57 protein-coding genes (1 of these 57 cut by a window edge) are annotated in these 55884 nt (G+C 72.1%); 19 read left to right on the forward strand and 38 right to left on the reverse strand.

Features of this window, described 5'->3' with window-relative positions:
* From MWU75_RS12255 to MWU75_RS12265, 3 genes are all read left to right on the forward strand, one after another.
* Positions 1 to 1841, forward strand: partial view of a cell wall-binding repeat-containing protein gene (locus MWU75_RS12255; protein WP_247091041.1) — the 3' portion only. Its footprint begins 262 nt before the window's first position; the window shows 1841 of its 2103 coding nt (coding positions 263-2103); its start codon lies beyond the left edge, outside the window; its stop codon occupies positions 1839 to 1841.
* Between the two features lie 131 nt (positions 1842 to 1972).
* Entirely contained in the window at positions 1973 to 2770 is a 798-nt protein-coding gene (locus MWU75_RS12260; protein ID WP_247091043.1) for a crotonase/enoyl-CoA hydratase family protein, read from the forward strand.
* A gap of 23 nt (positions 2771 to 2793) precedes the next feature.
* Positions 2794 to 3849 carry an NAD-dependent epimerase/dehydratase family protein gene (locus tag MWU75_RS12265; RefSeq protein WP_247091045.1) on the forward strand — a complete coding sequence of 352 codons (1056 nt, stop codon included), beginning with the start codon at positions 2794 to 2796 and terminating at the stop codon, positions 3847 to 3849.
* 98 nt (positions 3850 to 3947) lie between these two features.
* Here the strand turns inward: MWU75_RS12265 and MWU75_RS12270 are convergent, their stop codons facing one another.
* From MWU75_RS12270 to MWU75_RS12285, 4 genes are all read right to left on the reverse strand, one after another.
* Positions 3948 to 4886 (reverse strand): helix-turn-helix domain-containing protein, encoded by a 939-nt coding sequence (locus MWU75_RS12270; RefSeq protein ID WP_247091046.1) that lies wholly within the window; start codon positions 4884 to 4886, stop codon positions 3948 to 3950.
* Between the two features lie 82 nt (positions 4887 to 4968).
* On the reverse strand, positions 4969 to 8337 hold the full coding sequence (locus tag MWU75_RS12275; RefSeq protein ID WP_247091048.1) for a S8 family serine peptidase: 3369 nt from the start codon (positions 8335 to 8337) through the stop codon (positions 4969 to 4971).
* A 174-nt stretch (positions 8338 to 8511) separates the two neighbouring features.
* Positions 8512 to 9321: an MOSC domain-containing protein gene (locus tag MWU75_RS12280; RefSeq protein WP_247091050.1), complete on the reverse strand. Its 810-nt coding sequence runs from the start codon at positions 9319 to 9321 to the stop codon at positions 8512 to 8514.
* Between the two features lie 40 nt (positions 9322 to 9361).
* Positions 9362 to 9868: a glutathione peroxidase gene (locus tag MWU75_RS12285; RefSeq protein ID WP_247091052.1), complete on the reverse strand. Its 507-nt coding sequence runs from the start codon at positions 9866 to 9868 to the stop codon at positions 9362 to 9364.
* A gap of 103 nt (positions 9869 to 9971) precedes the next feature.
* Between MWU75_RS12285 and MWU75_RS12290 the strand changes: the two genes are divergently transcribed.
* A complete protein-coding gene (locus MWU75_RS12290) occupies positions 9972 to 10991 on the forward strand; it encodes an ATP-dependent 6-phosphofructokinase (RefSeq protein ID WP_247091054.1) in 1020 nt (339 codons plus the stop codon).
* Positions 10988 to 11725: a CPBP family intramembrane glutamic endopeptidase gene (locus MWU75_RS20335; protein WP_247091056.1), complete on the forward strand. Its 738-nt coding sequence runs from the start codon at positions 10988 to 10990 to the stop codon at positions 11723 to 11725. The genes MWU75_RS12290 and MWU75_RS20335 overlap by 4 nt, the downstream gene beginning before the upstream one ends.
* Before the next feature lie 116 nt (positions 11726 to 11841).
* Here the strand turns inward: MWU75_RS20335 and MWU75_RS12300 are convergent, their stop codons facing one another.
* The 3 genes from MWU75_RS12300 to MWU75_RS12310 are packed head-to-tail and all read right to left on the reverse strand — an operon-like array spanning position 11842 to position 14102.
* Positions 11842 to 13116, reverse strand: a complete 1275-nt coding sequence (locus MWU75_RS12300; RefSeq protein ID WP_247091058.1) for an MFS transporter — start codon at positions 13114 to 13116, stop codon at positions 11842 to 11844.
* Complete coding sequence (locus tag MWU75_RS12305; RefSeq protein WP_247091059.1) at positions 13113 to 13697, reverse strand: MarR family transcriptional regulator; 585 nt, start codon at positions 13695 to 13697, stop codon at positions 13113 to 13115. The genes MWU75_RS12300 and MWU75_RS12305 overlap by 4 nt, the downstream gene beginning before the upstream one ends.
* Positions 13698 to 13745: 48 nt before the next feature.
* Entirely contained in the window at positions 13746 to 14102 is a 357-nt protein-coding gene (locus MWU75_RS12310) for a VOC family protein (RefSeq protein WP_247091061.1), read from the reverse strand.
* 157 nt (positions 14103 to 14259) lie between these two features.
* Between MWU75_RS12310 and ilvA the strand changes: the two genes are divergently transcribed.
* Positions 14260 to 15546 carry a threonine ammonia-lyase IlvA gene (gene ilvA, locus MWU75_RS12315; protein WP_247091063.1) on the forward strand — a complete coding sequence of 429 codons (1287 nt, stop codon included), beginning with the start codon at positions 14260 to 14262 and terminating at the stop codon, positions 15544 to 15546.
* A gap of 103 nt (positions 15547 to 15649) precedes the next feature.
* Here ilvA and MWU75_RS12320 read toward each other — a convergent pair whose 3' ends face one another.
* Together MWU75_RS12320 and MWU75_RS12325 are read right to left on the reverse strand one after the other, a co-directional pair.
* On the reverse strand, positions 15650 to 16648 hold the full coding sequence (locus tag MWU75_RS12320; RefSeq protein WP_247091065.1) for a GNAT family N-acetyltransferase: 999 nt from the start codon (positions 16646 to 16648) through the stop codon (positions 15650 to 15652).
* A 203-nt stretch (positions 16649 to 16851) separates the two neighbouring features.
* On the reverse strand, positions 16852 to 17547 hold the full coding sequence (locus MWU75_RS12325; protein ID WP_247091067.1) for a M50 family metallopeptidase: 696 nt from the start codon (positions 17545 to 17547) through the stop codon (positions 16852 to 16854).
* An 84-nt stretch (positions 17548 to 17631) separates the two neighbouring features.
* Here MWU75_RS12325 and MWU75_RS12330 point away from each other — a divergent pair, with 84 nt between their 5' ends.
* A complete protein-coding gene (locus MWU75_RS12330) occupies positions 17632 to 18012 on the forward strand; it encodes a DUF1304 domain-containing protein (protein WP_247091069.1) in 381 nt (126 codons plus the stop codon).
* 371 nt (positions 18013 to 18383) lie between these two features.
* Here MWU75_RS12330 and MWU75_RS12335 read toward each other — a convergent pair whose 3' ends face one another.
* The gene (locus MWU75_RS12335; RefSeq protein WP_247091071.1) at positions 18384 to 18890 is read right to left on the reverse strand and encodes a nucleoside deaminase; all 507 of its coding nucleotides are present in this window, start codon (positions 18888 to 18890) and stop codon (positions 18384 to 18386) included.
* Positions 18891 to 19071: 181 nt separating this feature from the next.
* On the opposite strand from MWU75_RS12335, the gene MWU75_RS12340 reads away from it, so the two are divergent.
* From MWU75_RS12340 to MWU75_RS12350, 3 genes are read left to right on the forward strand one after another with little or no spacing between them, the layout of a single operon-like run.
* Positions 19072 to 19590 (forward strand): universal stress protein, encoded by a 519-nt coding sequence (locus MWU75_RS12340; RefSeq protein WP_247091073.1) that lies wholly within the window; start codon positions 19072 to 19074, stop codon positions 19588 to 19590.
* Positions 19574 to 20038, forward strand: coding sequence for a CrcB family protein (locus tag MWU75_RS12345; protein WP_247091075.1), 465 nt, complete (start codon positions 19574 to 19576; stop codon positions 20036 to 20038). Before MWU75_RS12340 ends, MWU75_RS12345 begins: the two co-directional genes overlap by 17 nt.
* Positions 20035 to 20415, forward strand: a complete 381-nt coding sequence (locus MWU75_RS12350) for a CrcB family protein (protein ID WP_247091077.1) — start codon at positions 20035 to 20037, stop codon at positions 20413 to 20415. The genes MWU75_RS12345 and MWU75_RS12350 overlap by 4 nt, the downstream gene beginning before the upstream one ends.
* Here MWU75_RS12350 and MWU75_RS12355 read toward each other — a convergent pair.
* Positions 20393 to 21361, reverse strand: a complete 969-nt coding sequence (locus tag MWU75_RS12355; RefSeq protein ID WP_247091079.1) for an SDR family NAD(P)-dependent oxidoreductase — start codon at positions 21359 to 21361, stop codon at positions 20393 to 20395. The two genes, MWU75_RS12350 and MWU75_RS12355, sit on opposite strands and share 23 nt — an antisense overlap.
* Positions 21362 to 21425: 64 nt before the next feature.
* Between MWU75_RS12355 and MWU75_RS12360 the strand changes: the two genes are divergently transcribed.
* The 4 genes from MWU75_RS12360 to MWU75_RS12375 all read left to right on the forward strand — a co-directional run bounded on the left by MWU75_RS12360 (position 21426) and on the right by MWU75_RS12375 (position 25581).
* Positions 21426 to 22610: a zinc-dependent alcohol dehydrogenase gene (locus MWU75_RS12360; protein ID WP_247091081.1), complete on the forward strand. Its 1185-nt coding sequence runs from the start codon at positions 21426 to 21428 to the stop codon at positions 22608 to 22610.
* Between the two features lie 119 nt (positions 22611 to 22729).
* Positions 22730 to 23248, forward strand: coding sequence for a MogA/MoaB family molybdenum cofactor biosynthesis protein (locus tag MWU75_RS12365; RefSeq protein ID WP_247091083.1), 519 nt, complete (start codon positions 22730 to 22732; stop codon positions 23246 to 23248).
* A complete protein-coding gene (gene moaA / locus MWU75_RS12370; protein WP_247091085.1) occupies positions 23248 to 24225 on the forward strand; it encodes a GTP 3',8-cyclase MoaA in 978 nt (325 codons plus the stop codon). Before MWU75_RS12365 ends, moaA begins: the two co-directional genes overlap by 1 nt.
* 252 nt (positions 24226 to 24477) lie before the next feature.
* Positions 24478 to 25581, forward strand: coding sequence for a glycosyltransferase (locus MWU75_RS12375; RefSeq protein ID WP_247091087.1), 1104 nt, complete (start codon positions 24478 to 24480; stop codon positions 25579 to 25581).
* Positions 25582 to 25648: 67 nt separating this feature from the next.
* Here MWU75_RS12375 and MWU75_RS12380 read toward each other — a convergent pair whose 3' ends face one another.
* From MWU75_RS12380 to MWU75_RS12390, 3 genes are all read right to left on the reverse strand, one after another.
* Positions 25649 to 26008 (reverse strand): cupin domain-containing protein, encoded by a 360-nt coding sequence (locus MWU75_RS12380; RefSeq protein WP_247091089.1) that lies wholly within the window; start codon positions 26006 to 26008, stop codon positions 25649 to 25651.
* Positions 26005 to 26613, reverse strand: a complete 609-nt coding sequence (locus MWU75_RS12385) for a biotin transporter BioY (RefSeq protein ID WP_247091091.1) — start codon at positions 26611 to 26613, stop codon at positions 26005 to 26007. The genes MWU75_RS12380 and MWU75_RS12385 overlap by 4 nt, the downstream gene beginning before the upstream one ends.
* A gap of 151 nt (positions 26614 to 26764) precedes the next feature.
* On the reverse strand, positions 26765 to 27790 hold the full coding sequence (locus MWU75_RS12390; RefSeq protein WP_247091092.1) for a pyridoxal-phosphate dependent enzyme: 1026 nt from the start codon (positions 27788 to 27790) through the stop codon (positions 26765 to 26767).
* Positions 27791 to 27884: 94 nt separating this feature from the next.
* Between MWU75_RS12390 and thiD the strand changes: the two genes are divergently transcribed.
* Both thiD and MWU75_RS12400 read left to right on the forward strand, forming a co-directional pair.
* Positions 27885 to 28688, forward strand: a complete 804-nt coding sequence (gene thiD / locus MWU75_RS12395; RefSeq protein WP_247091094.1) for a bifunctional hydroxymethylpyrimidine kinase/phosphomethylpyrimidine kinase — start codon at positions 27885 to 27887, stop codon at positions 28686 to 28688.
* Entirely contained in the window at positions 28685 to 29584 is a 900-nt protein-coding gene (locus tag MWU75_RS12400; protein ID WP_247091096.1) for an EamA family transporter, read from the forward strand. The genes thiD and MWU75_RS12400 overlap by 4 nt, the downstream gene beginning before the upstream one ends.
* Positions 29585 to 29656: 72 nt before the next feature.
* Here the strand turns inward: MWU75_RS12400 and MWU75_RS12405 are convergent, their stop codons facing one another.
* Both MWU75_RS12405 and mgrA read right to left on the reverse strand, forming a co-directional pair.
* Complete coding sequence (locus tag MWU75_RS12405; protein ID WP_247091098.1) at positions 29657 to 30811, reverse strand: PASTA domain-containing protein; 1155 nt, start codon at positions 30809 to 30811, stop codon at positions 29657 to 29659.
* A gap of 126 nt (positions 30812 to 30937) precedes the next feature.
* Complete coding sequence (gene mgrA / locus MWU75_RS12410) at positions 30938 to 31966, reverse strand: L-glyceraldehyde 3-phosphate reductase (protein ID WP_247091101.1); 1029 nt, start codon at positions 31964 to 31966, stop codon at positions 30938 to 30940.
* Positions 31967 to 32160: 194 nt separating this feature from the next.
* On the opposite strand from mgrA, the gene MWU75_RS12415 reads away from it, so the two are divergent.
* A complete protein-coding gene (locus tag MWU75_RS12415; RefSeq protein WP_247091102.1) occupies positions 32161 to 33618 on the forward strand; it encodes an amino acid permease in 1458 nt (485 codons plus the stop codon).
* Positions 33615 to 34493: a universal stress protein gene (locus tag MWU75_RS12420; protein WP_247091104.1), complete on the forward strand. Its 879-nt coding sequence runs from the start codon at positions 33615 to 33617 to the stop codon at positions 34491 to 34493. The genes MWU75_RS12415 and MWU75_RS12420 overlap by 4 nt, the downstream gene beginning before the upstream one ends.
* A 22-nt stretch (positions 34494 to 34515) precedes the next feature.
* On the opposite strand, the gene MWU75_RS12425 is transcribed toward MWU75_RS12420, so the two are convergent.
* The 18 genes from MWU75_RS12425 to MWU75_RS12510 all read right to left on the reverse strand — a co-directional run bounded on the left by MWU75_RS12425 (position 34516) and on the right by MWU75_RS12510 (position 50093).
* Complete coding sequence (locus MWU75_RS12425; protein ID WP_247091106.1) at positions 34516 to 35688, reverse strand: hypothetical protein; 1173 nt, start codon at positions 35686 to 35688, stop codon at positions 34516 to 34518.
* Positions 35685 to 36227, reverse strand: coding sequence for a SigE family RNA polymerase sigma factor (locus tag MWU75_RS12430; RefSeq protein ID WP_247091108.1), 543 nt, complete (start codon positions 36225 to 36227; stop codon positions 35685 to 35687). Before MWU75_RS12430 ends, MWU75_RS12425 begins: the two co-directional genes overlap by 4 nt.
* A gap of 90 nt (positions 36228 to 36317) precedes the next feature.
* Positions 36318 to 36935, reverse strand: a complete 618-nt coding sequence (locus tag MWU75_RS12435; protein WP_247091110.1) for a GNAT family N-acetyltransferase — start codon at positions 36933 to 36935, stop codon at positions 36318 to 36320.
* 39 nt (positions 36936 to 36974) lie between these two features.
* Positions 36975 to 37280 (reverse strand): MTH1187 family thiamine-binding protein, encoded by a 306-nt coding sequence (locus MWU75_RS12440; protein WP_247091112.1) that lies wholly within the window; start codon positions 37278 to 37280, stop codon positions 36975 to 36977.
* A complete protein-coding gene (locus tag MWU75_RS12445; protein ID WP_247091114.1) occupies positions 37277 to 38515 on the reverse strand; it encodes an MFS transporter in 1239 nt (412 codons plus the stop codon). Before MWU75_RS12445 ends, MWU75_RS12440 begins: the two co-directional genes overlap by 4 nt.
* A gap of 344 nt (positions 38516 to 38859) precedes the next feature.
* Entirely contained in the window at positions 38860 to 39450 is a 591-nt protein-coding gene (locus tag MWU75_RS12450) for a hypothetical protein (RefSeq protein WP_247091116.1), read from the reverse strand.
* A 170-nt stretch (positions 39451 to 39620) separates the two neighbouring features.
* Complete coding sequence (locus MWU75_RS12455; protein WP_247091118.1) at positions 39621 to 40286, reverse strand: response regulator transcription factor; 666 nt, start codon at positions 40284 to 40286, stop codon at positions 39621 to 39623.
* Positions 40287 to 40296: 10 nt separating this feature from the next.
* The gene (locus MWU75_RS12460) at positions 40297 to 41766 is read right to left on the reverse strand and encodes a HAMP domain-containing sensor histidine kinase (protein WP_247091120.1); all 1470 of its coding nucleotides are present in this window, start codon (positions 41764 to 41766) and stop codon (positions 40297 to 40299) included.
* Between the two features lie 63 nt (positions 41767 to 41829).
* Positions 41830 to 42840: a 1-aminocyclopropane-1-carboxylate deaminase gene (locus MWU75_RS12465; protein WP_247091122.1), complete on the reverse strand. Its 1011-nt coding sequence runs from the start codon at positions 42838 to 42840 to the stop codon at positions 41830 to 41832.
* 55 nt (positions 42841 to 42895) lie between these two features.
* Complete coding sequence (locus tag MWU75_RS12470; protein ID WP_247091124.1) at positions 42896 to 43639, reverse strand: GntR family transcriptional regulator; 744 nt, start codon at positions 43637 to 43639, stop codon at positions 42896 to 42898.
* 484 nt (positions 43640 to 44123) lie between these two features.
* Positions 44124 to 44795, reverse strand: coding sequence for a DsbA family oxidoreductase (locus tag MWU75_RS12475; protein WP_247091125.1), 672 nt, complete (start codon positions 44793 to 44795; stop codon positions 44124 to 44126).
* 103 nt (positions 44796 to 44898) lie between these two features.
* On the reverse strand, positions 44899 to 45738 hold the full coding sequence (locus tag MWU75_RS12480) for a hypothetical protein (protein WP_247091127.1): 840 nt from the start codon (positions 45736 to 45738) through the stop codon (positions 44899 to 44901).
* On the reverse strand, positions 45735 to 46022 hold the full coding sequence (locus MWU75_RS12485; RefSeq protein ID WP_247091129.1) for a WhiB family transcriptional regulator: 288 nt from the start codon (positions 46020 to 46022) through the stop codon (positions 45735 to 45737). The genes MWU75_RS12480 and MWU75_RS12485 overlap by 4 nt, the downstream gene beginning before the upstream one ends.
* 168 nt (positions 46023 to 46190) lie before the next feature.
* A complete protein-coding gene (locus MWU75_RS12490; RefSeq protein ID WP_247091130.1) occupies positions 46191 to 46913 on the reverse strand; it encodes an ANTAR domain-containing protein in 723 nt (240 codons plus the stop codon).
* A gap of 127 nt (positions 46914 to 47040) precedes the next feature.
* Complete coding sequence (locus MWU75_RS12495) at positions 47041 to 48249, reverse strand: amidohydrolase (protein WP_247091132.1); 1209 nt, start codon at positions 48247 to 48249, stop codon at positions 47041 to 47043.
* A 151-nt stretch (positions 48250 to 48400) separates the two neighbouring features.
* The gene (locus tag MWU75_RS12500; protein WP_247091134.1) at positions 48401 to 48805 is read right to left on the reverse strand and encodes a YchJ family metal-binding protein; all 405 of its coding nucleotides are present in this window, start codon (positions 48803 to 48805) and stop codon (positions 48401 to 48403) included.
* Positions 48802 to 49392: a hypothetical protein gene (locus MWU75_RS12505; protein WP_247091136.1), complete on the reverse strand. Its 591-nt coding sequence runs from the start codon at positions 49390 to 49392 to the stop codon at positions 48802 to 48804. The genes MWU75_RS12500 and MWU75_RS12505 overlap by 4 nt, the downstream gene beginning before the upstream one ends.
* 8 nt (positions 49393 to 49400) lie before the next feature.
* Positions 49401 to 50093, reverse strand: coding sequence for a sensor domain-containing protein (locus tag MWU75_RS12510; protein WP_247091138.1), 693 nt, complete (start codon positions 50091 to 50093; stop codon positions 49401 to 49403).
* Between the two features lie 220 nt (positions 50094 to 50313).
* On the opposite strand from MWU75_RS12510, the gene MWU75_RS12515 reads away from it, so the two are divergent.
* Positions 50314 to 51420, forward strand: a complete 1107-nt coding sequence (locus MWU75_RS12515) for a crosslink repair DNA glycosylase YcaQ family protein (RefSeq protein WP_247091140.1) — start codon at positions 50314 to 50316, stop codon at positions 51418 to 51420.
* Between the two features lie 107 nt (positions 51421 to 51527).
* Here the strand turns inward: MWU75_RS12515 and MWU75_RS12520 are convergent, their stop codons facing one another.
* From MWU75_RS12520 to MWU75_RS12535, 4 genes are all read right to left on the reverse strand, one after another.
* Positions 51528 to 52670 carry a sigma-70 family RNA polymerase sigma factor gene (locus MWU75_RS12520; protein WP_247091142.1) on the reverse strand — a complete coding sequence of 381 codons (1143 nt, stop codon included), beginning with the start codon at positions 52668 to 52670 and terminating at the stop codon, positions 51528 to 51530.
* Between the two features lie 4 nt (positions 52671 to 52674).
* Positions 52675 to 53097, reverse strand: a complete 423-nt coding sequence (locus MWU75_RS12525) for a YciI family protein (protein WP_247091144.1) — start codon at positions 53095 to 53097, stop codon at positions 52675 to 52677.
* Between the two features lie 101 nt (positions 53098 to 53198).
* A complete protein-coding gene (locus tag MWU75_RS12530) occupies positions 53199 to 53795 on the reverse strand; it encodes a DUF998 domain-containing protein (protein WP_247091146.1) in 597 nt (198 codons plus the stop codon).
* A 54-nt stretch (positions 53796 to 53849) separates the two neighbouring features.
* Complete coding sequence (locus MWU75_RS12535) at positions 53850 to 55352, reverse strand: amino acid permease (RefSeq protein ID WP_247091148.1); 1503 nt, start codon at positions 55350 to 55352, stop codon at positions 53850 to 53852.
* Positions 55353 to 55884 lie beyond the last annotated feature (532 nt).

Below are 55884 nucleotides of genomic sequence, written 5' to 3' on the forward strand. Positions count from 1 at the left end.
AGTCGGTGCCCAACGACGTGAGCCTCAACGAGGCGGGGGACATCGCCTTCACCTTCGGCGACGGTGCCCTGGACAACGCGCTCTTCCGCTACGACGGGGCGGCCGGCACCGTCAACCAGGTGGGGACCTCCCCGGTCCTGCCCAGCAGCTACAACCACCCGGTCATCGACGAGGAGGGTGACATCACCTTCGGCGGCACGTTCGGGTCGGGCCGGGCCTGGGCCGGTGTCGAGGACGCCATGGGGGTGTACTACGTGCAGGACAGCTCCCTGGACCCCGACAGCCCCTTCGGCTACCTCTACACACCCCGAGGCAACGACGCTGCCCAGATCGCCGGCAAGGTCGGCCTCGAGAGCAACATCAGCACTGACGTGGAGATCCGGGTCTTCGAGGCGGACGGGACCAGCCAGCTGATGGCGGCCTCCACCTCGGTGGACGAGACCTCGGCATACTCCCGGTTCGACAACTCGGTCGGGCTGAGCGATAACGGCCTGGTCGCCGCCATCGCCACCCGGGCCGCCGACGGCACCAAGGTCGTGCTCCGGCTCGACGGCACCACGGCCACCGAGGTCGCCGTCGCCGGTGAGGACGGCATCGAGTCGTTCGACTTCTTCGCGCCGGACATCAACGACGCGGGCCAGGTCGTCTTCCGGGCCGTCGACGCAACGGGCCAGGCCGTCTACGTGGCCGACGGGGAGACCGTGACCCGGGTCGTCGGCAAGGGCGATGAGGTCCAGACGGACAACGGCCTGGCCCAGCTCGGGCAGCACGACGGCAGCCCCGTCTTCGGCGGCGCGCCGCGGATCAACAACCTCGGCGACGTGTCGTTCACCGCCGGTGTGCATCCTGCCGGTGACAACCAGGTCGAGTGGGGCAGCGGGGTCTTCGTGGCGTATGCCGGGGACCAGGTCCCGCCGGAGCCGGAGGGGCCGGAGACGGTCGAGCGGCTGAGTGGGTTCAACCGGTTCGCGACGGCCGCCAACGCCGCCCTCTCCGTCTACCCCGAGGGCGCCGAGGTCGTCTACATCGCGACCGGACGCGCCTTCCCCGACGCCCTGACGGCGACGGCCCCCGCAGGTCACGAGGACGGCCCGGTCCTGCTCACCGAGGCGGACCGCATCCCCCTCGACACGCGGACCGCACTGGAGGCGCTCACCCCCGCCGAGATCATCGTGACCGGCGGCTCGGGCGCGGTGTCCGACGACGTCCTGGCCGCCCTGGAGCAGTTCACCGACGGGCCGGTGACCCGCATCAGCGGCGTCGACCGCTACGGCACGGCCGCAGCGCTCGCGGCCCGCTTCGAGACCCCGGAGACCGTGTTCGTCGCGACCGGCCTGGACTACCCGGACGCGTTGGCCGCCGGTGCGCGGGCCGGTGCCGTCGGAGCACCCGTGCTCCTCGTCCGACAGGACGGGGTCCCGGTGAGCACCCGAGCTGCCCTGGAGTCCCTGACGCCAGGCAACATCGTGGTCGTGGGCGGGGACGGGTCGGTCGCCGACGAGGTCCTGACGGCCCTGGAGGCCTACACCACGGGCGAGGTCACCCGCGTGAGCGGCACCGACCGCTACGCCACGGCGGCCGCCCTGTCCGAGGGGCTGACCACCAGTGAGTTCGGCTTCGTCGCGACCGGTCAGGACTGGCCGGACGCCCTGGGCGCCGCAGCCCTGGCCGGCCACCTGGGCTCACCCGTGCTGCTGGTCAAGGCCGACGAGCTCCCGGCGGCGACCTCGACCGAGCTGGAGCGGCTGGAGCCGCCGCACCTGCGGGTCCTCGGCGGCACGGCCGTGATCCAGGAGTCGGTCAAGGAGGCGCTGGAGGCACTCGACTACACCGACGAGTGAGGTCAGCTCAGCGATGCGCCCGGACAGACCAGGCGGGTCGCCTACGCTGAGCAGGACACCACCGCCCCGGGGGCCGGCCACGACCGGCCGGTCCCCGGGACGGCACCAGCGACCGAGGATCGGCGGAGCCCGTGGGCGAGCACATCACCTGTCACATCGAGGGCCCCCTCGCCCGCGTCAGCCTGAACCGGCCGGACAAGCTCAACGCCCTCACGCTCGACATGCTCGGCGACCTGGCAGACACCGCGCACCGGGTGCGGGCGGACCGGCGGGTGCGCGTCGTCATACTGTCCGGGGTGGGGGAGTCCTTCTGTGCCGGACTGGACTTCGCCTCGACCCTGGCCGACCGCGGCGGGCTGGCCAAGGCCTTCGTGCCCCGCCCGTGGCGCGGCACCAACACGTTCCAGGAGGCCTGCTACGGCTGGCGCCGCATCCCGTTGCCGGTCATCGCGGCGGTTCACGGCAACTGTCTCGGCGGGGGCCTGCAGATCGCGCTCGGGGCCGACTTCCGGTTCACCACCGCGCAGGCCCGCTGGTCGGTCCTGGAGGGCAAGTGGGGGCTGATCCCGGACATGGCCGGCGTCCGCCTGCTCGCCGACCAGATCGGGATGGCCGAGGCCAAACGGCTCACCATGACCGCCGAGATCATCTCCGGGACCGAGGCCGCCCGGCTCGGTCTCGCCACGGAGGCCACCGACCCGCACGCCGCCGCCGAGGAGCTCGCCGCCACCCTCCTCACCCGGTCGCCCGACGCGCTGGCCGCCGCGAAGCGGCTCTTCGAGAGCAGTTGGAACTCCACGGCCCGCGCCACCTTCGGCCGCGAGCGCCGGGAGCAGCTGCGCCTGCTCGCGCTGCCGAACACGGCCCGGGCACGCAGGGCCGCCTTCGGCCGGGAACACGCCGACTTCGCCGACCGGGCGCGCCGCTAGGCCAGGTGGGTCAGGATGGAGTCGTGAAGTTCCTGATCTTCGGCGGCAGCGTCTTCCTGTCCAAGGCGATCGCGAAGGAGGCCCTGGCCCACGGCCACCAGGTCTCCTGTCTCTCCCGCGGCGACAGCGGCCCTTCCCCGCGCGGCACCCACCACATCGTGGCCGACCGCGACGAGGAGACCGACCCGCGGGCCGGGACGTGGACCGGGCTCGCCTCGCACGACTGGGACGCGGTGATCGATGTCGCCCGCACGCCCTCCTGGGTGGACACCGCACTGGCCGCGCTGGCCGACCGGGTGAGGCACTGGACCTTCGTGTCCTCGATCAGCGTCTACGCCGACCTCTCGACGCCCGGCGGCACCCCCGAGGACACCCCCACCCTCGAGCCGGCCGACGGCGACCTCGACGACAGCGCCGACCCCACGTCATACGGTCGCAACAAGGTGGCCTGCGAGCGCGCGGTGCAGCGCGCCATGGACGGCCGCTGCCTCATCGCGCGCCCCGGCCTCATCGCCGGGCCGGGTGACCCGAGCGGTCGCTACACCTACTGGCCCGAGCGGCTCTCCCGGGGCGGAAAGGTGCTTGTGCCGCGACCGCCCGGGGCGCAGACCCAGCTCATCGACGTCCGCGACCTGGCGCAGTGGCTGGTCCGGATGTCGGAGGAGGGCGGCACGGGCGTCTACGACACGGTGGCGCCGGCCACCACCTTCGAGGAGCTCCTCGCGCGCACGGCCGAGGGCGTGCGGCGCGCGACGGTGCCGGGACGCGACCGGCCCCCGCCGACCCGCCTGGTCTGGACCGAGCCGGACGCCCTGCTCCGGGAGGACGTGCGCCCGTGGGCCGGGCCCCGCTCGCTCCCCCTGTGGCTCCCTGACGAGGAGTATGCCGGGATGCGGGACCGCGACGTGACCTCCACCCTGGCCGCGGGGCTGAGTCCGCGACCACTGGCCGACACCGCCCAGGACACCCTGGAGTGGGTCGCCATGGGCCACGGGGCCCGCAAGTCCGGGCTGACCTGGGACGAGGAGCGGGACGTGCTCGCGTCGCTGTCCGAGAGCGACTCCAGCCCCGTCACGTAGTCAGCCTGCGGGACCGAACCCACCACACCCGGCCGGGCCCACATCGACCACTCCGGGTGCCAGAGCGGACCGGAAACCGTCACGGAGGGCTGGCTACGTCACCGGTCGCTGCGCTGTGCCAGCCAGAAGCCCAGCTGGATCCTGCTGGTGGCCGCGGCCCGGTCCATCAGGGCACGCACCCGGCGCTGCACGGTGCGCGGGGAGACGGCGAGCTGGTGGGAGATGGCCTTGTCGCCGTAGCCCTGGAGCAGCAACGAGACGATCTGCTCGTCGAGCTCCTCGCCCCCGTCGAGGGGCACGAGCACGTCCCGGGACCGCTCCCAGGTCCGCTCGAAGAGACCGACGAGGGCGTCGAGCAGGCCGCTGCGTCGCACCACGACCGCACCGACCTCGCCCTCGGCCGACAGCGGCACGAGCGCGACGTCGTGGTCGGCGATGAGCATCCGCAGCGGCAGCTCGTCGGTCGCACGGATCCGCTCACCCGCTTCGACGGTGGCCGCGATCTGCTCCAGCATGCCCGGCCGCTCCAGCAGGGGCCGCTCGACCACCACGTCATAGCGGACGCCGCGCCGCAGGGCCTCACCCTCGGCGGAGTTGTCCTGGGCAGCCACCACGGTGTGCTCGGCCTTGACGAAGGCGCGGACCCGCTCGGTGGCCGCGGACTGCACCTGCGCGAAGCGCCGCCGCACCTCGTCGGCGCCGACGACGACCTCCACGAGGGTCCGCAGGGAGTCATCTCCCTGACCGGTCTGAAACGCGGCCGCCAGGTCGGTGAGCGCCGCCTCGGCCCGCCCGAGCTCGTCGCGGCGCCGCACCAGGAGGCTGCGGAGCGCCAGCTCGGGTGGGGCGGCCCGGTAGACCTCGTCCTCGACCGAGACCAGCCCGGCCTCGTGGAGCGAGCCGAGGACGGCGGTGGTGTCCTGGACGGGCAGCCCCAGCGCCGCCGCGACGTCCGTGGCGCGGTTGCGGCCGCGCGTCACGAGGTGCCGGTAGGCACGCTCCTCGTCCGCGGCGATGCCCAGCGTGGCCAGGTCCATGCGCCTACGGTAAGCCCCCAGGATGCCGACCGGCGCGGCCCCGCGGCGGGGCCGCGCCGGCGCGGTGGTCAGACCAGCGATCTCACTGCACCCCGTAGGCGTGTCCGAGGTACTGCTCGACGCGGTTGCCGTCGGCGTCCACCGCCACGATGTGCAGCGCGGGCAGGCGGCCGGCGTAGGTGCTGTTGTCCACGACCAGGGTCCACACCCCGTCGCGCTGGACGACCTCGACGTCCTGCCAGTCCAGCCCGGGGAAGGCAGCCCAGTCCATCCACGGCAGCTCGTCGCCCGTGACCTGTGCCGTGACCTCGACGAACGGGATCTCCTCCTGGCCCTCCTGGTAGCGGAAGCCGAGGGCGATCTCGGTGCCTGCCTCCGCGGGGACCAGGTTGCGCTCGTCGACCGGCACGTCATAGGTCGGGATGGGCACCGGCAGCGTCTCGATCGAGTCACCCTCGGGCCGGGTGGTGTCGAAGGAGTATGTCGTGTACGCGCTGGTCCCGATGATGGAGGCCCGGTTCCAGGCGTTCGGGAGGGTGAGCTGGTTGACGCGCACGTCCAGGTGCGCCTGGTCGGGCACCTGCCACTGGCCGGAGGCCCAGGCACTGCCCTCCTGCTCCTCACCGTCGATCCAGACCTGCAGGCTGCCGAGGTCTCCGAAGCCGCTGATGCCCGTGCGGCCCTGCACGCTGTCCTTCCACGGCGCGAAGGCGAAGCCGACCAGGTTGCCCTGGCGCTCCCCGATCCGCGACGGGGACCCGTCGGCCAGGTAGTAGAGCCCGAGCCTTGAGGGCAGCCTGTTCCACTCCGTGCTCAGCCGCTGGCCCGCCTCGTAGACCCGCTGGGGGTCCTGCATCATCGTGGCGTTGATCAGCGAGGTGCCCGTCGCCTGGGTCCACGGGATCCCGGGGGTGTAGAGGGCGGTGCGCCCGTGCGGTGCGGCCACCGTCCGCAGACCCCGGCCCGGCGTGACCGCATCACCGGTGATCGGGTCCGCCGTCCAGGTGAAGTCGTAGGCCAGGACGTCGTCACGCTGGGCGTGCCACGTCTCGTCAACCGTGGCGAGCCGGTCGTCGCGAACCCTCTGGGTCTGGTGCCGCGAGACGCGGTGCTCCTCGTAGAAGGCCAGGTTGTAGACGTAGTCGGAAGCGCTGGTCTCCACGCCCTCCTCGCTCAGGCTCCAGTAGGTGCCGAAGGTGAAGTCGGTGTCGTGCGCCCGCTTCGTGGGCAGCGCGAAGATGCGCGAGCCGGGGCCGGCCATGATGGCCGCGCCGGAGTACCAGTAGTCCTTGAAGATCTGTCCGTAGGACATGGTGGCCCCCGCGACGTCGGTCGGACGGTCCGTGCGGACGCTGACCTCAACCGCCTCGCGCGCGTCGAGGACGAGCGTGGTGTCCCTGACCACGTCGATCTCGGGGCGCCCGGCGTAGGTGTAGTCCTGGGCCGTGCCCTCGCCGGCCTCGGCGATGAAGCCGTTGACCGACAAGGCACCGGCGCGCACGCGGACGGTCACCGGCTCACCGGTCAGCGCGACCTGCTGCGCGGTGACGTCATCGGTCTGGATGACCGTGATGACGCCCGAGGTGGCGGGAGCGCCGTCGTGGTCGCGGACGTCGAGGGTCAGGTCCACCGACTTCGGCTCGAGCCAGTAGCCGAAGCTGCTGGTCACCTCGCCGCCGTGCTGGACCCTGGCCACCACGCGCCCGCCGACCCCGCCGAACGTCGAGGGCTTGAGGCCCTGCGCGCGGTCGGTGGCGGTGACCTGCACGGTGGTGCTCTCCCCGGCCGCCAGGCGGACCGTCGAGCGGTCCAGGCGCACCGTGTTGCCCGGGAGCGACCGACCGTCGGCGCCAGCGAGGTCGCGGACCCTCAGCTTGAGCCGGACCGGCTCGGTGCCCAGGTTGGTGTAGGTGATCTCACCGGTGAGCTTCTCCCGGCCGGTGTGCGGCCAGGCGAACTCGCCGAGGGTGACGCTGCTGCTCGCGAGCACCTGGGCCTCGACGGCCCCGGGCACCCACAGCTCACCGGAGCCCTGGGCAAGGACGCCGTCCTCGGCCCGGGTCTTGACCGAGGAGGTCAGCGCCTCCCGCAGCTCCTGCACGCTCCAGTCGGGGTGTGCCTGGCGGACCAGGGCGGCGGCGCCGGCCACGTGCGGGGCCGCCATCGAGGTGCCGCTCATCTGGGTGTAGCCGCCACCGGCGGCGGCACCGGTGATGGCGACACCGGGCGCGGCGATGTCCGGCTTGACCCGGTGGTCGGGGGTCATGCCCCGGCTGGAGAAGCGGGCGGTCTCGGAGTCGGAGTCGACTGCGGCCACGGTGAGCGCACCGTCGGCGCAGCCGGGGGAGGTGACCGTCTGGTCCGCGCCGAGGTTTCCGGCGGAGACGACGAAGAGCGACTGGTCCGCGAGCGAGTCGAGGGCCTGGGCGATCGGGTCGGTGCAGTCGTTGGGCTGCTGGAGGCCGAGGCTCATGTTGACGACGTCCGCGCCGGAGTCGACCGCCCATTCCATCCCCTCGATGATCCAGGACTCCTGGCCGCCGAACGTGCCCAGCACCTTGCCGACGAGCAGGTCGGACTCGGGGGCCATGCCCGCGCGCGCACCGTCGGACTCGGCACCGGTCCCGGCGATCGTGGACGCGACGTGGGTGCCGTGGCCGTTCGTGTCGTTCGGGTTGTCCCCGCCGGTGAAGTCCTGGGCGTCCACGATCCGGTCGGTCAGGTCGGGGTGGTCGGCGTCGATGCCCGTGTCCAGCACCGCGACGGTGACCCCCTCGCCGAGCAGCCCGTCGGCCCACACCCGGTCCGCTCCGGTCTGCCCGACGCCCGTGGTCGGGTCGAGGTCTGCGGTCACGTCGACCTTGGCGTCGAGCCAGATCCTCGTCGCGCTGCGGGACCGGCTGAGGCTGGCGAAGGTCGTGTCGGGGCTCTCCTTGTCGATGCTGACGGCGGTGGCGCCGATCGACTCGAGGACCGCCCCGACCTGCACGCCGCGACTGCGGGGCAGCGCGCCGGTGACGATGACGGGGATGTCGTCCCGGCTGGCGTCGTCGTAGCCAGCCTCGACGAGGCCGGTGACGTTGAACAGCTCGCGGTCCAGCGTGCCCGCCTGCACCGCGGCCTGCGCGGAGACCGGCACCAGGTAGAGGGCGTCCCCCTCACGCTGGCGCAGGTAGTCCTGGTCGGTGCGCAGGAACGCCGAGGCCCGGCCGTCGGCGTCGTAGGAGACGACGGCCTGGTCTCCGGTGATCAGCGTGACCACCGAGCCGGGGGCCTCCTCGGCGACGACGCCGCCGCCGACGATGTCCGCGGACGTGCCGGCTCCCGCCGCGTCGGCGCCGGGTGTGCTGGTGGCCAGGGCCGGGGTGACGGCAGCGGTCGCCAGCAGGGCTGAGCTGAGCGCCAGGGACAGTGCGACCGGCGTGCGCCGGCGCGGGGATGGTGTGTGCATGGGTGCCTCTCGACGGTGACGAACGGCCCCACGTTGACAGCGGATCACCCCGTCCGAAAGAGGTTGGTGGCGGCGACTAGTCGTCCTGGCGCAAAGACGCCACCAGCCCAGCACGGCTCCCCGAGGGGACGAGGGCGAGCCCGTCGTCGGCGACGACGGCACATCTGCGGTCTGTCAGCCGGGCGCGACCTCGTCGCCCACCCGCAGCACCCCGTCCCCCAGCGGCACCAGGCGGGTGCCGAGCCAGGTCTTGCCGTCCCACTTGCGGTGGCGGGCCAGGGTGGCGATCGGCTCCCGGCCGGTCGTGAGGGTGAACGGGTCGATCTGGGTCATGACGCACCGGTCGCAGGGCTCCGCGGTGCGGAACTCGACGTCGCCGAGCCGCACGGTCGGCCAGCGGTCCTCGGCGAACGGTTCGGAGCCGTCGATCACCACGTTGGGGCGGAACCGGATCATGCTCGTGGCCGGGTCCTCGTCCGCCCAGGCCGGCCCGATCCACTCACGGAGCTGATCCAGCGACCGTTCGGAGACCATCAGCAGGGGCCCGGCGTCGGCGAGCGAGAGCACGTCCCCGTCCAGCCCGCCGTGCGCGCCGGAGACCCGGCGGACCTGCGGGTCCTCCTGCCAAATCAGCCGGAGCGGCTGACCCACCCGCTCGGCGATCCACCAGTTGACGTCCTCGTCGGCCGGGTTCGCGAACCCCTGCCGGGAGTGGCTGACCGGCACCGGTCCGAGCCCCAGCGGGGTGTCCACCAGGATGCTGTCCCCGGCGCCGTCGTGGATCCGGATCGTGTCCTCGTCGACCTGCTCGGCGCGCAGGCCGAGGAGGGCGTGCACCTCGCGGGCGGTGACCTTCTCGCCGGCCTCGTCGACCAGGCCCCAGCGGCGGTCGCCCTCCAGCCCCCAGGGCTCCACGACGGCCTCGTCCACGGAGTCGCCGGCGAGCGACTTGACCGGATAGATGCGCAGGTCGGTGATGCGCACGTGCTCTCCCTCCTCGGTCGCGGCTGTCCAGCTCTGCCGCTCAGGCGGTCGCGTCGGCCGGCCCGGGCAGTGCGCCCTCGATCGCCGCGACCACCTCGGCCGACTCCGGCTCGACGCGTGAGCGGAAACGGGCCACGACGTCGCCGTCCGGCCCGACCACCCACTTCTCGAAGTTCCACCCGACGTCGCCCGCCGTGCCCTCGGCGTCCTCGGCCCTCGTCAGCTCGTCGAACAGCGGGTGCCGGCCCTCGCCGTTGACCTCCACCTTGTCCATCATCGGGAAGGTCACGCCGTAGGTCGAGGCACAGAACTGGGCGATCTCCTCGTTGGTGCCCGGCTCCTGCCCGTTGAACTGGTTGCACGGGAAACCGACCACGGTGAGCCCCTGCTCGCCGTAGCGTTCCTGCAGACGCTCCAGCCCGGCATACTGCGGGGTCATCCCACAGCGGGAGGCGACGTTGACGAGCAGGAGGGCGCGCCCGGCGTAGTCACCCAGGGTGGTGGGGCGGCCGTCGAGCGTGGTCAGCGGGATGTCGTGGAGGCTCACGGCCTTCACGATACGACGACCGCGGCAGGGCCTCGACGTCGCCGGGCCCCGGTGAGGGGCGGCGGATTGGTCTCCGGGGCGCGGACCCGACAGACTGTGCTGCGTGAAAATCGGCATCCTGACCAGTGGGGGCGACTGCCCCGGGCTCAACGCGGTGATCCGCGGGATCGTGCTCAAGGGCGACAAGGTCTATGAGCACTCCTTCGTCGGCATCCGCGACGGTTATCGCGGGCTCGTCGAGGACGACATCTTCACCCTCCCGCGCAAACAGGTCCGCGGCCTGTCCAAGCAGGGCGGCACCATCCTGGGCACCTCCCGGATGGGTCCCTTCGAGCACGGCGGCGCCGACCGCGTCAAGGAGGTCATGGAGGCGCACGAGATGGATGCCTTCGTGGCCATCGGCGGCGAGGGGACGTTGACCGTGGCGCGGATGCTGCACGAGGAGGGCGTGCCGGTGGTCGGCGTGCCCAAGACGATCGACAACGACCTGTCAGCCACGGACGTCACCTTCGGTTTCGAGACCGCGGTCGCCATCGCCACGGAGTCCATCGACCGGCTCCGGACCACCGCCGAGTCGCACCACCGGTGCATGGTCGTGGAGGTGATGGGCCGGCACGCCGGGTGGATCGCGCTCAACGCCGGCATCGCCTCCGGGGCGCACGCCATCCTGATCCCCGAGGTGCCGGTGACGCTGGAGCAGGTGACCGGCTGGGTGCAGGCCACCGTCAACCGCGGCCGCGCCCCGGTCGTCGTGGTCGCCGAGGGGTTCCGCCTGGCCGGCGAGGACGTCTCGGCCAAGCACGGCGTGGACCACATGGGCCGCCCGCGCTTCGGCGGGATCGCTGACCAGCTCTCTCCCCTGATCGAGGAGCTGACCGGCATCGAGACCCGCAGTATGACGCTGGGTCACCTGCAGCGCGGAGGTGTCCCCACGTCCTACGACCGGGTGCTGGCCACCCGCTTCGGGACGCACGCCATCGACGCGGTGCACCGCAAGGAGTGGGGCACGATGGTCGCGCTCAAGGGCACCGACATCGTGTCGGTCGCGCTGGCCCAGGCCACCAGCGAGCTGAAGTCGGTGCCGAAGCACCGGTGGGACGAGGCCGCCATCCTGTTCGGGTGAGGCCCGTGCCCCCGCAGTCCTTAGCACGCCAGCTGGTGGCCGGTGCTGGGCGCCGGCTGGTGGCCGGTGCCGGCGTGGTCGCGACCCTCGCGCTCACCAACCTCGTGGCGGCCCCGCGGCTGGGCCGGCCGGCTGCGATGGCCTGGAATCTCGGCGCCACCGGGGTGCTGCTCTGGTGCGGCCGGTGGGCCAGGCTCGACCTGCGGGCGGTCGGCCTCGAGCCACACGACCTGCGGCGGGGTCTGGCGGTCGGGTCGGCCGGGGCGGCGGCCGTGGGCGCGCTGATGGCCGCGGCCGCCTCCACCGAGACCGGGCGGGAGCTCCTCGACGACGACCGGGTGGTCGACGCGACCTGGCCGGCGACGCTGCTGCACGTGGGGGTCTTCATCCCGTTCGGCACGGTGGTCCTCGAGGAGGTCGCCTTCCGCGGTGTGCTGCCCGGCCTTCTCGACCCCCGGGCCCGCTCCGTGACCGCCTCGGTGGTCGTGCCGGCGCTGGCCTTCGGGGCGTGGCACGTCGTCTCCGCGGGTGACTTCGTGGCGGCGCACGAGGAGGGTGACCGGGCCACCGGGAGCGTGCGCGGCATCGTGGCGGCCACGACGGCAGCCGGTCTCGTGCTCGGTGCCGCCCGCAGGGCGGGTGGCCACCTGGCCGCCCCGGCCATGATGCACCTGACCGCGAACGCCCTGGCCACTGTGCTCGGGCGGCACGTGGGTCGGCGCCGTCGGCATTAGGTGCTCGAAGTGGTCAACGGGCACCGCCGTCGTGGTCAACAGGCGCCCGCGTCGACAGACCCTGCGGTCCCTGTGCAGTCCGGACTGACCTGCGGCCAGTCACCCGCTCCGTCCCGCTACCGGTCCCCGTCCGCCCCGGCTCCGGAGGCGACCAGCTCGCCGTCGGCGAGCGTGAAGCGGCGCAGCGGACGGTTGGTCGCCGCCACCGCGAGGACGCCGACCACGCACAGGATTCCGCCGGACGCCAGCGCCACGGGGGCGGAGGTCAGGCCGGCGACGACACCGCCGCGGAAGTTGCCCAGGTTGGGGCCCGCGACGCCGATGACGTGCTCGACCGAGGAGACCCGGCCGAGGTGGCTGTCGGGGGTGGCGAGCTGGATGGTCGCGCCACGGGAGGTGACCGACACGGTGTCGGCCGCCCCCGCCAGGGCGAGGCACGCCAGCGCCAGCCACAGCGGTCCGGCGAGACCGAAGCCGGTCAGGCCCACACCCCATACTGTCGCGGCCCCCAGCTGCACCGCACCCAGCCGACGGGCGCGCGTGGTGTAGCCCGAGAGCAGGCTCGCCGTCACCCCGCCCACCGCGACCGCGGAGAGGAACCAGCCGAGCGTCCGCGGGTCGCCGCCGAAGCGGATCTCGTTGATCATCGGGAACAGCGAGATCGGCATCGCCAGGACGGTCGCGATCAGATCGGTCAGGCAGGACCCGTGCAGCACGGGACGGCGCCGGATGAGCGTCAGCCCGTCGGCGATGGCCCGCAGTCCCCGCGCCGGGCCGGTATCCCCGAGCGGCGGCAGCGGCGGGAGCCCCAGGACGCCGACGAGTCCGGCGCAGACCGCGACGGCGTCGACCAGGTAGCAGACGGCCAGGCCCCACTCGGCGATGAGGAGGCCGCCCAGGGCGGGACCGACGAGCATCGCGACGTGGAAGGACATCAACTGCAGGGCGATGCCCGCGGCGACCTGGTCGCGTGGCAGCAGCCGGGTCGGGAACGTGCGCCGGGCCGGCGCGCCGAGGGCTCCGCACCCGGCGACCACGGCCACCAGTCCGAGGAGCAGGGGCAGCGACTCGACGCCGGCGAGCGCCTGGCCCGCCAGCCCGAGCACGGCGACGATCTGCCCGGTCGTGGTCCAGCGGACCAGGGTGCGGCGGTCCATGGTGTCAGCGAGGGTGCCGCCCCACAACCCGCAGACGATCATCGGGATGGCGTGCGCCAGGCCGATCGCGCCGGTCCAGAGGGGGCTGTGGGTCATCTCCCAGACCTGGTAGAGGACCGCGACCGTCGTGATCTGGGCGCCGATGGCGGACAGCGACGTGCCGGCCCAGAGCCGCGCGAACGGGGCGCTCGTGCGCAGCGGTCGCAGGTCGACCAGGCCTCGGGCGAGGCTCACGGGTGGTCGGTGTCGGGCAGGTGGACCGTGTCGTGCAGGTGGTCCGTGTCGGGCCGGTGGTCCTTGTCGGGCACGTGGTCGGCATCGGGCAGGTGGTCCAGGATTCGGTCCAGGAAGGGTCGGTCCGCGAGGTGCTCCCGCAGGGCGTCGGTGAACTCCACGAGCGAGACCGGCAGGGCTGCGTCGAGCTCGGCGGCGGCCGCCTCGGTGGCTCGCCACTCCGCCTCCAGGAACGGCACGAGCTCCCGCCCGCTCTCGGTCAGGCCCACCACCCGGGTGCGGGCGTCCGGTCCTGGCGCGGTGTCGACCAGTCCCTGGGCGCGCAGCGCAGACACAGTCTGGCTGACGGCGGAGTGCGTCAGCTCCAGGCTCTCGGCCAGCTCCTTGATGGTGAGCGGCCCGGTGTGTGCCAGCCGGATGAGGGGGTAGGCGAACCGGGGACGCACCCCCTCGATGCCGCGCTGGTCGTAGAGCGCGGCGATGCCCTCCTCCATCTGCTGCTGGAGCTGACGGAGCGGTCGCCAGTAGCCGTCGGTCGTCGGGTCGGGGCCAGTATGTGGCGCGTCGTGGAGATTTGTCACAGCACTAATGTAACAGCCCTTATGGGTTGTCGCCGCCAGCGATCCCGCCTACTGGATGCAGAGACAGAAGGGATGCCCGGCCGGGTCGAGGAACACCCGGAACGTCTCGCCGGGCTGGTGCTCGGCCTTGGATGCACCGAGTCCCACGACCGCGGCCTCTCCCTCGTCGAGGTTGTCGACCATGACGTCCAGGTGCATCTGCTGCGGCACGTCCTGAGCGGGCCAGACCGGCGGGGAGTAGTCCGCGACCTTCTGGAAGGAGATGCACGCACCGTAGGGTGCCCGGATGTCGGCCCACCCGTCGTCGGACTCGATCTTCCAGTCGAGCATCGTGCCGTAGAACTCGGCCAGGACCGTGGGGTCGGGGCAGTCGATCACCACGCTGGGGAAGGTTGCGATAGCCATGGCCACGACGCTAGGACGCAACCAGGACGATCAGCATCCGCGACGCTAGCCCACCCCTGAGAAACCCCTCCGCGCCCCCTCCGGCCGGCCGCCGCCGGCCACCAGCCGGCCCTCGGTCTCGTCCCGGGCGGTCACTGGGCCGCGATAGTGTCTCGGCATGCCTCCAGCACAGGGTGACGCGCCCACGCCGTCCGCCTCCCGTGCGACGGTGAGCGCAGCCGATGTCGACGCGGCCGCGGAGCGGCTCCAGGGGCTGGTCAGCATCACGCCCCTCACGCGGAGCCGGCGGCTGTCCGAGGCCACCGGTGCCAAGGTGCTGCTCAAACGGGAGGACCTGCAGCCGGTCCGCTCCTACAAGAACCGCGGGGCCATCAACCTGATCTCCCAGCTCGCACCGGGACAGCGCGACAGCGGCGTGGTGTGTGCCAGCGCCGGCAACCACGCCCAGGGTGTCGCCTTCGCCTGCTCGACCCTGGAGGTGCCTGCCCGCATCTTCCTGCCCCGCACCACCCCCCGGCAGAAGCGCGACCGGGTGGCCGCCATCGGCGGCGACTTCGTCGAGATCGTCGTCAGCGGCTCGACCTACGACGCCGCCGCGGCGGCCGCGGCCGAGGACGCGGAGCAGACCGGGGCGACGCTGGTGCCCGCCTTCGACCACCCGATGACGATCGCCGGCCAGGGCACGGTCACCCGCGAGATCGTCGGCGTCATCGGGCACGCCCCGGACGTGCTGGTGGTGCCCGTCGGCGGCGGTGGGCTGCTGGCCGGGAGCCTGGCCTGGCTCCGTGAGCAGTATCCCTACGCCCGCGTCGTCGGGGTCGAACCCGCCGGTGCGGCCTCGATGGCCGCGGCGCTGGTCGCGGGCTCTCCGGTCACCCTCGAGGACATCGACCCGTTCGTCGACGGGGCCGCGGTGCGCCGCGTCGGCGACCACACCTTCCCGATCGTGCGCGACGGCAACGCCGAGCTGGTCTCGGTCCCGGAGGGCGCGGTCTGCCAGGAGATGCTGGCGATGTACCAGACCGAGGGGATCATCACCGAGCCCGCAGGCGCCCTGGCCGCGGCGGCGCTGCCGAGCCTCGGCATACTGCCTGACCAGACGGTCGTCGTGGTGGTCTCCGGTGGCAACAACGACGTGCTGCGCTACGCCGAGGTGGTCGAGCGGGCCCTGGTCCACGAGGGGCGCAAGCACTACTTCCTCGTCGACTTCCCGCAGGAGCCGGGAGCCCTGCGCGGGTTCCTGCGTGACGTCCTGGGACCCGACGACGACATCGCCCTGTTCGAGTACACCAAGCGCAACAACCGTGAGACCGGGCCCGCCCTGGTCGGCATCGAGCTCGGCTCGCGGGACGACCTGCGGCCGCTGCTGGACCGGATGGCCAGGAGTCCGATCGAGGTCGAACCCATCCCGCCGGACAGCCCGCTGTTCCGGTTCATTCTCTAAGGGGCCGGACGCCGCTCGCGAGCGCCTCGGCCTATGCACGGTTCTCCGGGCAGAGCCGTGCATAGGCGGGACGCGCGCGCCACCGACGTTGGATCGGCGGTCCTCAGCTGCCGCCCGGCCCCCTGTTCTGGAAGTTCAGCGCGCGGCCCATCACCCGGAAGCCCATCGCGTCGTTGACGGCGATCATGTAGGAGTTGGACTCGGCGTTCCACGTGTCATATGAGCGGACCTGGGGCTCGACCTCGCGCAGGTACTCCAGCAGCAGCCCCTTGAGCACGATCCCGAGCCGGTGGCCGCGGTGCGCCCGCACGACCGAGGTGTCGTGCTGGTCCCCGAAGTGCGGCCGCTCCGCCTCGACGGCAACGATCGTGTGGCCGGCCAGCTCCCCGGTCTCCCGGTGCCGGGCGACCACCCGGTGCAGCCGTCGCCCACGGCCGGCCTGCGAGTGCTCGTAGGCCCGGATCCGCTCGATCGGGAACACCTCCGGCTCCATCTGCAGGTCGTCCAGCGGGGCGTCGTTGATCGCGGCCCACAGCACGGTCATCGGCTCGGCGAGCTCGTCCGGCACGGGTCCGGTCATCGTGAGGAACTCGTAGGCGCCCGCCTCCTCGCGACGACTCCGGGCCACCAGGTCGGCGAAACCGTCCGGCACGTCGTCCACGTCCAGCCGGCGATTGATCTCACTGAGCACGAACCGGTAGCCGACCCGCTCTGCGAAGCCCCGGGTGGCCGCGGACTCCCAGCCGCCCATGCCGAAGCTCGTGCGCCCCAGCTCCGCCGCCCGGTCCGAGAGCGCCGCGAACAGGCGCGTGCCGTGACCCTGGCGCCGGTGGTCGGGGTGCACGCGCACCGAGAGCCACGCCAGGTCCGGGTTGTCGTAGCTGCTGTACCCGACCTCGCCGGCGGCGACCAGCCGTCCTCCAGACCGCAGGGCGAACAGCTCGGGCGGGTCGCCGTCCCACCCGTGCACGAGCCAGCCGGTGACGGAGGCGACGGTCTCCGGGTGCCCCCACGGGGAGTCGACCTTGTCGACGGCCTCACCGAGGTGCACCACCTCCTCGACAGCTGCCCTGTCGTCGACCGTCACGCGCGTGATGTCCATGCGTTCACGGTCCTCCCCTGGGGTGGGCGAGCGCCACTGGTTTTTGTGACCGTCATCACAACCGGGCAGTATGCCGTGCGCCCGTGGAGCTGTGAGGGTCCACCCCGCGCGCCCGGTGGGGCCTGTGAGCGTGCAGCGCCCGACGTCTTCGTGGGGCCGGCGCCCGCAGCACGACGCACCAGCCCGTCAGACGCACCAGCCCGTCAGGTGAGCAGGAGGTAGCCGCCGAGCACCAGGCAGACGGCGCACACCAGCCAGAACACTCCGATCCAGAAGAGGGCTGGCAACCCGGTGAGGTGGGCCAGTTGGTCCGCGTCCGAGCCACGCGCAGCGCCCCGGCGACGCAGCCGCTGTAGCTCGACGACGGATCTCGGGGCAGCGAGCAGCAACATCCAGACCACGAGGTAGGCGATCCACGAGGCCGTCTCCGGGGGCAGCAGCCAGGTCGCGCCACCCACGAGCACCCCGGCCACGAGGAGCACCCACAGTCCGTAGAAGTTGCGGATCTGGACCAGCATCAGCACACACAGGAGGACGAGCGCCCAGAGGAGCGCCACGGCATACTCCCGCTCCAGGACCAGCGCTCCGGCGAGCCCGAGGACGGCCGGTGCCGGGTAGCCGGCCGCGACCGTAGCGACCATCCCGGGCCCGCGCGGCCGCCCCCGGCTGACCGTCACCCCCGAGGTGTCGGCGTGCAGCTTGATGCCGCGCAGCTGTCGGCCGGTGAGCACTGCCAGGGTCGCGTGTCCGGCCTCGTGGACGATCGTCACGCCGTGCCGCACGACGCGGTAGCCGGTCGGCGTCCAGGTGACCAGGACCGCGACCGCGGCCAGCACGAGGGCGCCCGTGGTCCCGGGGCTCGGCTGGGTGGACGTCGCAGCGTCCCAGATCTCGTGCACGCTGTGAGTGAACCACGCCTTCTCGGGCGCAGGCTGGGTGTCGCAGCCCGCCCGGTCGTCCGCCCGCGGGTCTACGCTGCTCGGGTGACGATCGTGGCGAGCCTTGTCGTCGGGCTCGCGGCCCTGCTGCACGGCTACATCTTCTGGATGGAGAGCCTGGCGTGGACGCGGCCCGCGGTCTGGCGCAGGTTCGGGATCCGTGAGCAGGAGACGGCAGAGACGATCCGGCCGATGGCCTACAACCAGGGCTTCTACAACCTGTTCCTCGGCCTGGGCGCCGCGGCGGGGGTGGCGCTCTTCCTCACCGGGTCGGAGACGGCGGGGCGGACGCTGGTGCTGTTCACCACCGGCTGCATGGTCGCGGCCGCGGCGGTGCTGCTGTCGACGGGGAGGTCCTATCTGGTGGCAGCGCTGACCCAGGGGACGCTGCCGCTGATCGGGTTCCTGCTCTTCCTCGTGGTCTGAGCCTCACCACGGGCGTTCCCGTCCCGCCAGGATCGGTGCGCGGAGAGGCACCGTTACAGCGCGGGCTTGCCGTCGATGACGGAGAGGCCAGGATCGGCCCGCCGAGAGGCACCGCACAATGTCCGGCACAAAAGGTCGCGCAGTTCTTGTCGCATGCGACCAAGAACACGCGACCAAAACCACTCATCACAGCCAGAGGCGGGGGATAGCGGCACGCCGGGGGCCGGAGATAGCGGCACGCCGGCGGCGTGGGATAGCGGCACGCCAGGGGCAGGGGATAGCGGCACGCGGGGAGCAGGGGATTGTGGTGGAGCGCGGACGAAGGCGATGAGCGCGCGAGGGAGCGAGGACGGCGGGGCAGGACCGCCAACTCAGTAGGCCGTGCGGTCGGCCTTGTCCAGCCACTCCTGGAAGACCTCGTCGGCCTTGGGGACGTCGAGCCGCCGGAACGGGATGGACCGCTCGGCAGGGTCGAGACCGATCTCGTCGTAGATCACGGCGTCGCTGAAGTCGGCGCGCGCGGCGTCGTGCCGGGTCGAGGCGTAGTAGAGGGCCGCCGGCCGCGCCCAGTAGACCGCACCGAGGCACATCGGGCACGGCTCGCACGAGGCGTAGACCAGGGCACCGGTCAGCTGGAAGGTGCCCAGACGCTGGCAGGCCGCGCGGATCGCGACGACCTCCGCGTGGGCGGTGGGGTCGTTGCTGCTCAGGACCCGGTTCCACCCCTCGCCGATCACCTCGCCGTCCAGCACGACCAGCGCGCCGAACGGCCCACCGTCGCCGGCTGCGACGCCCCGGCCGGCGAGGTCGACGGCCTGCTGCAGGAAGCGGCCGTGCTCGTCGTGGGCTCCGGGCTGGTCCGCGGGCGAGGTGCTCATCCCGCCAACGGTAGCGTCCGGCGCGGTGGATGGCGGCCCGATTAACCCGACGGCGGCGGAACGGCGTGATTCCCCCGGCCGGATGCGCCGCTTGCTCCAGACAGGCGGCGAATCGCGCCGTCAGGTGCTGCGTTCCCCGGCGATTCGCGACAAGATGGGAGTAGCCACCCAGGAGGTTCCCGTGACTGACAGCCCCACCCCGACGGCCCCCTCGAACTGGCCGTCGCAGCGCCCGGAGCGGATCGTCGTCGTCGGAGTGGACGCCGACCAGGCCCCGCACATCGTGCAGGAGACTGCCAGGCTGGCGGCCGCGATGTCCGCCGGTCTGGTGTGCGCCTGGGTCGACTCGACGCAGGTCATCTACGGCGCGAGCCTCGACGGCACCCGCCTCATCACGCCGCTGGACCCCGACCAGACGGCCGGGGCCAGCGAGGCGCTGCACGAGCGGGTCCACCGCTTCCTGGCCGAGCAACTCGCCGGCTCGGACGTGCCCTGGCGGCTGGAGTCCACGGTCGGGGACATCGCCTCCGGGCTGACCGAGGTCGCCCAGGAGTGGGACGCCGACGTCATCGCCGTCGGGGGCCGCCGCCCCGGTTTCAGCGGGTGGATGAACGAGGTCATCGGCGGGTCGATCGCCGGCCATCTGGTGCACACCCAGCATCGCCCCGTGCTCGTCATCCCGGGTGCCCGGGACGACTGACACGCGGGCGCGGCCCACGCCCCTGCTGATCCTGGCCGTCGCCCTCGGTGGTGCGCTGGGCACCAGCGGACGGTATGCCGTGAGCCTGCTCCTGGGGGCCGGTCACCACGCGCCGTGGGCCACCCTGGCCGTCAACGTCACCGGCGCCTTCCTGCTGGGGCTGCTCCTGGAGCGGCTCGCCAGCGCCGGGCCCGAGACCCCGCGCCGCAGACTGGCCCGGCTCGCTCTCGGGACGGGCCTGCTGGGCGGGTTCACGACATACTCCGCCCTGGCCCTCGAGCTGCACCAGCTGCTCGAGACGGCCGAGATCGCCGCGGCCGTCCTCTACGGGCTCGGCACGGTGTGCGCCGGGCTGCTGGCCTGTGCCGCCGGGGTCGCCCTGGGTGCGCGGGGACCCGGTCGTGGGATGCGCCGGCCTGGGGCGCGCGGGCTCGGGGAGGCACCGTGAGCCTCCCGGCGACGACCGTCCTGCTCCTGGCCCTGCTCGGAGGAGTCGGCGCGGCGGCCCGCTATCTGGTCGACGACCTGGTGAACCGGCGGTGGACAGGTCGCTTCCCGCTGGCCACGCTGCTCGTCAACGTCTCCGGCTCGTTCCTGATCGGGCTGCTGGCGGTGACCCTGGGACCCGGGTGGCAGCAGGTCTATGCCGTCGGTGCTACCGGCTTCTGCGGGGGCTACACCACGTTCTCGACCGCCACCGTGGAGACCCTCCGGCTCGTCCGGGAGGGAGCCTGGCGGGCCGCCGGGCTGGCCGCGGCCGGAAACCTGCTGCTCTGCCTCAGCGCCGCCACGGCCGGCGTGCTCACCGGTCGGGTGCTGGGCTGATCCCCCGCTGGTTGTAGCGCCGCGCAGCCCTGGACCCCAACCCGGTCAGCGTCCGGACGGCGACGGCAGCGGGTCGACCCAGCTCCCGGCGGGCCTGACGCCCGGCACGGTCCTGCTCGTCGTCCGCATCGCCCGAGGGCGAGGGCAGCAACCGGTTGACCACCCCGAGCAGCCGCACGGTGGTGGCCGGCGCCAGACCGTGCACGCGGCCGGCCACGCGCGTGAGCGGTGTCAGCTCGACCCGGGGCCGCCCGGCGAGCACCCCGTCGACCATGATGCGGGCGGCCCGCTCGGCCGACATGGTGAGCGGGGGCAGTGAGGCGGCCGGGCCGAACCAGGCGTACTCGGCGCCCTGGTTGCCGGTGAACCGGGCTCTTTCGTGGGACCCCGTCCGCATCAGCCCGGGGACGATCGTCGTCGAGGTGACGCCGGTGCCGGCAAGCTCGGCCGCCAACCCCTCGGAGAAGCCCACCGCCCCGAACTTGGCGACGCTGTAGGGCACCAGGTGCGGCGGAGAGATCACGCCGCCGACGGAGGTGACCGTGCCGATGCGGCCGTGGCCCCGCTCCCGCATCCCCGGGAGCACCGCGCGGGCCAGCCGGACCGGCCCCCACAGCATGGTGTCCACGGCGTCGCGGAAGTGCTCCTCGGTCATGCTCTCGACCGGCCCCACCTGGATGACCCCCGCGACGGTGACCAGCACCTCGACCGGGCCGTGCCGCTCCTCGACCCCGGCGATCAGCCCGGCCACCTGCTCGGGGTCACGCACGTCGCAGACGGCCGAGTCCACCGGCCCGTGCGCCGAGAGGAGACCGACGGCACGGTCCAGGTCGGTGCGCGTGCGAGCACAGATCGTCACGTGGTGCCCACGGTCGAGCAGCTCCCGGGCGATCAGGAGACCGAGTCCCCGCGACCCTCCTGCCACGACCGCCACTGGTGCATCCATCCTCCGACGCTAGGACCCACGTCCTGCGCTCGCACCCCGATCCGGTGGGCCCTACCGTCGAATGATGAGAGCACTGACCTGGCAGGGACTCGGCGACGTGGAGGTCAAGGACGTCCCCGATCCTGCGATCGAGCAACCAACCGACGCGGTCGTGAGGGTCACCTCGACCGCGATCTGCGGCTCCGACCTGCACCTGTATGACGTCCTCGCACCCTACCTGCGCCCCGGCGACGTGCTGGGTCACGAGTTCATGGGCATCGTCGAGGAGGTCGGGCCGGAGGTCGGGCGGCTCCAGGTGGGCGATCGGGTCGTCGTGCCGTTCAACATCTCCTGCGGGACCTGCTGGATGTGCAGCCGCGGGCTGTTCGCCCAGTGCGAGACGACCCAGGTGCGCGAGCAGGGCTCCGGGGCGGCGCTGTTCGGCTACACCTCGCTCTACGGCTCGGTCCCGGGAGGCCAGGCCGAGTTCGTCCGGGTCCCGCACGCCGACTTCGGCCCGGTCTGGCTTGACGACGTCCACCCCGACGAGCGGTACCTGTACCTGTCCGACATCCTGCCCACCGCGTGGCAGGGGGTGGAGTATGCCGCGGTGCCGGAGGGCGGGACCCTGGCGGTCATCGGTCTCGGGCCGGTCGGGCAGCTCGCGGTGCGGGTCGCCAGGCACCAGGGGATCGAGCGGGTGATCGGGGTGGACCTGGTGGACGAGCGGTTGGGCCTCGCGGCGGCGTACGGGGCGGAGGTGGTCGACCGCCGCTCCGTCGACGACGTCGCCGAGGCGCTGCGCGACCTCACTGACGGCCGTGGACCAGACAGTGTGCTGGACGCGGTGGGGATGGAGGCGCACGGCAACCCGGTGGCCGAGGCGGTCATCAACGTGGTGGCCAGGTCACCCAAGCCGTTGGCCCGCAAGGGGATCGAGACCGTCGGCATCGACCGGCTCGAGGTCCTCCACACGAGCATCGACGCGGTGCGCCGGGGCGGCACGGTCTCGCTCTCCGGCGTCTACGGCGGGATGGCCGACCCGATGCCGATGATGCAGCTCTTCGACAAGGGGGTGCAGCTGCGGATGGGCCAGTGCCACGTGCGGCGGTGGACCCCGGAGCTGCACCAGCTCCTGTCCGGCGCCGACGACGTCCTGGGAGTGGAGACGCTGGCCACCCACCGCGTGCCGCTGGAGGAGGCGCCGGAGGCCTACCGGATGTTCCGGGACAAGACCGACGGGTGCGTCAAGGTCGTCCTGCAGCCGTGAGGTGACGTGACGCGCGACGACACCTTTCGGCCGCTGCCGCCGGCGCCCGGTCTCGCCCGTGCACCCCTCTCGCGCAGCCCCATGTCCCTTTCGCGGCGGGACTGCCTAGAGTGGGGAGCATGAGCAACACCGCAGGCGCGCCCGACACCCGAGTTCTGGTGATCACCGTCTCGGACCGTGCGTCAAACGGTGCCCGGGAGGACCGCTCGGGGCCGCGCCTGGCCGAGCTGTTCACCGAGGCTGGCTACGAGACGACGGGCCCCCGCCTGGTGACCGACGGTGTGGAGCCGGTGGCCGAGGCGCTCCGGGTGGGCATCGCCGAGGGGTTCGGGCTCGTCGCGACCACCGGGGGCACGGGGGTCTCGCCGCGCGACTTCACACCGGAGGCCACCCGCACCCTCGTCACCCGGGAGCTGACCGGGGTTGCCGAGCACCTGCGGAGTGAGGGCGCACGCCATACTCCCCTGGCCTGCCTCACCCGGGGAGTCGTCGGCGTCGCCGACGCGAGGACGCCCGAGGAGACCGGGACCCTCCTGGTCAACCTGCCGGGCAGCCTCTCGGGGGTCGAGCAGTCGATGGACGCGCTCGTGCCGCTGCTGCCGCACATCCTGTCGCAGGTCGTCGGGTGGGATCACTGATGGCCCTCCTGGACACCTACGGCCGGGTCCACCGGGACCTGCGCATCTCGCTGACCGACCGGTGCTCGCTGCGCTGCACCTACTGCATGCCCGAGCAGGGGCTGCCGTGGCTGGCCAAGCCGACGCTGCTGACGACCGAGGAGCTCATCCACCTGGCCCGGATCGCGGTCGACCTCGGCATCGAGGAGGTCCGGCTGACCGGCGGCGAGCCGCTGCTGCGGCGCGACCTGGTCGACGTGGTAGCCGGTATCGCCGCGCTGGGCGTCGAGGTGTCGATGACCACCAACGCGCTGGGCCTGGACAAGCTCGCTCCCGCCCTCGTGGAGGCCGGCCTGACCCGCGTCAACATCAGCCTCGACACCCTCGACCGCGACACCTTCAGGGAGCTGGCCCGGCGGGACCGGCTCGACGACACCCTCGCCGGCATCGCCGCCGCTGATGCGGCGGGACTGGCGCCGCTGAAGCTGAACACCGTCCTGATGCGCGACATCAACGACCACGAGTCGCCGCGGCTGCTGGCCTTCGCGCTGGAGCACGGCTACCAGCTGCGCTTCATCGAGCAGATGCCGCTGGACGCCGGGCACACCTGGCGGCGGGACAACATGGTCACCGGCGAGGAGGTGCTGACCCGGCTGCGGGAGCACTACGAGCTGACGCCGGTCGACCAGCGTGGCAGCGCGCCCGCCGAGCGCTTCCTGGTGGACGGCGGCCCCGCGACGGTCGGAGTGATCGCGTCGGTGACCGCCCCGTTCTGCGGCGCCTGCGACCGGGTGCGGCTCACCGCCGACGGCCAGGTCCGCAACTGCCTGTTCGCCCGCACCGAGACCGACCTGCGCACACCCCTGCGCGAGGGCGCCAGCGACGAGGAGCTGGCGGATCTCGTCCGTGCCTGCATCACCGCCAAGCTGCCCGGACACGGCATCAACGAGCCGGGCTTCCTGCAGCCCGGCCGGCCGATGAGCGCCATCGGCGGCTGAGGGCGAGAGCCGCCCGCGTCAGAGCGCGAGGGCGTCCGGCGGCAGAGCGTGAGGGCCGTCGGTGACAGGGCGTGAGCACCGTTGGCGGCAGGGCGTGAGCGCCGCTCTGTTAACTTTTCGTGAACTTCGTTATTCTGCTCAGTGATTCACCTGTCCAGGAAACGAGGGAGTGGGCGCGTGATCACTGCCTTTGGCGTCCCCTGCGCCGTGAACCCCGGGGCGCTCAGCGCTGGCGACAGCTCGGTCTGACCCATGCCGCCACACGCCCGAGCCCCCGACGGGCTCCGGCGTGCCACGGCAGCCGGCGGACGGGTGGGCATCCTGGCCAGCAGCGGGCCCCACCTCGACTCCGTCTTCGTCCGGGTGGGTGACCTCCTCCGGTCCCGGGGGCACGAGGTGCACTACGCCGCAGGAACCCCCATGGAGAGGGCGCCGGGCGTGGTGGTGACGTCGGTGACCGAGCGCTGGCAGCTGGCCAACCTGCGCGCCGGCAAGGACCTGCGGCGCTGGGTCGAGGAGGTGGACGCGGACGTCGTGCTCGTCAGCACCTCCACTGCCGCGCTGCTGGCACGCCGGGCCGCGCTGCCGGTGCCCGTCGTCTACTTCGCCCGGGGTCTGGGCTTCCGCGAGGCCAGTCCGGCACGAACGGCGCACTGGGAGCTGCTGGAGCGGTGGGGGCTCCCGCGCACCTCCTCCGTGATCACCCTCAACGACGAGGACGAGGCGTGGTTCGCGCGCTGGGCGCCGGACCTGCCCGTGCACCGCCTGCCGTTCGGGGTCGGGCTGCCCGTGGAGACGTTCCCGGCCTCCCCGCAACCGGACAACAACGTGGTCCTGTGGGTCGGTGGGCATACGCCACGCAAGCGTCCCTGGCTGGCGGTCCAGGTCGCCGCGGAGATGCGGCGACGGGGCACCCCGATCCGTCTGCGGATGCTCGGCTGCGGACCACTGACGGCGGAGATCACCCGGCTCGCCGGGCGGCTCGGCGTGGCCGACGACGTCACCGTCCCCGGCTATGTGCCCGTCGCCCCGGAACTGCAGGGGGCAAGGATGCTGCTGCACACGGCCGACCGGGAAGGGTTGCCGAGGGTGGTCGTCGAGGCGCTGGCCGTGCAACGCCCCACGGCGTCCTTCGACGTCAAGGGGATGCGGCGACTGCCGGCGGTCGAGCTCATCGCCGACGGTGACGTCCCGGCCATGGCCGACCTCGTGGCTCACCTGCTGACCCACCCGGTCGCGGACGGGGCGTTCCCCTCCGCGGAGGAGCTGTCCGACGAGCGGGCTGTCGTCGCCTTGGAGACGGTCCTGACCGAGGCCGTGAACACCACGCCCGGAGGCCTCAGCGAGCGCAACTGAGTGCTGCGCCTGTCCACGTGCGCGCCCGCGCAGCCACGTCAGCCGAGGGCCGCGGACCTCCGCGCTCTCACCGGGACAGGGTGAGGAGACACACGGTGTCGGTGACCGCGTCGACGTGGTGGCGGGCCGTCGGGATCGGCAGCAGATCACCCGCCCCGAGCGGCCACCGCTCCTCGCCAGCCACCAGCACCACCTCGCCCCGGAGCACCTGCAGGGTGGCGGCGGGGGGCGCCTCGTGCTCCGGCAACTGGCAGCCGGAGCGCAGCGCGAACAGGACCGCCTGCTGCACCGGGCCCCGGATCACGGGTCGCGTGCGCAGCCCGTTGGGTCGTTCCGTGGCCTCCTGCAGCAGCTCACGACCCAGCGTGTCCAGGTCCACCGGCTCCGCGCGCTGCGGCTCGGCCAACGGCAACCCGGCCGACGTCACCGCAGGTCACCACCGGCTGCCGCGTCGAGGCGGGGCACACCCTTCCAGAGTGCGGGGATCACCGCGGCGGCGATGAGCGCCTTGACGATGCCGCCGGGGATGAAGGGCCACAGGCCCCACTGCAGGGTCTGCGCCAGGTCGGCGCCGGTGACGACCGCCAGCCACGGCAGACCGACGAGAAAGACCACGCCGGACCCGGCCAGGAAGGTGACCGCGGCGTGCAGGAACCTGCGGTCCCACTGCCGCTGCGCCAGCCACCCGGTGAGCGCCGCAGCGAGGACGAACCCGACGATGTAGCCGCCGGTCGAGCCGAGCAGCACCCCGACGCCGTGCCCGGCGTCGGAGAACCAGGGGACCCCCGCGACACCGACGGCGGCGTAGAGCAGCATCGCCAGTGCGCCGCGGCTGGCACCGAGCGTCGAGCCGACGAGCAGCACGGCGAGCGTCTGCCCGGTGATCGGGACCGGCCACAGCGGGATGGCCACCTGGGCCATCAGCCCGGTGAGGACAGCGCCCCCCGCGACGAGGGCGACATCGGTCACCAGGGCACGCGGGATGACGTGGTCGGCGAGGGTGGGCCGTCCGACGGCGAGCGAGAGAGTCATCTGCCGATCGTAGAGGCAGGCTCGCGCGACGGGCATCTCGCCCCGGCTACCGCCAGGTACTGGAGGGGGCTGGGCAGCACGACGCCGACCATCAGTCCGCAACCTTCGCTTCGAGGGGACATCGTCGGTCGGGTCGTCGGCACGGACCTCGTCAGCCGATCGTCCCCTCCGTGCTGAGCAGGACCACGACCGCGTCGCCCGGCAGGTCGAGCTGGGCCCGGCGGGCGGGGTCCCCGAGGGCGGCGCGCACGCCGGCCAGGGTCGCCGCGCCGCACGGCCCGGACGAGACACCGAGGTGCCCCAGATCGGTCGAGGCCGCCAGGGCGTCCTCATCACTCACCACGACCGCCGCGTCGCACCCGTCACGCAGCACGGGCCAGGCGAGGGCCGAGACCGTGCCGCAGTTGAGACCTGCCATGACCGTCGCCGCGGTGGGGACCGCGACCGGCTCACCCGCCGCGAGGCTCGCCAGGACGCAGGCCGCCGTGTCCGGCTCGACGGACAGCACCCGGGTCGTGGCCGGGCCGGCGACGCGGTAGTGCCCCACGACCGCCTGGGCCAGGGAGCCGACGCCGACCGGGACCGCGACGAGGTCCGGGGCACGCCCCAGCTCCTCGTCCACCTCCTGCAGCAGGGTGTCATAGCCTTCGACGATCCAGCCCGGGACCTCCTGGTAACCCGGCCATGCGGTGTCCTGGACCAGCTCTCGCGAAGGGGCCGCCCCGGCATACTCCGCAGCGGCCTGCACCGTCTGGTCGTAGTCGCCGGCGGTCCGCACGACCTGGGCCCCCTCGGCGGCGATCAGGGAGGCCGCCCGCTCGGTCATCACCGCGGGGACGAACACGCTGGCCCGGGTGCCGAGGTGACGGGCCATCCGGGCGACCGCCCGCCCGTGGTTGCCGTCGGTGGCCGTGACCAGGACCGCACCGGGATGCCGGTCCAGCACCCGGGCGCACGCCCAGGAGGCGCCCAGCACCTTGAAGGCGGGGAGCCCGAGCCGGGAGGACTCGTCCTTCACCAGGACCCTGCCCACCCCGAGCTCGGCGGCGAGGGTGGGCAGGTCGACGAGCGGTGTCGGCTCGTAGCCCGGGAGGGTCCGGTGGAACTCCCGCGCTCGGCCGTCGGTGCTCGGCCAGCCCGTGGAGCGGACCCTGGGGTTGCGGTGCCATCCGGTCATGCCTCCATGCTCGACCACCGGCGCAGGGTGCGTCCACCACCGCCTCGGAGGTCCGGGGGTCCGCGGTCGCGTGCCGTCGTGGGACCATCGGAGGATGACTTCTCCCGTTGCCCTGACGATCGCCGGCTCGGAGGCCACCGGTGGTGCCGGCGCCCAGGCCGACCTGCGCACCTTCCAGGCCCACCAGGTGTTCGGCGCGGTCGCCCTCACCTGCATCGTCTCCTTCGACCCGAACGCCGACTGGGGTCATCGGTTCGTGCCGGTCGAGCCGCAGGTGATCGCCGACCAGCTGGAGGCCATCACCGCGGCCTACGACGCGGACCAGCTGTCAGTCACCAAGATCGGCATGCTCGGCACCCCCGCGACGATCGAGACGGTGGCCAAGGTGCTGCAGCGGCGGCCGTTCGGCCAGGTCGTGCTGGATCCCGTCCTCATCTGCAAGGGGCAGGAGCCGGGTGCCGCGCTGGACACCGACACCGCACTGAAGGCCAAGGTGCTGCCGCTGGCCACGTTCGTCACGCCGAACCACTTCGAGGCCGAGTCGCTGTCCGGCCTGCAGATCCGCAGCGTCGAGGACCTCACCGAGGCCGCGCGCCGCATCCACGAGACGTCTGGTGCGGTGGTGCTCGCCAAGGGTGGGGTCAACCTGCCCGGACCGGACGCGGTCGACGTCTTCTTCGACGGCACGACCACCGAGACCCTCAGCGCCCCCAAGGTCGGGGAGGTGCAGGTGGCCGGGGCCGGCTGCACGCTGGCTGCCGCCGTCGCCGCCCGCCTGGCGTTGGGTGACTCCCCGCTGGAGGCCGCCCGGGCGGCCAAGGCGTTCGTCACGGCGGGCATCCAGGAGCGCCTGGTCTCCCAGGCGCCCTTCGACGTGGTGCGCCAGCGGGCCGTATGACGGACGCGCGGGCGGCTGCCCGCACCGGGGCGCTCATGGCGCTGGCCTCGATGTTCTGCGTGCAGCTCGGTGTCGTCGCGGCCTTCTCGGTGTTCGACCGCATCGGCCCGGACGGAGCGGCCTGGCTGCGGCTGTCCTGGGCCGGGCTCATCTTCGTGGTGCTGGTGCGGCCACGCCCCCTACAGCTCCCGCGGCGGGACCTGGTGGCCTGCCTGGCCCTCGGTGTGGTGACCGCCTTCATCACCATCCTGTTCATGTTTGCCGTCGAGCGCATCCCGGTCGGCACCGCGAGCGCGCTGGAGTTCCTCGGTCCCCTGGGCGTGGCGGTGCTGCGCAGCCGCAACCGCCGGGCGGTGATCTGGCCGGTGCTGGCCCTCGTCGGGGTGCTGCTGCTCACCGAGCCGTGGCGCAGCACGGTCGACCCGGTCGGCGTGGCCTACGCCCTCGGCGCCGCCGCCTGCTGGGCGCTCTATATCCTGCTCACCCAGCGGGTTGGTGACGCGGTCTCCGGGCTGCAGGGGCTGGCGATCTCGATGCCGGTAGCCGCGATCGTCGCGACCGTCGTGCTGGGCGGCTCCGTCATCCCCGACCTGACCTGGACGAACGCGCTGATCGGGCTCGGCCTAGCGGTCCTCCTACCGGTGGTGCCGTTCGCCCTGGAGATGCTGGCGCTCCGCCGGATGACGACTGCCTCCTTCGGCACCCTCATGGCGCTCGAGCCAGCGATGGCGCTGGTGCTCGGCCTGGTGATCCTCAGCCAGCAGCCCGGGGCGCTCCCGGTCGTGGGCATCCTCTTCGTGGTCGCGGCCGGCATCGGCGCCGAGCGCACCGGCGCCCGGGACGACCGCCCGCCGGAGCAGACCCGCGACATCGACCCGGGCTACGTCGTGCCCTAGCACCAGCCCACCAGCCCACCGTTCGGCGCTGGTGAATCGGAGAGGTAGACCGGCAGACGTCTCCACCGCTGCTCAGGGCAGGGCAACCACCCGCAGGTTCCAGTCCACGGAGTCCCCGGTCTCGACCTGCAGGCGGTAGGAGCCCGCCAGCGGCAGCCCGGTGGCGCCCTCGGCCGTCCCGTTGACCTCCACGAGCACAGCCACCTCGTTGTCGTCGGCATCGACCACGGAGACGGTGTGCTCCCCGTCACCGGTGAAGGAGTAGGCCAGCACGTGCCGCGTCCCACCCGCCAGCTCCGCCACATCGGTGGTGGCCGGCCCGGTCCCCTCGGCGTCGAAGACCGTCTCCGCCTCAGGGTCGGGGGCCGGGTCCGGCTCGGAGGCCACGCTGACCACCAGCGCCGCCCCGGACAGCATCGGCGTGCCGGACGGCGGGGTCTGCGCCACGACCGTCCCGGCGTCGACCTGATCGGTCGCCGAGGGGATCTGCACCAGGAGCCAGCCGTTCTCCTCCGCGACGGTGGCCGCGTCCTCGGAGGTGCCTCCCACGAGGTCGGGCGTCGCGACCATGGCCTCGTCGAAGTCCGCCAGGATCTCATCGATGCGCTCCTGGAGCCGGGTGTTGTCCGCCTCCAGGTCGGCGACCTGCTCGGTCAGATCCTCGTTGTCCGTCGTCAGGCCCGCGACCTCCTCCGTCAGGGCGTCGACGTCGGCAGCCAGTCCCTCGTTCTCGGCGGTGAGCTCGGCCACGCGGTCCTCGCCCGCCGTCCCCTGCGCCTCGAGCTCGGCTGTCAGATCCTCGACCTCGGCCTCCAGGTCGGCGTTGGCTGCGGTGAGGCGGTCGACCTCAGCCTCAAGCTCTGAGGAGTCGTCACCGCCGGAGAAGATCAGCCAGCCCAGCACCAGACCGGCCACGAGCGCACCGAGCGCGGCGAGCAGCGGGACCAGCCACTTCGACCCGGCCTCTTCCTCTGGCACGGGGTCCGGCGGTGGTCCTCCCTGGTCCGGGTAGCCACCCGGGGTTCCCTGCTCCGGGTAGCCACCCGGGGTTCCCTGCTCCGGGTAGCCGCCCGGGGCACCCTGGCCTGAGTAACCGCCCGGTGCACCCTGGCCCGGGTAGCCGCCCGGGGCTCCCTGTCCAGCCGACCCGTAGCCCGGGCGCGGGATCTCGCGGGTAACGTCGGCGTCACCGGGCTGCGGTGGCTCGTCCCAGGGTCTGTCGGTCATAGCGGACCTCCTCGTCACCCAGATCCTCGCGGCTCTGGCCATCGCATGTCCAGAGGGGCCGTGCGGGACGGCCCTCCCGCGACCCGGCTCGACGGGCCTACCTGCGCACCTTCAACCCTCGCGGACCTACCCCTCGCGGGCCTGCTGCCACAGGTCGATGCCGGCGTCCACGGCATACTGCTCGATCTGGGCCAGCTCGTCGGAGGTGAAGGTGAGCTGGTCCACGGCCCCCAGGTTCTGCTCCAGCTGCTCGACGCTGCTGGCGCCGACGAGAACCGAGGTCATCCGGGCGTCGCGCAGCACCCACGCCAGCGCCAGCTGCGCCAGGCTCTGTCCGCGGCCCGCTGCCAGCTCGTGCAGCGCCCGCACGTGGGCCAGGGACTGCTCGGTGAGCATGTCGGGCGAGAGGGACTTGCCCTGACTGGCGCGCGAGCCCTCGGGGATGCCGTGCAGGTAGCGGTCGGTGAGCATCCCCTGGGCCAGCGGTGAGAACGCGATGCAGCCGGCGCCGACCTCCTCCAGGGTGTCGAGGAGCTGGTCCCGCTCGATCCAGCGGTTCAGCAGCGAGTATGACGGCTGGTGGATCAGCAGCGGCGTGCCCAGGTCGGCCAGGATCGCCGCCGCCTCGCGGGTTGCCTCGGCGGAGTAGGAGGAGATCCCGACATACAGCGCCCTGCCCGACCGGACGATCGCGTCGAGGGCGCCCATCGTCTCCTCCAGCGGCGTCGAGGGGTCGGGACGGTGGTGGTAGTAGATGTCGACGTAGTCCAGCCCCATCCGCTGCAGCGACTGGTCCAGGCTGGCGATCAGGTACTTGCGCGAACCGCCGATCTGGCCGTAGGGGCCGGGCCACATGTCCCAGCCGGCCTTGCTGGAGATCACCAGCTCGTCCCGCACGCCAGCGAAGGAGCGGCGCAGGTGGCGACCGAAGTTCTCCTCGGCCGCGCCATAGGGCGGGCCGTAATTGTTGGCCAGGTCGAAGTGGGTGACGCCGAGGTCGAAGGCGCGGCGCAGCACCTGCTCCTGCCGCTCGAACGGCACGTCGTCGCCGAAGTTGTGCCACAGCCCCAGCGACACGGCCGGCAGGTCGAGGCCGGAGCGACCCGTCCGGCGGTAGGGCATCGAGTCGTAGCGCGCGGGGTCCGGGGAGTACATGTGGCCCATCCTGCCCCGGGCGCGCCGGGCCCGCGTACCGAACACCCCCAAGAATGCGTGGGAGGCGAACAGAACTTCCCCGTCGTGGCTGCGGGTCACCGCCACCGACCGGGATGCACCTCAGCCCGGACAGGTCTACGTTCAGTCCATTAGCCCGATCACGGATGAGCCGACGCACGGATGGGGGAGAGCCGATGAACGTGAGCCTCCGGGAACAGTTGCTGCGACGCAAGCCGCTGGACCGGGTCACCGCCGGCGGCAGCGACGAGCACCTCCAGCGCAGGATCGGCACCTTCACGCTGATGCTGTTCGGCGTCGGGGCCACGGTCGGGACCGGCATCTTCTTCGTGATGCAGGAGGCGACCCCGGACGCGGGACCGGCCGTCGTGGTCGCCTTCATCGTCGCCGGCCTCGCGGCCGGGTTGTCAGCGATCTGCTACGCCGAGCTGGCCAGCGCCATCCCGGTCAGCGGGTCGACCTACTCCTACGCCTACCACTCGATGGGCGAGCTCGTCGCGATGGTCATCGCGGCCTGCGTGCTGCTGGAGTACGGCGTGGCCGCCTCCGCGGTCGCGGTCGGCTGGAGCGGCTACTTCAACGAGCTCACCAGCAGCCTGATCGGCTGGCAGCTGCCCGACGCGCTCTCCTACTCCCCCATCCCCTTCGAGGAGAACACCACCGGCCTGATCAACCTGCCGGCCGTGGTCCTGGTCTTCCTCTGCATGCTGCTCCTGATCCGGGGCGTCACCGAGTCGGCCCGGGCCAACACGATCATGGTGCTGATCAAACTGGGCGTCCTCCTCATGTTCGTCATCATCGCCTTCACCGCCTTCGAGGCCGACCGGTTCGACAACTTCTGGGCCGCCGGGCCCGCCGGGATCAGCGCCGCCGCGGCCACGATCTTCTTCTCCTTCATCGGCCTGGACGCGGTCTCGACCGCCGGCGAGGAGGTGCGCAACCCCCAGAAGGCGCTGCCGCGGGCCATCATGGGTGCGCTCCTGGTCGTGATCACGGTCTACGTCCTGGTCGCCATCTCCAGCGTGGGCGCCCAGCCGCTCGAGGATTTCTCCGACCCGGAGCAGCAGTCCGCCGGCCTGTCGGTGATCCTCGGCAACATCACCGGCAACTCCACGGCCGGCACCATCCTCGCCGCGGGCGCCGTCATCTCGATCTTCTCCGTCACCCTGGTCACCCTCTACGGGCAGACCCGCATCCTGTTCGCCATGGGCCGTGACCGGATGCTGCCCCGCAGGTTCGCGCACGTCAACCCGCGCACGCTGACCCCCAACTTCAACACCGTCGTCGTGGCGATCGTCGTGTCCCTCATCGCCGGGTTCGTGCCGGCCGACTACCTCTGGGACACCGTCTCGATCGGCACCCTGGGCGCCTTCATCACGGTGGCGATCGGCGTGCTCGTGCTGCGGCGCACCAACCCCGACCTGGAGCGGCCGTTCAAGGTGCCGGGTTATCCGGTCACCCCGATCCTGACCGTCATCCTGTGCGTCTACGTCCTGTCCGGCCTGGAACTGTTCACCTGGGTCGTCTTCCTCAGCTGGCTGGCCATCGTGCTCGCCTTCTACCTGGTGTGGGGCCGGCGCCAGTCGAGGCTGAACCCTGGACAGGCAGCGGCCGAGCCCGTGGAGATCTCATGACCGTCCTGGTCGGGCTCGGCCCGCAGGACGACCACTCGACGATCGAGTTCGCGGCGACCCTCGCCCGGTCCGACGGTCAGGACCTGGCCGTGGTGAGCGTGGTCCCGGCTCCCTGGCCGACGCCGATCTCCTCGGGGGTCGACAAGGAGTATGCGCAGTGGGCCGCCTCCCAGGGCAAGGTCGCCGCGGACCGGGCCCGGGCCTTCATCGACACGCACTGCACCGGCGTGCGCGCCGAGGTCACCTGGGTGCGTGGCCGGTCGGCGCCGGCGGCCCTCCAGCGGGAGGCCGCCCGGAGGAGGGCGGACCTCATCGTGCTGGGGTCCTCACGGAACATGGGCCGGATCGCGATCGGCTCGACGGCCGACGCCCTGCTGCACTCCTCCCCCATCCCGGTGGCCATCGGCGTCCACGGCTACGCCGCCCCACGCGGTGGCGTCATCGGGCGGGCGACGGTCGCCTTCCGGGGCGACCGGCCCTCGCACCGCGCGTTGCGCCGCACCGCCGAGGTGTGTCAGCGCGCCGGGGCGTCGCTGCGCGTGGTGACCTTCGCGGTGACCAGCCAGGGCATGTTTACCGCCGGTGTCGGACGCAGTGAACGGCTGATCGCTGACCAGTGGGTCGAGTCCGTCACCACCGAGCAGACCCGGGGTGTCAAGGCACTGGCTGACCTCGGGATCCGGCCCGGGGACGTGGAGCAGGCGGTGGCCCGGGGAGCCGACTGGACCGAGGCGCTCGGCCAGGTGGTCTGGCAGCCCGACGACGTGCTCGTGGTCGGGTCGTCCCGGGAGGGCCGACTGACCCGACTGTTCCTTGGGCCCACCGGCAGCCGCATCGTGCGGGCCGCCCCCGTGCCGGTGGTGGTCGTGCGCTGAGGTCACAACCTCTCGCGTCGGCCTAGAACCCCATGACCCGCACGAAGCGGGCGTCCCAGGCCTCGCCCGGGTGCGGCGCCCGGTCCGGATCCGGAGTGATGTTCTCCAGGTCGGCGTACAGCTGGTAGGCGCCGTCAGCCGTGCGGGACTCGACCTCGGTCACGCTCCCGAGCAGACGATCGAGATACTGCTCACCGTCGTCATAGGCGTCGACCAGCACGAGGGTGTACTCGTGGCCGACCTCGAGACGAGTGTCGGACTCCAGGACCGCCGGTTGCCCGTCGCTCCACCCCGGTGACACCTCGAGGGTGATGACCTGATCCCACGAGACCGGCGTGATGGCCTCCGGGTGTGACCACAGCACGTCCCGCACGAAGAGATCCACCTCTCGCGCCGCCTGGTCGGCGCGGAGGGAGGCCGGATGGCGAGGCTCGACCTCACGCTCGGCGAGGACCTCGACCCAGACCACGTGGGAGCCCCAGTCCGCAAAGTCCTGCGGCGTGGTCGCGATGAGATAGGGGTCGGCCATGATCTCGACCGGCTCGTCCCGCGGATAGGCCCACTGGATGTGGTCGTCGCAGGGCACCCGATACTCGGTGTCCTGACAGGCGAGGTCGAAGAGATCACGCTGGCCCAGCGGTTCGTCCAGCACGACCTCGACCTCGACCTCGTCGTTGCCGGGGCATGCATAGAGGCCCGATGGCAGCGGCTCAACGTCGATCCGGATCAGGACCCGGTCGCCCTCCGCGGTCACGACCGGCTCGAGCACCTGGCCGGTCCTGCCTCCCGAACACGCGGCCCGGGTGACGCCCACCCGTAGTGTCCGCGACTCCTCGGTCACACTGCCCGGATCGAGCAACCGCCAACTGGCGGGGTCACCGTCGGACTGTGCAGACCCTGTCGGGACCGGAGTCCCGGTGAGCTCTGCCCCGTCGGTCGGCGAGGGGTCAGTCTGGGTCGGCGACGACTCGGTCGGCACCGCCGGCGCCACGTCCTCGTCCGGGGTCAGTCCACCCGAGATCGTGAGGGCTCCGGCGACGGCCGCCGCCGCGAGCACCGCGCCGCCCCCGGCAAACGCGGCCCGTCGGCGGCGGCGCATCCCGAGGCCTCGGGCCCAGGCGGCCTCGGCCAGGTCGACCCGTGGGGTCTGGCCCACCGCCTGGTCCAGCACCTCATGCAGGTCCGTGCGAGTCATGCGTGCTCACCTCCCTCACCGGTCAGCACCGGCTCCAGCCCCGGCAGCAGCCGGCGCAGGTTGGCCAGGGCGCTACTGGCCTGGCTCTTGACGGTCCCGCGGCTGATGCCGAGGATCTCGGCGATCTGCTCCTCCGGGAGGTCCTCGTAGTAACGGAGCACCAGCACTGCCCGCTGACGCGGCGCGAGCTCACCCAGGGCAGCACGCACCTCGGCACCCTCCACCCACTCGTCGGCTCTGTCTGGCCCGGCGTGCCGGGTGACGAAGTCGCCGTCGGGTGAGTGGACGTCATACGGCTGCTCGCGGCGCCACTTGCGCCAGTGGGAGATCGCGTCGCGATAGAGAATCCGGCGGATGTAGGCCTCGGGAGACCCGTGGCGCACCTGGTCCCAGCGACTGGCCACCTTGGCGAGCGCGTCCTGCAGCAGGTCCTGGGCGAGGTGGTGGTTGCCGCACATCAGCACCGCGGCCCGCAGCAGCGGGTCCTGGCGGGCCCGGACGAAATCCAGGAAGTCCTCATCGACCTGCACGCTGCTCACCACCTCCGGCTGGGGCCATAGTGGTCTAACGGGTCCGGGGCGGCCCCAGGTTGTGTCGGCGGGTCACGATCTGGTCACGACTCTGACCGGTCACCCGTGGTCGCCCTGGCTGCGCCGGTAGGTGTGCCAGCTCTCGGTGATCTGGTAGCCGACCGCACGGTTCATCGCCAGGCTGGCGAGATTGCTGTCCGCGCCCCCCGTGCCGAAGTGGGTCTCGCCCTGCCCGGCGTGGGCGAGCACGGACGCAGCCTTCACCGCGCTCCCCAGCCCGCCACCGCGGTGTTGGGGGTGCACTGCCGTGAAGTCGGTCTCGACACGGTGCTCGAGCTTGCGGGTCACGGTCAGCGCGACCAGGGTCTCGCCCTGCCAGGCACCCCAGACCTGGCCGCGCTGCAGCAGTGCCGTGGCGGCGTCCTTGTCCAGCGGCTCGTGGCGAGTCGCCACCCCACCGGGATAGTCCGGCGCGGTCAGCCCGTCCAGTGCCAGCAGCTGGCGTATGTCGTCGGGCTGGGCCAGGCGCAGCACGTAGCCGGCGCTGTCCGCCCGGCCCACGAGCCGTTGCAGCCGGGCCAACGGCTCCGGGTCCGCCGGGTCGATCTCGAGCCGGGCGCCCCACGAGGTGGCGACGCGCTCCCACCCCTCCGCCTCCACCTGCCGGACGCGCGGGTCGGTGGAGCGCAGCACGATCTCGAGCTCTCGGGACGGCACGTCAGGTGTCGCCTCTGCGGGACGGCATACGAGCCGGGCTCAGTCCTGATGAGCCAGGTGCGCCTCGACCCGCTCCACCTTCGCCCCGAGCTGGTCGGTGAACCCCGGGCGGATGTCGGCCTTGAGCACGAGGCCGACACGCGGCGAGGACTCGGCGACGACGTCGACGGCCTGCTTGACCACCGCCATCACCTCGTCCCACTCGCCCTCGATGTTGGTGAACATCGCGTTGGTCTCGCACGGCAGACCCGAGTCGCGGATCACCTGGACGGCGCGGGCCACGGCCTCGCTCACACCGCCGGTCTCGTCCCCTCCCGCGGGGCTGATGCTGATGGCAACGATCATGCGGCCATCCTCGCAGAGACGCCCGCGACGGCGGTGCGGCGGTGCAGCAGGAGGGACAGGCCCAGCAACACCAGGCCGCCGAGCGACAGCACGACCCCCACCCAGCTGGCCGCCTGATAGCCCCAGCCCGCGGCGATCACCAGCCCGCCGAGCCAGGCGCCGAGGGCGTTGGCCAGGTTGAGCGCGGCGTGGTTGCTCGCCGCGCCGATGGTCTCGGCGTCACCGGCGACGTGCATCAGGCGCAGCTGCAGGACGACGACCAGGGACGAAGCCATCACCGAGGCGAGGAAGACCGTCAGCACTGCCGGCCAGGCCAGCGAGGACGTCACGGTGAAGAGGGCGAGCACGGCACCCATTCCGACCAGGCTCATCACCAGCCCCCGCAGCACCGACCAGTCCGCGAGCCACCCGCCGACGAGGCTGCCGACCGCGCCCCCGATCCCGAAGGCCAGCAGGAACCACGGGACCGCGGACTCGGGCAGGCCGGTCACCTCGGTCACGGTGGGGGCGATGTAGGAGTACATCGCGAACATCCCGCCGAAGCCGACGGCACCGATGCCCAGGGTGAGCCACAGCTGCGGGTTGCGCAGGGCGGCGAGCTCGCGCCGGCCGCTGGCCAGCGGGTTGCCGGGTGTCGCCGGGACCCAGCGGGCCACGAGAGCCAGGGTCAGCACGGCAATCGCCGCCACCAGGCAGTATGCCGAGCGCCAGCCGATCTCCTGCCCGAGCCAGGTGGCCACGGGGACCCCGACCATGTTCGCGATCGGGATGCCGAGCATCACCCGGCTGACGGCGCGGCCCCGCTGGTGGGCGGGGGCGCAGGCCGCGACGATGAGCGCCGAGACCCCGAAGAAGGCACCGTGCGGCAGTCCGGCCAGGAACCGGGCGAGCACGAGCGCGCCGTAGCTGCCGGCGAGCGCACTGGCCAGGTTGCCGAGCGCGAAGACGAGCATCAGCGCCAGGGCGAGCCCGCGACGCGGGAGTCGCGCGCCGAGCACGGCCACCAGCGGGGTCCCGACCACCACGCCGACGGCGTAGGCCGAGATGGTGTGCCCGGCGCTCGGGATGGAGACACCGATGCCCTCGGCGATCTGTGGGAGCAGCCCCATCGTCACGAACTCGGTGGTGCCGATGGCGAACCCGCCGACGATCAGGGCCGTCGTGATCAGGGCCAGGGGTGCGGTGCGGGTCGAGGGGCCGGGCGGCGCCGTCGCGGCGTCCTGGGTGATCGACATGCGTGCGGCTCCGGAGGTCGGGAGATTCGGGTGGTCCGGACCTCCCTGTCCGGCGTGCTGCTCGGGTCAAGGCCCCGCGCACTGCTCGGTTCAAGGAGCGGGCCGCGGCGTCCTATTCCCCCACTGGTGGCGCCCGGCTTCGTCGGCCCCGGCCGGCCACTCGTCTTCGAGCGCCTTCGCGTTCCTCAGGCCGACTGCAGTCGGCTCGAGGAACAACTGGGCGCTCAAGTGTGGGGGTCGAGGTGTGGGACCCGAAGGCGCTCGAAGTGGGGGTCGAGGTGTGGGACCGCGGAGGCGCTGGCCCGGGATGGCCGGTCAGCGCGAGACGGTGACGTCCTCAGCCCTCACCGGTCGTCGTCATCGTCATCGTCGTCATCGTCGTCGTCCCAGTCATCGTCGTCATCGTCGTCGTCATCATCATCGTCGTCGTCATCGTCGTCCCAGTCGTCCCCGGGGACGGGCGCGGGGGACACGGCCCTCGGCGGTTGCTGCTCGCGCGCCTTCTCCTCCTGACGGGCCCTCTCCTGTCGAGCCTTCTCGGCGGCAGCCTCCTGCCGCTCCTCCTCCGCCTGCGCGGCGGCCACCTCGGACTCGGCCCGGTTCCTGGCCTCGGCCAGCAGACCGGCCAGCAGGTCAGGGTCGGAGAGAACGGTCGCCGGCTGGTTCTTCCACAGGTCCATGGTCGCCTGCAGCCCGACGAAGGCGGCGGCGTGCTCGTCGGTCAGGCCGGGGATCACCCGTGCCGACTCAGGGACCGTGGGGTCGGCCCTGCCCGCGACGGGGCTGGGGATGTCGTCCGCGGCGCTCGAGTCGGGGGCCACGGTCGTGAGGTCGACGCCTGCGGCCTCGGTGTCGGAGGGGCCCTGGCCGAGCCACAACCACACACTGAGCGCCGCCACCAGCGTCAACGAGAGGAGGGAGGCGATCAACTTCATGTCTCAAGTCTCGCTGCTGAAGGTTGCACCGGCATGAGACGACGATGAGAGGACTCTCATCAACGCCCCGGACCGGCCTGTGCTCGCCATCGTGACACAGCGGCCCTGGTGAGGACCAGCCTCACCGGGGCGCGGACCAGGGCCGGACCCCTCGGCATACTGCCTGGGGATCAGCCCTCGGTGAGGCGGTATCCCACGCCCCGGACGGTGTCGAACCGCTCCGCGCCCAGCTTGTTGCGGAGGTAGCGGATGTAGACGTCGACCACGTTGGAGGCGCCGTCGAAGTCGTAGCCCCAGACGCGGGAGAGCAGCTGCTCGCGGGAGAGCACCTGCCCCGGGTGCTCGAGGAACTCCCGCGCCATCGCGAACTCCCGCGGGGAGAGTTCGACCGGGGTGTCACCGACGGTGGCCACGCGGGTGGTCAGGTCGAGTGCGAGGTCGCCGTGGCTCAGCACCGTGGACTCGGGCGCCCCGGGGCGGGGCCGGAGGCGCGTGCGCACCCGGGCCAGCAGCTCCTCGAACTTGAAGGGCTTGGTGAGGTAGTCGTCCGCTCCACCCTCGAGGCCGGCGACGGTGTCGGTCACCGCGTCCCGGGCGGTGACCATGATGATCGGGATGTCGTGCTCCAGTGTGCGCAGGACGCGCAGCACCGTGAAGCCGTCCATCTTCGGCATGCCCACGTCGAGCACCAGCAGGTCGTAGTCACCGCTCGAGGCGTGCTCCAGTGCGCTGACGCCGTCCGCGACGACATGGGTCTGGTAGCCGGCCGCCCGCAGGCCCTTGGCGACGAACAGTGCGATCCGTTCCTCGTCCTCGGCGATCAGGATGTTTGCCATGGCCCAAGCATCACACCTCGGCCGGGATCCAGATGCGGAAGGTGCTGCCCAGGCCCACCGCCGACTCCACGGTGACGGTGCCGCCGTGCGCCTCCGCGATGACCACGACGATCGGCAGCCCCAGCCCGGACCCCTCCACCGTGTGGTGCTCCTCGCTGCGGCCGAACCGCTCGAAGATGCGCTCGGACTCCTCCGGCGAGATCCCCACGCCGTGGTCCTCGACCGAGATGACCAGATAGCGCTGCGCGAGCTCGGCGACCTTCTCGGCCACCTCGTGGGTCGGCCGGGCCCAGGCCACGCGCACGTCGATGCGGGTGCGCGGCTCGGAGAACTTGGCGGCGTTGGCCGCGAGCTGGATCGCCGCCTGCTGCAACCGCTGGCGGTCCCCCACGACCGTGCCCGCGGCGGTCACGCTGGTGTCCCACTCGTGGTCGCTCAGCAGGTGCACCTTGTCCTGGATCTCGCGGCCCAGCTGCTGCACGTCGATCGGCGCCAGCTCGATGAAGTCGGGACGCTGGGACCTGGCGAGCATGAGCAGGTCGTCGACCATGCGCTTCATCCGGTCCAGCTCGTCGAGCACCAGCTCCCGGGTGGAGTCGACGTCCTCGGCGTCACCGACCTCCATCAGCTCCAGGTTGCCCCGGATGATGGTCAGCGGGGTACGGAGCTCATGCGCGGCGTCGTCGAGGAACTGCCGCTGGTCGGCCATCCCCCGCTCCAGCCGGTCCAGCATCTGGTTGAAGGTGAGCGCCAGCTGCGCGACGTCGTTGTCGGCGTTGGTGACCTTGACGCGCTGGGTCAGGTCCTCGGTGTCGATGGTGGCCGTCGCCTCGGCGAGGTCGGTCACCGGCCTCAGCAACCGGCCGGCGACCACGTAGCCCGTGGCACCGGTGAGCACGATCACCCCGAGCGCGACGAGGGCGTAGGTGCCGACCTGGTTCCAGATCGCCCGTCGCTGGACACCGGCGTCGATCCCGACGACCACGACGCCCTGTCGGTTGTCCCCGGGGATCGCGACCGACGCGACGATCATGCGCAACTGGTGCCCGTCGACCGGATAGTCGAAGATCGCCGCGCGCCCGGGGATGTAGCGCCGCAGCGCCTCCGCCACCACGGCCGGCTGGTTGAGGTCGAAGGGCTGGAGACCGCCGGGGATGTAGGCGACCTGCCCGTCGACCAGGGTGACCATCGACTCGAAGTCGTTGGGGATGGAGACGGTCAGATAGGCCTCGAAGAGCTGACCCAGGTCGTTGTAGGGTCCGTCGACCCCCGGCGGCCCGTTGCGGGCGATCTCCCGGACCTCGTTGATCTCCTGCACCAGCTCGCTCTCGATGCGCTGGTTGAGCTGGGTGAACTGGACGGTGAAGGCCACCGCCCCCGCCACCATCAGGCCGATCGTCAGCATCGCCACCACCAGCGCGATGACCCGCACGCGCACAGACCACGGCCGGCTGATCTCCGTCCGGAAGCGCTGCGGCATTGGCTCACTGTAGGGGACGACCGGCCCGATCCACCCGCTCACGACCGGGTGGATCGGTCCACGTCAGGACGTGAAGAGGGCGCTGTAGGCGTTGAGCGCGGGCTGCCCTCCCAGGTGCGCGTAGAGGACGTTGGAGTCCTTGTCGATCTCCCCGGAGGTGACCAGGTCGATGAGGCCCGCCATGGACTTGCCCTCGTAGACCGGGTCCAGGATCACGCCCTCGAGGGACCCGGTCAGCCGGATCGCGTCGAGCGTGGACTGCACTGGTATGCCGTAGCGGTCACCCGCCCAGCCCTCCAGTACGGTGATCTCGTCCTCACGCAGGTCCCGCCCCAGCTCGATGAGCTCGGCGGTGCGGCGGGCGATGCGTGCGACCTGCTCGCGGGTCTCCTCGAGCGTGGCGGAGGCGTCGATGCCGATGACCCTGCGCGGGCGGTCCTGACCGGCGAACCCGGCGATCATCCCGGCATGGGTCGACCCGGTCACCGAGCACACGACGACCGTGTCAAAGAAGACCCCGAGCTCCTGCTCCTGCTGCTCCACCTCATACGCCCAGTTGGCGAACCCGAGCCCACCCAGCGGATGGTCGGAGGCGCCGGCCGGGATGCCGTAGGGCGTGCCACCGCGCTGCCGCACGTCGTCCAGCGCCTGGTTCCAGCTGTCCTTGAAGCCGATCCCGAACCCGGACGGGTCGAGCCGCACCTCCGCGCCCATGATCCGCGACAGCATGATGTTGCCGACCCGGTCGTTGACACTGTCGGGCCAGTCGACCCACTTCTCCTGCACGAGGACGGCCTTGAGTCCCAGGTGCGCCGCGAGCGCCGCGACCTGGCGGGTGTGATTGGACTGGTAGCCACCGATCGAGACGAGCGTGTCCGCACCCTGGGCCCTGATGTCGGGCACGAGATACTCCAGCTTGCGGGTCTTGTTGCCGCCGAAGGCCAGGCCGCTGTTGACGTCCTCGCGCTTGGCCCAGATGCGGGCGCCCCCGAGGTGCAGGGTGAGTCGGTCGAGCGGGTGGACCGGGCTCGGCCCGAAGAGCAGCGGGTAGCGCTCGAAGTCCTGCAGTGCCATGGGTGCCTCCGTGAGTTCTGGTGGGTGTCAGTTCGTGGGTGTCAGTTCGTGGGTGTCAGGTGATGGCCGTATGCCGTGACGCACCGGCGGCGTCCGCGTCCGGGGCGTCGGTGACCACCGAGGCGGTGCCCGGTGCCTCGGTCTCCAGGACGTCGAGAAGCGGCTCGAGGGTGCACCAGGTGTCGTGCGAGACGGTCGCCGCCGCCTCGGCATCGCCTGCCGCGCAGAGGTCGATCATCTGCTGGTGGAGCGCCACCGAGGCCCGGCCGGCGAGGGACCCGAACCGCAGTCGCTCGACCCGTCGCAGAGTGGGGGTGAACTGGTCGAGCACCGCGATCACCGCACGGTTGGCGGCTGCCCGCACGGGCACCGCGTGGAAAGCGTCGTCCGCGGCCAGGGCTGCGTCGACGTCGCCGTCCCGCAGGGCCGTCGCGAAGCGCTCGTTCGCGGTGCGCATCTGGTCGAGGTCGACCTCCGTGAGCTGACCGACAGCCTGGCGCACGGCGAGCTGGTGCATCGACGCCACGACGGCCTGGGCGTCGCGGACTGCCGCGGCGTCCAGGCCGGTGACCTCGGTCGAACGGCCCGGGTGAGCCACCACGAGCCCGGCCTGCTGGAGGCGCAGCAGGGCCTCGCGCACCGGGGTGCGGCTCACGCCCAGCCACGTGGCGAGCTCGAGGTCGCGCAGCTTCTCCCCCGGCTCGAACGTGCCGTCCACGATCGCATCGCGCAGCCGCCCGTAGACGTCGTCACGCAGCAGGTTGCGAGCCACCGAGGCACTCGTTGCTGGAATCGGCATGCAATATATTGCAGCACGGAAGAGCAGACCAGTCAATGGGGCGTGATCGATGGGATGCGCGTGATCGATCGGAGGTGCGCCATCGATCGGAGGCGCGTGATCAATCGGAGGCCCGTGATCGATCGTCTCGTCGCCCAGGCCTACCCCGCGTAGCGGGGGAACTCCGTCCGCGGTCTCTACTCGGACCCGGGGTCCGGCACCCAGCAGAAGCCGTCCTCGCAGACGGCCGCCTCGGCGGAGCCGAGAGAGACGAGGCCGCCGACCAGCCCGCCCTCGACCTGCGGAAGGTCGCGGAGGCCGGACAGATCATCAGCCGACGCGCCCGATGGGGTCGAAACCTCGCCACCCGGCGCGCTCGGTGGGGTCGAAACCTCGCCAGCCGACGCGCTCGGTGGGGTCGAAACCTCGCCAGCCGACGCGCTCGGTGGGGTGGAGGACGCGTTCGACGGGGTGGAGGACGTGCTCGGTCGGGAGGGGGCGGTCATCAGGCGGCCCGCTCGTCCCAGGCCTGGGTCAGAGCCTGCACGAAGGTGTCGGTCTCCTGCGCGCCGGAGATGCCGTACTTCTGGTCGACCACGAAGAAGGGGACGCCGGAGATGCCGTACGTACGGGCCTGGGCGATGTCGGCGCGGACATCGGGGAGGAACTCCTCCGACTCGAGGGCGTCCAGCACCTGCTGCCGGTCCAGGCCGACCTCGGCGGCCAGGTCGGCCAGGTCCTCGGCGCGACCCACGTGGCGACCCTCCACGAAGTAGGCCTGCAGCAGCCGCTCCTTCATGGCGGACTGCACACCCTCGGCCTTGGCCAGGTGCAGCAGCTGGTGCGCGCGGAGGGTGTTGGTGTGCACGACCTTGTCGAAGTCGTAGTCGAGGCCGACGGCGCCGGCGATCTGGGTGACCCGGTCAAGCATCTGCTCGACCTGCTCGACCGGCATGCCCTTGCGCTCGGCGAGGTACTCGGTGGTGCTGCCCTCGAAGTCGACGGGGGTGTCCGGGCTGAGCTCGAAGGAGTGGTACTCCACCTCGACCTCCCGTCCGTCGGCGGCGAAGCGCTCGACGGCGCGCTCGAACTTGCGCTTGCCGATGTAGCACCAGGGGCAGGCGATGTCGGACCAGATGTCGACCTTCAGGGGACGGCGCGGCGCGGGGGCAGTCATGCCCCGGGAACCACCGGCGACGGCCCGACTATTCCCGGGACAACGGACCCGGCGCCTGCTCACCGTGCGTGAGCAGGCGCCGGGCCTGGTTGCGGTGCTGACCTCAGCTGGCCAGGTCCACCTCCGGGGGGATCCGGCCGGCCTCGACCAGGTCGGTGAACCACGGGGCTCCCGGCGCCCGGCCCCACCGCTCCCGGTAGAGGTGGGCGTCGCGGGTGGCCACGGCCACCTGCAGGGCGTCCGGCGCCTCCGGCGGCAGGTGCCGACGGTATGCCGTGGCGCCGGGCACCAGTCGGACCTGCCCGCCCGCGGCGGCCACCGCAGCGGCGAGGTCGGAGTCGTGACCGAGCCCGCCGACATACTCGGGGCACAGTCCACCCACCGACGCGAGGTCCTCGGCGGTGATGATCAGGACGGGACTGCTGAACCGGTCGGGGTCGAGGGGGGTGTCGCCCAGCCCGGGAGGCAGCGGACCGGGATGGTGCTCGGACTGGGACCACTCGTCCAGTCGCGTGAACTCGTATCCCTGGGGAGGAGCCTCTGGCAGTCGCTGCACCATGGAGGTCCACAGCGTCGGCGTCCCGTCCGTTGGGTGCTGCCGGAGGTGATCGAGGACCTGCTCCAGGAACCGCGGGCCGGGGATGCAGGTCACATCGACCAGGACGAGCAGCTCGGCGCCGGCCTCGACCGCGGTCTCGATGCCGAGGTGCAGTGCCTGTGCGGTCGGCAGCTGCTGCTTGACCGTCGGCAGCCCCGCGATGAGGGTCTCCCAGCGGTCGCTGGTGATGGGCAGGCGCCCCTGGGTGACGGCGCGGTCGGCCAATCCGACGACGACGTGGTAGTCGGGGACGTCGACGCCCAGGGAGAACCCGCTGACCTGGTCGACCAGCTCGTCATACTGCCGCCGGACGGTGGTGATGAGTGCGGTCCGGGGTGCGGTCACGAGATCCTCCTGGTCTCCATCAGCAGCAGCTCCTCGCGTTCCTCCTCCGTCATGCCGCCCCAGACGCCGTAGGTCTCCGGCACTCCCAGGGCGTGGTTGCGGCACGCGTCAATGACCGGGCACTGCTGGCACAGCGCCGTGGCACGCGCCTCGCGGGCGCGCTTGACCGATCCCCGCTCACCGTCGGGGTGGAAGAACAACTCGGGGCTGCGGGTGCGGCACAGACCTTCGTGCTGCCACTCCCACTGCGAGCCCATCGGGTGGATCGTTGAAGTCTTGTTCATGGCGAACCTGTCTGTCATGTCGACCGATCGCCAGGACCCGAGGGGGTCCATCCGCGACCACTGGCCGACAGATCACAAACCCCACTTCTAGAGGAACCCCCAGTATTACCGCGATCCCGTTGAGCGGCAACATATCAGCGGGATGAGCCGCTGACCTGCACGGATGCGTCAGACCGGGTCCGGGGCGGCCACCAAACCCTCGGACTGATCGAGCAGCCGCCCGCCCTCGACGATCTGGGCGGCCACGTCCCGCAGCTTGGTGTTGCTGTCCTGGGAGTGGCGCGACAGGACGGCGAAGGCCTGGTCGAGGGAGAGGTCGTAGCGCTGGATGAGCATGCCCTGCGCCACCCCGATGAGGTGTCGCGAGCGCAGCGCCTCGCGCAGGCCGTCGACCTGCCGGGACACCCCGAGCGCCCCGCCCGCGTGGGCGGCGAACAGGTGGGCCTCGTCCAGGTCGTCCCGGGAGAAGGCGCTGACCGCGCCGGCGTAGAGGTTCAGGGCGCCCAGGAGCTCGCCCCCCGGGCCGAGCAACTGCACGCTGAGGACCGAGAGGATGCCCAGGTCCGCGACCCGCGTGGACCACTGTGGCCACCGCTCGTCGTCGCGGGTGTCGCGGATGATGTGCGTCTCGCTCTCGATCGAGGAGTCGTAGCAGGGCCCCTCGCTCAGCAGCTCCTGCAGCTCGTCCGCCCGGTGCGTCACCTCGTCCGTGGACGCGGCCGGCTCCGCCGGCGACTGGGGGGAGCGCAGCGAGATCCCGGCCCAGTCGCACCCCGGCACCACCTGGACGGCGAGGTCCACGATCCGCTGCAGGGTCAGCGGTTCGTTCTTCTGGGCGAGGAGTTCGCGGCTCATCCCGGCATACAGCTCGGCGCGCTCGACCGGTTCCACAGGGCCTCCTGGCAGGCGATCACGGATCCCGCACATGGTACGCCGACGGGCTGGGAGCGGCGTCAGGTTTGTCGTGGTCTGGTCGGCATCCGCACCATTCTCGTCGTGGCTTCGTCGGCGCCCCGCCTCACGCCAGACGACTGCGGACCACCTCGTAGGCGGCAGTCACGGCCGTGGACAGGGTCGGCTCCAGCGTCGGGGCGAAGAAGGGCGAGTGGTTGGCCGGGGTCGGCTCCGGTGCGTCGATGACCTCCTGGGGCGTGCCTCCGAAGAACCAGTAGACGCCGGGGATCTCGAGGGCGTCCGGGAGCGCCCCGAAGTCCTCGCTGCCCATCTGCGCGGGGCGGGTCCTGACCCGGTCCGGGCCGATGGCTCCCGCCAGCACCTCCGTGACGTGCACCGTCTCGTCCGGGTCGTTGGTCAGCAGCGGGAAGGTGTAGAGCTCGCGCACGTCCGGCTCCGGCGCCCCGGAGGCTGCCGCCTCGGCGGACAGGATCCGTCGGATGGCGGCCAGGACCTGCTCTCGAACCCGCTCGTCCAGGGTGCGCACATTGATGGTGAAGACGGCCCGGTCCGGGATGATGTTCTCCTTCAGGCCGGCGTGGAAGGTCGCGACCGACACGACGGCCGGGCTCTGGGCCGGCACCTCCCGGGAGACCACGCTCTGCAGCCGCACCACCATGTGCGCCGCCAGCAGGACGGGGTCGACGGTGTCCGCGGGACGCGAGGCGTGCCCGCCCGTCCCGTGCACGGTGACCTCCCACGAGTCGGCCATCGCCATCGCCGGACCGCTGGAGACCCGGATCGTGCCGGCGAGGTCGTTGGAGACGTGCTGGGCATACATCACCTGGGGTCGCGGCGCCATGTCCCACAGCCCGTCGGCGAGCATCGCCGCGGCACCCGCAGCGGTCTCCTCGCCCGGCTGGAAGACGAACACGACCGTGCCACCCCATTCCTCCCGGCTCCGCACCAGGAGGGTCGCCGCACCGATCGCGGCCGTGACGTGGGTGTCGTGGCCACAGGCATGCATGACCGGGACGTCCGACCCGTCCGCGAGGGTGCCCCGGGCACGCGAGGCGTAGTCGAGGCCGGTCTGCTCCGCGACGGGCAGGCCGTCCGTGTCGGCGCGGAACCCGACGACCGGGCCCTCGCCGTTCTCCAGCACGGCCACCACGCCGGTGCCACCGCACCGGAGCGTGCGATAGCCCAGGTCACCCATCCGCTGCTCGATCAGCTCCGCCGTGGCGTGCTCCTGCATGGACAGCTCTGGGTGGGCGTGCAGGTGCCGGTAGAGGTCGTGCAGCTCGCGGGTCAGGTCTTCGGGGAGTGCGCTCACCCTGGCATCCTGACATCAGCCGCGCGCCACCACGCGTCGAGCAGCGCGGGGCGCGCACAGACCCTCGACAAGAATGCGTGGGAGCTTACAAAACCACTACAAAAAGGCGGGGGGAGCGTACAAAACCACTACAAGAATTGGTGGGCCAGGGTCAGGCGGGGCCGAGGTAGACCCAACGGCCGGCGCGCCGCACGAAGTGGCTGCGCTCCTCGAGCTGCCCGCGCTGGTCGTCGGGCGCGGGGGTCGCCCAGCGGGCGCGATACTTCACGAAGCCTTCCTCGTCGCCCTCACCACCGTCGGTCACGTCCAGCACCTCCAGCCCGACCCAGCGGATCGAGGGGTCCGGCACGGTGTCCGCCGGGCGGGTGCGCGGGTGCCAGGTGCGGAAGACGTGGTCATCGACACCGAGGGAGTATGCCGTGTAGCGCGAGCGCATCAGCGCCTCCGCCGTCGGCGCCGGCTGACCGTCGCCGACATAGGGGCCGCAGCACGCGGAGTAGGCCCGGCCGGTCCCACAGGGACAGTCCCGGGCCGCTGGTCCACCGACGGCGCTCACGGCTCCGAGCGTAGTGCCGAGCCCGGCACCAGCGACCCGGCGACCAGGGCCGAGCCGGTCACGAGCACGCCGACCGCACCGAAGGTCACCAGGTTGCCGAAGCCGATCGACCACAGGTCCCCGCGCACCACCGCGATCAGCAGCGGCGCCCAGGCAGCCGCGAGGCTCACGGCGAGCGCCGTGACGGCACGCACCGGGTCACCGCGCAGCGCGACGAGAGCACAGACGAGCAGCTGGGTGACCATCGTCGCCACCGGCAGCGGCCAGGGCAGCCCGGAGGAGGTGACCGTGAACACCGCCGTGACCAGCACCGCGCCCGCCGACAGACCCGTGGCCAGGCCCGGCCGGTAGGGAGCGAGCACCAGCGCCACACCGTGGCCGACCGCGATCAGGAAGGACATCGGCACGAAGACGCCGTAGAGGGCGCTCAGCACCGGGATGCTGACGGCGGTCAGTGCCAGCGCCGCGAGCCCGGCCAGGAGGCCGAGCCAGACCGGCGGGGTGAGACGTGCGCCGGGGCGAGGGAGCACCACGGCCGTCGCCCCACCCGTCGCCCCACCCGTCGCCCCACCCGTCGCTGCACTCATCGCTGCACTCATCGCTGCACCTCCGGCGCCGACCCGAACCCGCCGAGGAGCGCCCGTGCGACACCGGCATCAATGGTGGCGCACAACCGGGTGACCAGCGGTGCGGTCACCAGCAGGAGCAGCCCGGCGGCGAACATGAGCACCGACTCGACGAGGTACCGGCTCGAGGAGAGGTCGATCCCGGCCACGTGCACCAGCAGCCAGGTCAGCCCGTCGTACTCGCTCTGCGGGATGAAGTGCCCCCACAGGAACCAGGTCAGGCCACCGAGCGCACCCGCGAGCCAGGTGATCGCCACGCTGAACGTGGTGATGCGCAGCGGGAACGCGACGAGGGTGCCGTGCAGCGTCTCCAGCCAGGCCTTGGGGTCGGCGAGCATCGACAACGGTCGACGGCCGCGGTAGACGGGCTCGGCCACCGGGCGGCCCCAGCGGCGCAGCAGTTCCCGGTTCTCCCGGGCGAACCCGGTGGCGGTGAGCAGCATGAACCCGAGGATGGGTGCACCGATCCACAGCACGAGGGTGCTCAGGCCGATGACGAAGAGGGTCGTCAGCAGGATGAAGCTGAAGAGGGTGAGGAAGAAACCGGCCGTCAGGTAGGCCAGGTCGTTGGCCGCGGACCGCCAGGAGAGCAGCGGCACGCGACGGAGCGGGGGCGCGACAGCCGGCGGGCCGGGCGTGCGGGAGAGTGTCTGCGTGGTCATGTCTCGACCGTAGGAGCGGCACCCGAGCCCAGACATCACACCGTCGGGCCGTTCCGGGCTCATACCTGAGGGTGAGGGCAGGGCTCCGGTGACCCCACCCGACCGTCGACGGAACCCCGCCGGGCACAACGAGAGGGGACGGGTGTCAGCCGCCGGGCATACGACGGGTGTCAGCCGCCGGCAAACCACGGGTGTCAGCCGCCGGGCATACCGTGGCGCCATGGTGCACGAGCTCTCCCGCCAGGACGCGCGCCGCATCGCCGTCCGCGCCCAGCTGCTGGACGCGGAGCGGCCCACCGACCTGCTCGAGGTCGCGCGACGGCTGGCCGTCGTCCAGGTCGACCTCACGGCCGCGGTCGCGCCGAGCGCCGACCTGGTGTTCTGGAGCAGGCTGGGCACCGCCTACTCCCCCGACGACCTGGACGACGCGGTCGCCGGCCAGCGGCTGGTGGAGCTCCAGGGCTACCTGCGACCGGGCGAGGACCTGGCGCTGTTCCGCGCGGCGATGGACTCCTGGCCGGGAGAGGGTGAGGTGCCGGCCTACCGCCAGAGCGTCGCGGAGTGGGTGGAGGACAACAAGGGGTGCCGCCTCGACATCCTCGAGACGCTCCGGGCCGACGGTCCCCTGCCGGTCCGGGACCTTCCGGACACCTGCGACCGGCCGTGGCGCTCCAGCGGGTGGAACAACAACCGCAACGTCCGGATGCTCGTCGAGATCATGGAGGCCCGCGGCGAGGTGGCGGTCGCCGGGCGTGAGGGACGGGACCGGCTGTGGGACCTGGCCGAGCGGATCTACCCCGACGGCCCCGCGGTGCCCGTCGAGGAGGCGGAGGCGGTGCGCAACCGGCGCCGGCTGGAGGCCCTGGGCATCGCCCGGGCGAAGACGACGGAGACCCCGGGCGAGCCCAACTCGGTGGGCCCGGTCGGTGAGGAGGCGGTCGTCGAGGGGGTGCGCGGCCGGTGGCGGGTGGACCCCGCCCAGCTGGACCGGCTGGGCGAGCCGTTCCGGGGGCGCACGGCACTCCTGTCGCCGTTGGACCGGCTGGTGTTCGACCGCAAGCGGATGGTGGACCTGTTCGACTTCGACTACCAGCTGGAGATGTACAAACCCGCCGCCAGGCGACGCTGGGGATACTTCGCCCTGCCGGTCCTCCGCGGCGACCAGCTGGTCGGCAAGGTCGACGCCACCGCCGACCACGAGCGCGGCGTGCTGCGGGTCGACGCGGTGCACGACGACGTGGGTCTCAGCCGGACGGCGCGGGAGGAGGTCGACCGGGAGATCGCCGCGCTGGCGGACTGGCTGGGGCTGGAGGTCGCGCGCTCCTGACCGCGGTTCCGCGACGGCCGCAGACGATGCCAGCAGCAGGAGGGCCGCCAGATCGTGCCGAGGATGACAGCACCGGGACGATGTCGCCAGGGAGGCGATCAGACCGCTCAGGTCGGCTCGACAGACCTCCGCAGCCGGGCCGCCTGCCTGGTCAGGTGGTCCCGCTCGGCGACAGTGCTCGCCTCGTGCGCCGCGACCACATACAGCTCGGCGGCCCGGGCCGCCTCGCCCGCCCGCTCGCGCAGGTACGCCTCCGCCGCGGTGTGCCGCGGCACCGTCGCGGGCACGGGTTCGAGGGCACGCAGACCGGCCTGCGGCCCGTCGGCCTCGCCCACGGCCACCGCCCGGTTGAGCGCGACGACGGGGTTGTCGCCGAGGGCGAGCAGCTCGTCATACCAGCTGACGATCTGCGGCCAGTCGGTCTCCCGTGCCGTCGGAGCGTCGGCATGGAGGGCCGCGATGGCCGCCTCGATCTGGAACTTGCCGAGCCGGTCACGCGCCAGTGCCTGCTGCAGTATGTCGATCCCCTCCGTGATCAGGCCGCTGTCCCACCGCTGTCGGTCCTGTGCGGCGAGCGGCACGAGGGCACCGTCGGCGAACCGCGAGTCGCGGCGGGCGTGGTGCAGCAGCATCAGGGCCAGAAGTCCGGCGACCTCAGGGTCGGCGCTCACCGTCGACAGCTGCCGGGTCAGGCGGATCGCCTCGGCCGCCAGGTCGACCTCGCCGGAGTAGCCCTCGTTGAACACCAGATAGAGCACGTGCAGCACGCGGGACAGGTCGCCCGGTCCGGCCAGCCCCTCGGCGGCCACGGTGCGCTTGGCCCGGCTGATCCGTTGCGCCATGGTCGTCTCGGGCACCAGGTAGGCCTCGGCGATCTGCCGGGTGCTCAAGCCTCCGACGGCACGCAGGGTCAGCGCGACCGCCGAGGCGGGGGTGAGCGACGGGTGGCAGCACAGGAACAGCAGGTGCAGGGTGTCGTCCGCCTGCTCGGTCGGACCCGGCGGCGGCTCCTCGAGCTGAGCCAGCTCCCGCCGGTGGCGAGCCGTCTGCGACCGGTGCGCGTCGACATACTTGCGCCAGGCCACGGTGACCAACCAGGCCCGCGGATCCTCCGGCCGGCCCTGCGGCCAGCGGCGCAGCGCCTCGATCAGCGCGTCCTGCACGGCGTCCTCGGCCGAGGCGAACTCGGCCCCGCGACGGACGAGGACACCCAGGGCCTGCGGCCCCAGGTGCCTCAGCTCCTCCTCCACCGGCTCACTCGGCGGTGGTCGAGGGCACGTCCGCGAGGAGGGGCCGGACCTCCAGCCACTCGTGGATGGGCCGGCCGCCCTGACCGGGCGCCGCCGACAGCTCGGCGGCCGCCTCGTGCGCGCGCTCCTGGCTGTCCACGTCGATGATCATCCACCCCGCGATGAGGTCCTTGGTCTCGGCGAACGGGCCGTCGGTCACCGGCGGCGCTCCCTCGCCGCCGTAGCGGACGAAGGTGCCCTCCGGGGACAGGGCCTGCCCGTCGACATACTCTCCCCGCTCGCGGAGCTGGTCGGCGAAGTCCTGCATGAACTGGACGTGGTCGGCGATCTCCTGCTCCGTCCACCGGTCCATCGGGATGTCCGCCTCGGGCAGGTTGGTGGGCCCGCCGGTGCGGCGGTAGTGCTTGAGCAACAGATACTTGGCCATCGTCTTCTCCTTGTCCGTGGCGGCCCTCCTGGCCACCTTCACCCCTGGGACGGAACCGCGCCACCGTTCTCGACATCGGTCACGTCAGCAGGTGGTTCCGGTCAGGTCAGCAGGTGCCAGCACAGCGCGCCGAGCCACACCCAGCCCGTGATGATCATGGCCCGCTGCACCAGCCCGGTGCCCGGGGCGTCCCTGTCCCAGGCCCGCACGAACAGCGCGAGGAGGCCGAGGGTGAGCACGGCGGCGGCCGCCGAGAGCCATTGCCAGGTCCCGTCCAGGACGAAGGCGGCGATGGCCGCGGAGACCGGCAGCGCGAGGAAGACCACGATGCCCGCCTGGTCATGGCGCACGTGCGACCGGCTGGTCTCCGCCGGGTCACCCGCGGGGGTCCCGGGCGGATAGCCGCGGACCGGGTCCATCGGGAAGACGCCCGAGGCGATCAGCGCCAGCCCCCAGACCACGACGGCCGCCCCCAGCAGCAGGCTCCCGGTCGCGTCACCGACCCCGATCCCGCCCGCCGCGATGAGCGCCCCGCAGACCAGGAAGTTGGTGCCCTGGACCCAGCCGCGGTCCCCCGTCGCCAGCGCGCTCACCGCGTGATAGGTCGGGCGGTAGCCGGGCCGCGTGGCACCGTCGATCAGGAACGTGAGGACGAACCCGGCCGTGCCCACGAGGCCACACCACAGCAGCGCCGGCATCCCCCGACGGTAGCCGCGTCCGCGGTCCGCCGTCCACCGACCTGCCGTCGCGGGCTACTCCACGTCGAGCACCTGCGGCGTGCCCTCGACCCCCGCCTCCGGTAGCCCCTGGGCGAGGCGGCTCTTGTGGCGGCCGTAGACGACGTAGATGACGACACCGATCGCCATCCAGACGATGAACCGGATCCACGTCTCCACGGACAGGTTGAGGATCAGGTAGGTGCACAGCGCGGCGGACAGCCACGGCAGCACCGGGCTGAACGGCACCCGGAACCCGCGCTGGAGGTCGGGCCGCTTCCTCCGCAGGATCGGCACCGCCAGCGAGACGAGGACGAAGGCCGACAGCGTGCCGATGTTGACCATCTCCTCGAGCCGCCCGATGGGCGTCAGCGAGGCGATCAGCGCGATGAGTCCACCCAGGATCAGGGTCAGCCGCACCGGCGTGCCGGTCCGGTCGCTCGTCACGCCCAGCCCAGGGGGGAGGAGGTGGTCGCGGCTCATCGCGAAGGTCACCCGGGTGGAGCCGATGATCAGGGTCATCACCACGGTCGTCAGGCCGGCGACGGCACCGGCCGAGATCAGCGTGGCGAATCCACCACGGCCGACCTGTTCGAAGGCGTCGGCGAGCGCGCCCTGCGGGTTGATCTGGTCGAAGGGCAGCATCCCGGTGATGACGAGGGAGACCCCGACGTAGAGCACGGTGCAGACCGCCAGGGAGCCGAGGATGCCGATCGGCAGGTCGCGCTGCGGGTTCCGGGCCTCCTCGGCGGTCGTGGCCACGACGTCGAACCCGATGTAGGCGAAGAAGACCAGGGCGGCCGCCGACATGATGCCCATGACGCCGAAGGTCGCCGGTGTCATGCCGGTGATCAGCTGCAGCACCGGTGCGTGGATGCCGCTGGCGGCCTCGGCCCCCGGGGCGCTCGGCGGGATGAACGGCGACCAGTTCGTCGGGTCGATGTAGGCGATGCCGGCGACGATCACGAACAGGACGATGAAGACCTTGACGGCCACCAGCACCAGGTTGACCCGCAGCGACTCCTTGATGCCCTTGGCGACCAGGAGGGTCAGCAGGACCACGAGCAGGAACGCACCGGCGTCGAAGCGCGAGCCGGGGGCGATGGCCGCCGGGATCTCGATGCCGAGGTGCCCGAGGAGGATCTGCAAGTATGCCGACCAGCCCTGGGCCACGACACTGGCACCGAGCATCATCTCCAGCAGGAGGTCCCAGCCGATGACCCAGGCGATCACCTCACCGAGCGTGGCGTAGGAGAAGGTGTAGGCCGACCCGGAGACGGGGACCGTGGAGGCGAACTCGGCGTAGCACATGGCCGCGAGCGCACAGACGGTCGCGGCGATGACGAAGGACAGGACCACTGACGGTCCGGCGAACTGGTGAGCCGCCCGACCGGTCACCGTGAAGATGCCGGCGCCGATGACCACGCCGACACCGAAGACCACCAGGTCGAGCGCGGTGAGCCGTCGTTTCAGGCGGTGGTCCGGCTCGTCGGCTGCGGCCATCGATGCCTCGACCGACTTGGTCCGGAAGATGCTCATACAGACCACCGCCTTCGGCGACCGGCGCCCCCGGTGTGGAGGCCAGGACCCCATCGCTTCCGAAGGTCAACATAAACCCGTGGCCCCGGCGGGCGCGAGGCGTGAGTCACCTTCCGTCCGGTCGCGCGGAAGGGTCCCGGCACCGGGCCCCGGTTAGCGTCGCTGCCATGCAGGACCAGCGCAGCGACCTCGGCGCGGCCCTGGGCGACGGGGACGGCACGGCAGCCCGGACCGCGCTCCAGGGCATCCCCGCGACCGACGAGGAGGTCCTCCAGGAGCTGGCCCTTCGGGCAGCGGACGGGTCCGCCCTGGCCACCGAGCTGCTGATCGAGCGGCTCGACGACTCCGGGGTCGTGCGCCGTTTCGCGCGGGGCGCGCTGTTCGACGAGGCCGCCATCGACGACGTCAGCCAGGACACCCTCATCTCCGTCGCCAGCGGCATCGGCAGCTTCCGCGGTGACGCCAAGATCACCACGTGGGTCCACCGGGTCGTCCGCAACAGGGTCGTCGACCACCTGCGACGCCAGCGCGC

Source organism: Ornithinimicrobium sp. F0845 (genome assembly GCF_023015765.1).
Lineage (GTDB): Bacteria > Actinomycetota > Actinomycetes > Actinomycetales > Dermatophilaceae > Ornithinicoccus.

What these genes read in the sequence shown, in the direction of transcription:
- MWU75_RS12390 (WP_247091092.1), bottom strand. Translation starts at nt 27,790, where the DNA reads ATGACCGGATGGCACCGCAACCCCAGGGTCCGCTCCACGGGCTGGCCG.
- MWU75_RS12405 (WP_247091098.1), bottom strand. Translation starts at nt 30,811, where the DNA reads ATGACCGACAGACCCTGGGACGAGCCACCGCAGCCCGGTGACGCCGAC.
- MWU75_RS12355 (WP_247091079.1), bottom strand. Translation starts at nt 21,361, where the DNA reads ATGGATGCACCAGTGGCGGTCGTGGCAGGAGGGTCGCGGGGACTCGGT.
- MWU75_RS12525 (WP_247091144.1), bottom strand. Translation starts at nt 53,097, where the DNA reads ATGGCCAAGTATCTGTTGCTCAAGCACTACCGCCGCACCGGCGGGCCC.
- MWU75_RS12320 (WP_247091065.1), bottom strand. Translation starts at nt 16,648, where the DNA reads ATGGACATCACGCGCGTGACGGTCGACGACAGGGCAGCTGTCGAGGAG.
- MWU75_RS12455 (WP_247091118.1), bottom strand. Translation starts at nt 40,286, where the DNA reads ATGGCAAACATCCTGATCGCCGAGGACGAGGAACGGATCGCACTGTTC.
- MWU75_RS12450 (WP_247091116.1), bottom strand. Translation starts at nt 39,450, where the DNA reads ATGAAGTTGATCGCCTCCCTCCTCTCGTTGACGCTGGTGGCGGCGCTC.
- MWU75_RS12535 (WP_247091148.1), bottom strand. Translation starts at nt 55,352, where the DNA reads ATGAGCATCTTCCGGACCAAGTCGGTCGAGGCATCGATGGCCGCAGCC.
- MWU75_RS12440 (WP_247091112.1), bottom strand. Translation starts at nt 37,280, where the DNA reads ATGATCGTTGCCATCAGCATCAGCCCCGCGGGAGGGGACGAGACCGGC.
- thiD (WP_247091094.1), top strand. Translation starts at nt 27,885, where the DNA reads ATGACTTCTCCCGTTGCCCTGACGATCGCCGGCTCGGAGGCCACCGGT.
- MWU75_RS12360 (WP_247091081.1), top strand. Translation starts at nt 21,426, where the DNA reads ATGAGAGCACTGACCTGGCAGGGACTCGGCGACGTGGAGGTCAAGGAC.
- MWU75_RS12365 (WP_247091083.1), top strand. Translation starts at nt 22,730, where the DNA reads ATGAGCAACACCGCAGGCGCGCCCGACACCCGAGTTCTGGTGATCACC.
- MWU75_RS12470 (WP_247091124.1), bottom strand. Translation starts at nt 43,639, where the DNA reads ATGCCGATTCCAGCAACGAGTGCCTCGGTGGCTCGCAACCTGCTGCGT.
- MWU75_RS12475 (WP_247091125.1), bottom strand. Translation starts at nt 44,795, where the DNA reads ATGACTGCCCCCGCGCCGCGCCGTCCCCTGAAGGTCGACATCTGGTCC.
- MWU75_RS12375 (WP_247091087.1), top strand. Translation starts at nt 24,478, where the DNA reads ATGCCGCCACACGCCCGAGCCCCCGACGGGCTCCGGCGTGCCACGGCA.
- MWU75_RS12275 (WP_247091048.1), bottom strand. Translation starts at nt 8,337, where the DNA reads ATGCACACACCATCCCCGCGCCGGCGCACGCCGGTCGCACTGTCCCTG.
- MWU75_RS12465 (WP_247091122.1), bottom strand. Translation starts at nt 42,840, where the DNA reads ATGGCACTGCAGGACTTCGAGCGCTACCCGCTGCTCTTCGGGCCGAGC.
- MWU75_RS12400 (WP_247091096.1), top strand. Translation starts at nt 28,685, where the DNA reads ATGACGGACGCGCGGGCGGCTGCCCGCACCGGGGCGCTCATGGCGCTG.
- MWU75_RS12420 (WP_247091104.1), top strand. Translation starts at nt 33,615, where the DNA reads ATGACCGTCCTGGTCGGGCTCGGCCCGCAGGACGACCACTCGACGATC.
- mgrA (WP_247091101.1), bottom strand. Translation starts at nt 31,966, where the DNA reads ATGTACTCCCCGGACCCCGCGCGCTACGACTCGATGCCCTACCGCCGG.
- MWU75_RS12530 (WP_247091146.1), bottom strand. Translation starts at nt 53,795, where the DNA reads ATGCCGGCGCTGCTGTGGTGTGGCCTCGTGGGCACGGCCGGGTTCGTC.
- MWU75_RS12270 (WP_247091046.1), bottom strand. Translation starts at nt 4,886, where the DNA reads ATGGACCTGGCCACGCTGGGCATCGCCGCGGACGAGGAGCGTGCCTAC.
- MWU75_RS12515 (WP_247091140.1), top strand. Translation starts at nt 50,314, where the DNA reads ATGGTGCACGAGCTCTCCCGCCAGGACGCGCGCCGCATCGCCGTCCGC.
- MWU75_RS12310 (WP_247091061.1), bottom strand. Translation starts at nt 14,102, where the DNA reads ATGGCTATCGCAACCTTCCCCAGCGTGGTGATCGACTGCCCCGACCCC.
- MWU75_RS12510 (WP_247091138.1), bottom strand. Translation starts at nt 50,093, where the DNA reads ATGACCACGCAGACACTCTCCCGCACGCCCGGCCCGCCGGCTGTCGCG.
- MWU75_RS12335 (WP_247091071.1), bottom strand. Translation starts at nt 18,890, where the DNA reads ATGAGCACCTCGCCCGCGGACCAGCCCGGAGCCCACGACGAGCACGGC.
- MWU75_RS12505 (WP_247091136.1), bottom strand. Translation starts at nt 49,392, where the DNA reads ATGAGTGCAGCGACGGGTGGGGCGACGGGTGGGGCGACGGGTGGGGCG.
- MWU75_RS12385 (WP_247091091.1), bottom strand. Translation starts at nt 26,613, where the DNA reads ATGACTCTCTCGCTCGCCGTCGGACGGCCCACCCTCGCCGACCACGTC.
- MWU75_RS12415 (WP_247091102.1), top strand. Translation starts at nt 32,161, where the DNA reads ATGAACGTGAGCCTCCGGGAACAGTTGCTGCGACGCAAGCCGCTGGAC.
- MWU75_RS12485 (WP_247091129.1), bottom strand. Translation starts at nt 46,022, where the DNA reads ATGAACAAGACTTCAACGATCCACCCGATGGGCTCGCAGTGGGAGTGG.
- MWU75_RS12445 (WP_247091114.1), bottom strand. Translation starts at nt 38,515, where the DNA reads ATGTCGATCACCCAGGACGCCGCGACGGCGCCGCCCGGCCCCTCGACC.
- MWU75_RS12425 (WP_247091106.1), bottom strand. Translation starts at nt 35,688, where the DNA reads ATGACTCGCACGGACCTGCATGAGGTGCTGGACCAGGCGGTGGGCCAG.
- MWU75_RS12460 (WP_247091120.1), bottom strand. Translation starts at nt 41,766, where the DNA reads ATGCCGCAGCGCTTCCGGACGGAGATCAGCCGGCCGTGGTCTGTGCGC.
- ilvA (WP_247091063.1), top strand. Translation starts at nt 14,260, where the DNA reads ATGCCTCCAGCACAGGGTGACGCGCCCACGCCGTCCGCCTCCCGTGCG.
- moaA (WP_247091085.1), top strand. Translation starts at nt 23,248, where the DNA reads ATGGCCCTCCTGGACACCTACGGCCGGGTCCACCGGGACCTGCGCATC.